Source organism: Streptomyces sp. LS-MS-L19 (assembly GCF_058382285.1).
In genome coordinates, this window is sequence record NZ_JBYCLL010000001.1 from 5455904 (window position 1) to 5513574 (window position 57671).

48 protein-coding genes and 1 pseudogene (2 of these 49 running past the window's edge) are annotated in these 57671 nt (G+C 72.9%); 40 read left to right on the forward strand and 9 right to left on the reverse strand.

Going from position 1 to position 57671, the window contains the following annotated elements; all coding sequences use genetic code 11:
• Positions 1-346 carry the start of a sensor histidine kinase gene (locus tag AC2XR2_RS24475; protein WP_491516308.1) on the reverse strand. Its footprint begins 995 nt before the window's first position, so 346 of the gene's 1341 nt are visible here — the first part of the coding sequence; the start codon lies at positions 344-346; its stop codon lies off the left edge, out of view.
• A complete protein-coding gene (locus AC2XR2_RS24480) occupies positions 343-1026 on the reverse strand; it encodes a response regulator transcription factor (protein WP_491516309.1) in 684 nt (227 codons plus the stop codon). The genes AC2XR2_RS24475 and AC2XR2_RS24480 overlap by 4 nt, the downstream gene beginning before the upstream one ends.
• Positions 1027-1241: 215 nt before the next feature.
• Here AC2XR2_RS24480 and AC2XR2_RS24485 point away from each other — a divergent pair, with 215 nt between their 5' ends.
• From AC2XR2_RS24485 to AC2XR2_RS24500, 4 genes are all read left to right on the forward strand, one after another.
• Positions 1242-2519 (forward strand): aspartate kinase, encoded by a 1278-nt coding sequence (locus tag AC2XR2_RS24485; RefSeq protein WP_020134475.1) that lies wholly within the window; start codon positions 1242-1244, stop codon positions 2517-2519.
• The gene (locus tag AC2XR2_RS24490) at positions 2516-3568 is read left to right on the forward strand and encodes an aspartate-semialdehyde dehydrogenase (RefSeq protein WP_330265446.1); all 1053 of its coding nucleotides are present in this window, start codon (positions 2516-2518) and stop codon (positions 3566-3568) included. Before AC2XR2_RS24485 ends, AC2XR2_RS24490 begins: the two co-directional genes overlap by 4 nt.
• A gap of 396 nt (positions 3569-3964) precedes the next feature.
• Positions 3965-4621, forward strand: a complete 657-nt coding sequence (locus tag AC2XR2_RS24495; RefSeq protein ID WP_330265445.1) for a SigE family RNA polymerase sigma factor — start codon at positions 3965-3967, stop codon at positions 4619-4621.
• Positions 4622-4728: 107 nt separating this feature from the next.
• Positions 4729-5751 (forward strand): hypothetical protein, encoded by a 1023-nt coding sequence (locus AC2XR2_RS24500; RefSeq protein ID WP_381299104.1) that lies wholly within the window; start codon positions 4729-4731, stop codon positions 5749-5751.
• Between the two features lie 105 nt (positions 5752-5856).
• On the opposite strand, the gene AC2XR2_RS24505 is transcribed toward AC2XR2_RS24500, so the two are convergent.
• Entirely contained in the window at positions 5857-6702 is an 846-nt protein-coding gene (locus AC2XR2_RS24505) for an SURF1 family protein (protein WP_491516310.1), read from the reverse strand.
• Positions 6703-6745: 43 nt separating this feature from the next.
• Entirely contained in the window at positions 6746-7120 is a 375-nt protein-coding gene (locus tag AC2XR2_RS24510; protein WP_330265442.1) for a nuclear transport factor 2 family protein, read from the reverse strand.
• A 152-nt stretch (positions 7121-7272) separates the two neighbouring features.
• Between AC2XR2_RS24510 and AC2XR2_RS24515 the strand changes: the two genes are divergently transcribed.
• Positions 7273-9087, forward strand: coding sequence for a S9 family peptidase (locus AC2XR2_RS24515; protein ID WP_491516311.1), 1815 nt, complete (start codon positions 7273-7275; stop codon positions 9085-9087).
• Positions 9088-9290: 203 nt separating this feature from the next.
• Here AC2XR2_RS24515 and AC2XR2_RS24520 read toward each other — a convergent pair whose 3' ends face one another.
• Positions 9291-11153 carry an NAD-binding protein gene (locus AC2XR2_RS24520; RefSeq protein ID WP_491518489.1) on the reverse strand — a complete coding sequence of 621 codons (1863 nt, stop codon included), beginning with the start codon at positions 11151-11153 and terminating at the stop codon, positions 9291-9293.
• 219 nt (positions 11154-11372) lie between these two features.
• Between AC2XR2_RS24520 and AC2XR2_RS24525 the strand changes: the two genes are divergently transcribed.
• Together AC2XR2_RS24525 and AC2XR2_RS24530 are read left to right on the forward strand one after the other, a co-directional pair.
• Positions 11373-12419 carry a permease gene (locus tag AC2XR2_RS24525; RefSeq protein ID WP_449348883.1) on the forward strand — a complete coding sequence of 349 codons (1047 nt, stop codon included), beginning with the start codon at positions 11373-11375 and terminating at the stop codon, positions 12417-12419.
• Complete coding sequence (locus tag AC2XR2_RS24530) at positions 12416-13180, forward strand: TIGR03943 family putative permease subunit (RefSeq protein ID WP_491516312.1); 765 nt, start codon at positions 12416-12418, stop codon at positions 13178-13180. The genes AC2XR2_RS24525 and AC2XR2_RS24530 overlap by 4 nt, the downstream gene beginning before the upstream one ends.
• Positions 13181-13183: 3 nt before the next feature.
• Here AC2XR2_RS24530 and AC2XR2_RS24535 read toward each other — a convergent pair whose 3' ends face one another.
• The gene (locus AC2XR2_RS24535) at positions 13184-13777 is read right to left on the reverse strand and encodes a TetR family transcriptional regulator (protein ID WP_491516313.1); all 594 of its coding nucleotides are present in this window, start codon (positions 13775-13777) and stop codon (positions 13184-13186) included.
• Between the two features lie 141 nt (positions 13778-13918).
• Here AC2XR2_RS24535 and AC2XR2_RS24540 point away from each other — a divergent pair, with 141 nt between their 5' ends.
• The 3 genes and pseudogenes from AC2XR2_RS24540 to AC2XR2_RS24550 all read left to right on the forward strand — a co-directional run bounded on the left by AC2XR2_RS24540 (position 13919) and on the right by AC2XR2_RS24550 (position 16753).
• Positions 13919-14629 carry an NADPH-dependent F420 reductase gene (locus AC2XR2_RS24540; protein ID WP_491516314.1) on the forward strand — a complete coding sequence of 237 codons (711 nt, stop codon included), beginning with the start codon at positions 13919-13921 and terminating at the stop codon, positions 14627-14629.
• A 13-nt stretch (positions 14630-14642) separates the two neighbouring features.
• Positions 14643-15388, forward strand: a pseudogene (locus AC2XR2_RS24545) (dienelactone hydrolase family protein).
• 129 nt (positions 15389-15517) lie between these two features.
• Entirely contained in the window at positions 15518-16753 is a 1236-nt protein-coding gene (locus AC2XR2_RS24550) for an amidohydrolase family protein (protein WP_491516315.1), read from the forward strand.
• A 58-nt stretch (positions 16754-16811) separates the two neighbouring features.
• Here AC2XR2_RS24550 and AC2XR2_RS24555 read toward each other — a convergent pair whose 3' ends face one another.
• Together AC2XR2_RS24555 and AC2XR2_RS24560 are read right to left on the reverse strand one after the other, a co-directional pair.
• Positions 16812-17555 carry a glycosyltransferase family 2 protein gene (locus AC2XR2_RS24555; RefSeq protein ID WP_381299122.1) on the reverse strand — a complete coding sequence of 248 codons (744 nt, stop codon included), beginning with the start codon at positions 17553-17555 and terminating at the stop codon, positions 16812-16814.
• Between the two features lie 157 nt (positions 17556-17712).
• Complete coding sequence (locus tag AC2XR2_RS24560) at positions 17713-21747, reverse strand: nSTAND1 domain-containing NTPase (protein WP_491516316.1); 4035 nt, start codon at positions 21745-21747, stop codon at positions 17713-17715.
• A gap of 359 nt (positions 21748-22106) precedes the next feature.
• Here AC2XR2_RS24560 and AC2XR2_RS24565 point away from each other — a divergent pair, with 359 nt between their 5' ends.
• The gene (locus tag AC2XR2_RS24565; protein WP_381299124.1) at positions 22107-22484 is read left to right on the forward strand and encodes an ArsR/SmtB family transcription factor; all 378 of its coding nucleotides are present in this window, start codon (positions 22107-22109) and stop codon (positions 22482-22484) included.
• On the forward strand, positions 22477-25191 hold the full coding sequence (mgtA, locus tag AC2XR2_RS24570) for a magnesium-translocating P-type ATPase (protein ID WP_491516317.1): 2715 nt from the start codon (positions 22477-22479) through the stop codon (positions 25189-25191). Before AC2XR2_RS24565 ends, mgtA begins: the two co-directional genes overlap by 8 nt.
• A 32-nt stretch (positions 25192-25223) precedes the next feature.
• Here the strand turns inward: mgtA and AC2XR2_RS24575 are convergent, their stop codons facing one another.
• Positions 25224-25454 (reverse strand): hypothetical protein, encoded by a 231-nt coding sequence (locus tag AC2XR2_RS24575; RefSeq protein WP_330269652.1) that lies wholly within the window; start codon positions 25452-25454, stop codon positions 25224-25226.
• A 180-nt stretch (positions 25455-25634) separates the two neighbouring features.
• On the opposite strand from AC2XR2_RS24575, the gene AC2XR2_RS24580 reads away from it, so the two are divergent.
• From AC2XR2_RS24580 to AC2XR2_RS24715, 28 genes are all read left to right on the forward strand, one after another.
• The gene (locus tag AC2XR2_RS24580; protein ID WP_491516318.1) at positions 25635-26681 is read left to right on the forward strand and encodes a hypothetical protein; all 1047 of its coding nucleotides are present in this window, start codon (positions 25635-25637) and stop codon (positions 26679-26681) included.
• Between the two features lie 263 nt (positions 26682-26944).
• A complete protein-coding gene (locus AC2XR2_RS24585; RefSeq protein ID WP_381299126.1) occupies positions 26945-28060 on the forward strand; it encodes a LuxR C-terminal-related transcriptional regulator in 1116 nt (371 codons plus the stop codon).
• A gap of 94 nt (positions 28061-28154) precedes the next feature.
• Positions 28155-28421 carry an acyl carrier protein gene (locus AC2XR2_RS24590; protein ID WP_330265431.1) on the forward strand — a complete coding sequence of 89 codons (267 nt, stop codon included), beginning with the start codon at positions 28155-28157 and terminating at the stop codon, positions 28419-28421.
• Positions 28422-28481: 60 nt separating this feature from the next.
• A complete protein-coding gene (locus tag AC2XR2_RS24595) occupies positions 28482-29732 on the forward strand; it encodes a beta-ketoacyl-[acyl-carrier-protein] synthase family protein (RefSeq protein ID WP_330265430.1) in 1251 nt (416 codons plus the stop codon).
• Positions 29729-30934, forward strand: a complete 1206-nt coding sequence (locus tag AC2XR2_RS24600; RefSeq protein WP_491516319.1) for a beta-ketoacyl synthase N-terminal-like domain-containing protein — start codon at positions 29729-29731, stop codon at positions 30932-30934. The genes AC2XR2_RS24595 and AC2XR2_RS24600 overlap by 4 nt, the downstream gene beginning before the upstream one ends.
• Positions 30931-31923 carry a beta-ketoacyl synthase N-terminal-like domain-containing protein gene (locus AC2XR2_RS24605; RefSeq protein ID WP_491516320.1) on the forward strand — a complete coding sequence of 331 codons (993 nt, stop codon included), beginning with the start codon at positions 30931-30933 and terminating at the stop codon, positions 31921-31923. The genes AC2XR2_RS24600 and AC2XR2_RS24605 overlap by 4 nt, the downstream gene beginning before the upstream one ends.
• Complete coding sequence (locus AC2XR2_RS24610) at positions 31923-32771, forward strand: alpha/beta fold hydrolase (protein ID WP_330265427.1); 849 nt, start codon at positions 31923-31925, stop codon at positions 32769-32771. The genes AC2XR2_RS24605 and AC2XR2_RS24610 overlap by 1 nt, the downstream gene beginning before the upstream one ends.
• On the forward strand, positions 32768-33727 hold the full coding sequence (locus AC2XR2_RS24615) for an acyl-CoA thioesterase (RefSeq protein WP_381299130.1): 960 nt from the start codon (positions 32768-32770) through the stop codon (positions 33725-33727). The genes AC2XR2_RS24610 and AC2XR2_RS24615 overlap by 4 nt, the downstream gene beginning before the upstream one ends.
• On the forward strand, positions 33724-34866 hold the full coding sequence (locus AC2XR2_RS24620) for a beta-ketoacyl synthase N-terminal-like domain-containing protein (protein WP_491516321.1): 1143 nt from the start codon (positions 33724-33726) through the stop codon (positions 34864-34866). The genes AC2XR2_RS24615 and AC2XR2_RS24620 overlap by 4 nt, the downstream gene beginning before the upstream one ends.
• Positions 34863-35834 (forward strand): beta-ketoacyl synthase N-terminal-like domain-containing protein, encoded by a 972-nt coding sequence (locus AC2XR2_RS24625; RefSeq protein ID WP_330265424.1) that lies wholly within the window; start codon positions 34863-34865, stop codon positions 35832-35834. Before AC2XR2_RS24620 ends, AC2XR2_RS24625 begins: the two co-directional genes overlap by 4 nt.
• Entirely contained in the window at positions 35834-36697 is an 864-nt protein-coding gene (locus tag AC2XR2_RS24630; protein WP_491516322.1) for an SDR family NAD(P)-dependent oxidoreductase, read from the forward strand. Before AC2XR2_RS24625 ends, AC2XR2_RS24630 begins: the two co-directional genes overlap by 1 nt.
• 17 nt (positions 36698-36714) lie before the next feature.
• Positions 36715-37764 (forward strand): beta-ketoacyl synthase N-terminal-like domain-containing protein, encoded by a 1050-nt coding sequence (locus AC2XR2_RS24635; RefSeq protein WP_381299133.1) that lies wholly within the window; start codon positions 36715-36717, stop codon positions 37762-37764.
• A gap of 116 nt (positions 37765-37880) precedes the next feature.
• Entirely contained in the window at positions 37881-38174 is a 294-nt protein-coding gene (locus tag AC2XR2_RS24640; protein WP_330265421.1) for an acyl carrier protein, read from the forward strand.
• Entirely contained in the window at positions 38171-38599 is a 429-nt protein-coding gene (locus AC2XR2_RS24645) for a 3-hydroxyacyl-ACP dehydratase FabZ family protein (protein WP_381299134.1), read from the forward strand. Before AC2XR2_RS24640 ends, AC2XR2_RS24645 begins: the two co-directional genes overlap by 4 nt.
• Positions 38596-39141 carry a 3-hydroxyacyl-ACP dehydratase FabZ family protein gene (locus tag AC2XR2_RS24650; protein WP_491516323.1) on the forward strand — a complete coding sequence of 182 codons (546 nt, stop codon included), beginning with the start codon at positions 38596-38598 and terminating at the stop codon, positions 39139-39141. Before AC2XR2_RS24645 ends, AC2XR2_RS24650 begins: the two co-directional genes overlap by 4 nt.
• Before the next feature lie 15 nt (positions 39142-39156).
• Positions 39157-39954 (forward strand): 3-oxoacyl-[acyl-carrier-protein] reductase, encoded by a 798-nt coding sequence (gene fabG, locus AC2XR2_RS24655; RefSeq protein ID WP_491516324.1) that lies wholly within the window; start codon positions 39157-39159, stop codon positions 39952-39954.
• Positions 39951-40739, forward strand: a complete 789-nt coding sequence (locus tag AC2XR2_RS24660; RefSeq protein WP_491516325.1) for a 2-hydroxychromene-2-carboxylate isomerase — start codon at positions 39951-39953, stop codon at positions 40737-40739. The genes fabG and AC2XR2_RS24660 overlap by 4 nt, the downstream gene beginning before the upstream one ends.
• A gap of 419 nt (positions 40740-41158) precedes the next feature.
• A complete protein-coding gene (locus AC2XR2_RS24665) occupies positions 41159-41575 on the forward strand; it encodes an ApeI family dehydratase (protein WP_491516326.1) in 417 nt (138 codons plus the stop codon).
• Between the two features lie 55 nt (positions 41576-41630).
• Positions 41631-43298, forward strand: coding sequence for a fatty acyl-AMP ligase (locus AC2XR2_RS24670; protein WP_491516327.1), 1668 nt, complete (start codon positions 41631-41633; stop codon positions 43296-43298).
• Positions 43295-45067 carry an acyl-CoA dehydrogenase family protein gene (locus AC2XR2_RS24675; protein WP_491516328.1) on the forward strand — a complete coding sequence of 591 codons (1773 nt, stop codon included), beginning with the start codon at positions 43295-43297 and terminating at the stop codon, positions 45065-45067. Before AC2XR2_RS24670 ends, AC2XR2_RS24675 begins: the two co-directional genes overlap by 4 nt.
• Positions 45064-46794 carry an acyl-CoA dehydrogenase family protein gene (locus AC2XR2_RS24680; RefSeq protein ID WP_491516329.1) on the forward strand — a complete coding sequence of 577 codons (1731 nt, stop codon included), beginning with the start codon at positions 45064-45066 and terminating at the stop codon, positions 46792-46794. Before AC2XR2_RS24675 ends, AC2XR2_RS24680 begins: the two co-directional genes overlap by 4 nt.
• A 29-nt stretch (positions 46795-46823) precedes the next feature.
• Positions 46824-47108, forward strand: coding sequence for an acyl carrier protein (locus AC2XR2_RS24685; protein ID WP_330265412.1), 285 nt, complete (start codon positions 46824-46826; stop codon positions 47106-47108).
• The gene (locus AC2XR2_RS24690; protein ID WP_491516330.1) at positions 47105-48445 is read left to right on the forward strand and encodes a condensation domain-containing protein; all 1341 of its coding nucleotides are present in this window, start codon (positions 47105-47107) and stop codon (positions 48443-48445) included. The genes AC2XR2_RS24685 and AC2XR2_RS24690 overlap by 4 nt, the downstream gene beginning before the upstream one ends.
• A 100-nt stretch (positions 48446-48545) precedes the next feature.
• Positions 48546-50858 (forward strand): MMPL family transporter, encoded by a 2313-nt coding sequence (locus tag AC2XR2_RS24695; RefSeq protein WP_491516331.1) that lies wholly within the window; start codon positions 48546-48548, stop codon positions 50856-50858.
• Positions 50859-51022: 164 nt separating this feature from the next.
• Entirely contained in the window at positions 51023-52006 is a 984-nt protein-coding gene (gene sbnA, locus AC2XR2_RS24700; RefSeq protein ID WP_381300559.1) for a 2,3-diaminopropionate biosynthesis protein SbnA, read from the forward strand.
• A gap of 6 nt (positions 52007-52012) precedes the next feature.
• Positions 52013-53020 carry a 2,3-diaminopropionate biosynthesis protein SbnB gene (gene sbnB, locus AC2XR2_RS24705; protein ID WP_381300557.1) on the forward strand — a complete coding sequence of 336 codons (1008 nt, stop codon included), beginning with the start codon at positions 52013-52015 and terminating at the stop codon, positions 53018-53020.
• Positions 53021-53120: 100 nt separating this feature from the next.
• Entirely contained in the window at positions 53121-53339 is a 219-nt protein-coding gene (locus AC2XR2_RS24710) for an MbtH family protein (RefSeq protein WP_381300556.1), read from the forward strand.
• Between the two features lie 100 nt (positions 53340-53439).
• A protein-coding gene (locus AC2XR2_RS24715; RefSeq protein WP_491516332.1) for an amino acid adenylation domain-containing protein crosses the window boundary here: on the forward strand, positions 53440-57671 show its 5' portion. It continues 814 nt past the right edge of the window; only the first 4232 of its 5046 coding nucleotides appear in the window; it begins with the start codon at positions 53440-53442; its stop codon lies off the right edge, out of view.

Here is a 57671-nt window from a genome sequence, read left to right on the forward strand (position 1 = left end):
GGTTCTCGCCCCACACGAAGTCGGAACCCCAGTCGGTCGTCGGCTGGTTCCGCTGCACGGCCCGGGTCAGCGCCGCGTCCCCGGTGGGCCGGTCCAGCCCCGGGTCGCAGGCGGCGGTGGGCGTCGCCTCCACGTCGCCGTACGCCGTGGCGACCTTGGCCAGCGCCTCGCACGAGGCCCTGTCGCCGTTGCCCAGCAGCAGCGCCATGGTGTTGGCCTCGCGCAGCACCGACTGCCGGGTGTCGTCCCGCAGTTGATCGGTGAGCGTGAACGCCACCGGGACCGTGAACAGGAAGATCGCCACCGCGACCAGCAGGATGTAGCTCCGGATGAGCTGCCGGTTCATGAAGCCCCGTCGTCCTTGACGATCTCCAGGCGGAAGCCGACGCCCCGCACCGCCTCGATGGTGATCGCACCGGCGAGCTTGCGCCGCAGCGCCGCCACGTGCACGTCCAGCGTCTTGGTCGGCCCGAACCAGTTGGCGTCCCAGACCGCCTCCATGATCTGCTCGCGCGACATCAGCGCGCCCGGCTCCTCGGTGAGGAAGGCCAGCAGGTCGTACTCCTTGGGCGCGAGGGCCACCTCCTCGCCGTCCAGGCGCACCCGGGCGGCCTTGCGGTCCACGGTGAGGCGGGAGCCGTACCGGTCGGGGCCGTTCTCGGCGCTGGGACGGGGCTGGGCGCGCCGCATCACGGCCCGTATCCGCGCGATGACCTCTCGGACCCCGAACGGCTTGGACACGTAGTCGTCGGCGCCGAGCTCGAGCCCGACCACCCGGTCCGTCTCGTCGCTGCGTGCGCTGATCACGATGATCGGCACGTCACCGCGCTCCCGCAGCGCCCTGCACACGTCGAGACCGTCGGTGTCCGGCAGCCCGAGGTCCAGGAGTACGACGTCGTAGGGCCCGGTGTGGTTCAGCGCGGCGGCGCCGGTGGAGACCCACTCGACCTCGAACCCGTACCGGATCAGGCCGCGCCTGAGGGACTGGGCGACCGGCTCATCGTCTTCCACCAGAAGTACGCGCACAGCCGCACCCTAATCCTTGAAACTTAATTCACAGCTGTCACCTGGGCCTCACATCGGTGTGTACAGGGGTGTGTGACGCGGTGCACTTTTCCCCAGGTCCCGAATTGGGCATGCGCTGACCTGGGCGTCCGAATCTCACGATGCGATACCGCAGAGGTGGAAACCGGACGCTCGTTAAACTGAGCCGACACAAACGGACTGAGCGAGGAGCGCACGTGGGCCTTGTCGTGCAGAAGTACGGAGGCTCCTCCGTAGCCGATGCCGAGGGCATCAAGCGCGTCGCCAAGCGAATCGTCGAAGCGAAGAAGAACGGCCACCAGGTCGTCGTCGTCGTTTCCGCGATGGGCGACACGACGGACGAGCTGATCGATCTCGCCGAGCAGGTATCGCCGATGCCTGCCGGGCGTGAGTTCGACATGCTGCTGACCGCCGGAGAGCGGATCTCCATGGCACTGCTGGCCATGGCGATCAAAAACCTGGGCCACGAGGCCCAGTCCTTCACCGGCAGCCAGGCAGGCGTCATCACCGACTCGGTCCACAACAAAGCCCGGATCATCGACGTCACGCCGGGCCGTATCCGGGAGTCCCTCGACAAGGGCAACATCGCCATCGTCGCCGGCTTCCAGGGCGTCAGCCAGGACAAGAAGGACATCACCACGCTCGGCCGCGGCGGTTCCGACACCACCGCCGTCGCGCTGGCCGCCGCCCTCGACGCCGAGGTCTGCGAGATCTACACCGACGTGGACGGCGTGTTCACCGCCGACCCGCGCGTGGTGAAGAAGGCGAAGAAGATCGACTGGATCTCCTTCGAGGACATGCTGGAGCTCGCCGCCTCCGGTTCGAAGGTGCTGCTCCACCGCTGCGTGGAGTACGCGCGCCGCTACAACATCCCGATCCACGTCCGGTCCAGCTTCAGCGGGCTGCAGGGCACCTGGGTCAGCAGTGAGCCGATCGAGCAAGGGGACAAGCAGGTGGAGCAGGCCATCATCTCCGGTGTCGCGCACGACACCTCCGAGGCCAAGATCACGGTCGTCGGCGTGCCGGACAAGCCGGGTGAGGCCGCGGTGATCTTCCGTACGATCGCGGACGCCGAGATCAACATCGACATGATCGTGCAGAACGTCTCCGCCGCCTCCACCGGGCTGACGGACATCTCCTTCACCCTCCCCAAGGCCGAGGGCCGCAAGGCCATCGACGCCCTGGAGAAGAACAAGTCCGGCATCGGCTTCGACTCGCTGCGCTACGACGACCAGATCGGCAAGATCTCCCTGGTCGGCGCGGGCATGAAGACCAACCCGGGCGTCACGGCGGACTTCTTCACCGCCCTGTCCGACGCGGGCGTGAACATCGAGCTGATCTCGACCTCCGAGATCCGCATCTCGGTCGTCACCCGCGCCGACGACGTCAACGAAGCCGTCCGCGCCGTCCACAGCGCCTTCGGCCTCGACTCCGACAGCGACGAGGCCGTGGTCTACGGCGGCACCGGCCGATGACCGCACGTCCGACGCTCGCGGTCGTGGGGGCGACCGGGGCCGTCGGCACCGTCATGCTCCAGATCCTGTCCCAGCACGCGGACATCTGGGGCGAGATCCGACTCATCGCCTCTCCCCGCTCGGCCGGCCGCAAGCTGGCCGTGCGGGGGGAGCAGGTCGAGGTGGTGGCCCTGTCGGAGGAGGCCTTCGACGGGGTCGACGTCGCCATGTTCGACGTACCCGACGAGGTGGCCGCCCAGTGGGCGCCGGTCGCCGCCGCGCGCGGTGCCGTCGTGGTGGACAACTCCGGCGCGTTCCGGATGGACTCCGACGTGCCCCTCGTCGTCCCCGAGGTCAATCCGCACGCGGCCCGGATGCGGCCACGCGGGATCATCGCCAACCCCAACTGCACGACCCTGTCCATGATCGTGGCCCTGGGCGCGCTGCACGCCGAGTTCGGGCTGCGGGAGCTGGTGGTGTCCAGCTACCAGGCGGTCAGCGGGGCCGGGCGGGCCGGCGTGGACACCCTGCGCCAGCAGCTGTCCCTGGTCGCCGGCACCGAGCTCGGCACCCACCCCGGCGATGTGCGGAGGGCCGTCGGCGACAACACCGGGCCGTTCCCGGAGCCGGTCGCGCTGAACGTCGTACCGTGGGCCGGGTCGCTGCGCGAGGACGGCTGGTCCTCGGAGGAGATGAAGGTGCGGGACGAGACCCGCAAGATCCTCGGACTGCCCGCGCTGCCGGTCGCCGTGACCTGTGTGCGGGTCCCGGTCGTCACCGTGCACTCCCTCACCGTCCACGCCCGCTTCGAGGGCGAGGTCACCGTCCGCAAGGCGCGCGAGATCCTCGCGACCGCACCCGGGGTCGTCCTCTTCGACGACCCGGAGGCCGGGGAGTTCCCCACCCCCGCCGATGTCGTGGGCACCGACCCCACCTGGGTCGGCCGGGTCCGGCGCGCCCTCGACGACCCCACGGCGCTCGAACTCTTCGTGTGCGGGGACAACCTGCGCAAGGGCGCCGCCCTCAACACCGCCCAGATCGCGGAGCTGGTGGCGGCCGAGTTCGGGTGACGATCGTCCGGCGCACGGCCGCTTCCGCCGCACCGGGTCCCGCCTACGCAGTTGTGCCTACGCAAAAAGTCCTGGCCATGGCCGGAACGCTTTGTAGGATCTATGGGCGACATGTGGTGCGGGTAATGGTCCGTACCACTTGATCCCGGCGCTTCGGCGTCCGAAGATTTTCCTCCCCGCTCTCCGCAACCGCGCGGAGGGCGGGGAGCGTCTTTGCGAACGCCCTTTCAGGGGGGCGTGGGGATGCGGTACGAGGCGTGGGGACGCCTCGGTCATTCAGGACACAGGGGAAGAGCGGGTAGGCATGAGCGCGTTTGACGCACGGTCAGTTGTGCTGCCTGAGAGAAGACGGACAGCGGCGTACAACCCTCACGGGGGTGAGCGTGTCCAACTGGCGTGGCTCAGGTACTCGACTTCCCGGCCGCGCCGAGCGGCGCGGCCGTCCTCCGGCCCCGCAGGCCCGGGGCGCCCGGTGGCATGCCGGTGATCGCGCCCATGCCCGCAGCGCGGCCCACCCGCATACCCAGTCAGCGTGACGGCGCCGAGGAAGCGGCGGCAGCCGGGACCACCGTCGACCACCTGACCGAGACCTACCGCGCGCACTACCGCTCGCTGCTGGGTCTCGCCGCCCTCCTGCTCGACGACACCGCCTCCTGCGAGGACGTAGTCCAGGAGGCCTTCATCCGCGTCCACTCGGCACGCAAACGCGTCCGCGACCCCGAGAAGACGCTCGCGTACCTGCGTCAGACGGTCGTCAACCTCTCCCGCTCGGCCCTGCGCCGGCGCATCCTCGGACTGAAGCTGCTGTCCAAGCCGATGCCCGACATGGCGAGCGCCGAGGAGGGGGCCTACGACCAGCTGGAGCGCGACTCGCTCATCAAGGCCATGAAGGGGCTTCAGCGCCGCCAGCGCGAGGTCCTGGTCCTGCGCTACTTCGCGGACATGACCGAGGCCCAGGTCGCCGACACGCTCGGCATCTCACTGGGCTCCGTCAAGGCGTACGGCTCCCGGGGGATCGCCGCGCTGCGCGTCGCCATGGAGGCGCCGGCATGAGCGGCGGGAGTGGCTCCGACGAACGGCGACACGAACCCTACGAGTGGCACGAGCCGACGTGGGTGGGCAAGCAAGAGCACAAGCAATCGCACGCTGGGAACGGAACTGTGAATCACGGCCCCGACGATCTGAGCTCCACGGGGGAGTTCGACTCGGACGAGCTGGCACTGCGACGGATGCTTCAGCTGGCGGTCCAGGAGATGGAGCCGCGCGACGGCACCCTGGAGCATCTGCGCAAGGCGGTCCCCGCCCGACGGGCACGCAAGCGGCAGGCCCTGGTGGGCATGGCCGCCGCGGCTCTGTTCATCGGCACTGCCATCCCCGCCGTCGTGCACGTCTCCTCCACCGACACCAGTGCCAACACCTCCAACGCCGGGCACACCTCCCAGATGCAGGGCGGCGCGAGCCAGGGCAAGCAGGAGGAGGGCGGCGAGTCCACCTCCGGCGGCTCCGCCGGCAAGACGGAGGACAAGGGCAAGGGCGAGACCAAGGGCGACGAGAAGGGCAAGACCGCGGGCGCGAGCTCCGGTGCCAGCAGCGGCGCCGACCCGTCCGCCACGTCCGCCGCGAGCACCCCGGTCTGTACGGCCGCGCAGCTGGGCACGCCCACCGCGACCACCGCCGCGCCCGACGCCTCCGGCACGGTCTACGGCAGCTTCCACGTCACCAACGGCTCCACCGCCGCCTGCACGGTCACCGGTCCCGGCATCGTGACCCCGAGCGCGCAGGGCGCGGCCGACGCGAGCAAGATCGGCGCCCTCCGGCATGTCTCCGGCGACCCGGCGACCGGGCTGCCCGATCCGGCGGCCGAGGTCTCCCAGCTGCTGCTCCAGCCGGGCTCCTCCTACGACGTGAAGTTCGCCTGGGTGCCGTCCGAGACCTGCCCCACCACGGATCCCTCGACCGACCCCACCCCCGATCCCACGTCCTCCCCGGACACCTCCACCAGCGAGGGTTCCTCGACCGGCGGCGACACCGGCACCTCGACCCAGCTCATGACCGACGGCACGGCCGACGGCAGCGTCCTGGTGACGAACACGGCGCAGGCGGGCGGCCCGTCGGTGTCCACGACGGTGCCCAACGCGTGCGCGGGGACCGTGTACTGGACGGGTGTGCTGACGTCGTCGTGACGGCGTGCGGGGGATCGCGTGGGAACCGTGGCGGTGACGGCGCGCGGGACGGCGAGCGGGAGGCCGCGCGCCGGGGTACGGCGGGCGTGACGGCGAAGGCGCTGCTCAGGCGGGCGTCTTCGCCTGGGGCTGGTCCTGCTGTCCCCGGTCCTGCCGGCCCTGGCTCTGCGGGCCTTGTTCCGGCTGGTCGTCGTCCGGGACGATCCCCAGTTCCGCGTCCCGGATGAACTCCACCTCGCGGCGCACCAGCCGGAACCACATGAAGACCACGAAGCCGGCGAAGACGAACCACTCGCCGGTGTAGCCGAGGTTCTGGAACGCCTTCAGGTCCAGCCCGCTGTCGGCGGGCGCGGTCGCCGGTACGGCCTTCATCCCGGAGTCACCGGTGTTCAGGGTGACCCACGCGTCGTACACGTCGTAGGGCACGAGGTTGATCAGTGAGGCCGCGCTGATCGCCGCGGTCTGCCCGGCCGGGAGCCCGCCCCGCGCACTGACGCCGTTGTCCCCCGGGGTCTCGGAGGCCTGGAGCGCGCCGGTGACGGTGACCTCGCCCTTCGGCGGGGCCGGGACCTTCGCCGGATCGGGGGTGCCCGGCAGCCAGCCGCGCACCACGGGCAGGGCCTCGCCGCCGTCGGTGCGCAGCAGGGTCAGGACGTAGTACCCCTCGCGGTCGCCCAGCTGCCGGTCGGGGACGAGCAGCTGCTTGTCGTACCGGCCGGTCGCGGTGGCCTGCTTGCCGGAGGTCGCCTTGTCCACCGGCAGCAGCTCGGCCAGCGGCCGCGGGGCCTCCCGCACGTCCGTGACGACCTGCTTCTCGGCCTCGCGGCTCTCCGTCATCCGGTCCTCGAACCGGCTCAGCTGCCATGACCCCATGAAGATGCAGAACGGGATGGCGAGCAGCACGAAGACGTTGATGCCGAACCAGCGGGGCGTCAGCAGAAACCGGTACACACCCCCACGGTACGGGGACGCCCCGGGCGGCCGGGGCGCGGGGTCAGTAGCGCTCGGTCAGGTGGTCCCGGCCGGCCGGAGGTTCGTACGGCTCCGGCCAGAAGTCGGTGACCGCGGATATACGGCCGCTCCCGTCACCGGTGAAGAACGAGATGCCGTACATCTCCTCCAGCCCCACCGTGACGTGGACCCAGGTGACCACCTGCTCCGGTTCGGCGACCATCCGCTCGATCCGCAGGTGCCAGTCGCCCGGGTACTCCCGGTTGAACTCGACGTACCGCTCCCGGCCGCTGACGCGCTCGCGGGTCTGCGGCAGGGTGTAGACGACGTCCTCGGCGAGGGTGTCCGCGAACGCGCTCCAGTCGCGGGCCTCGGCGAAGGCCCAGAAACTCTCCACGGTCTTGCGCAGATCGGTCATGCGGACGAGTCTGCACCCCGCCACTGACAATCGACCCGGGAGCGGGCTTCCGGGCCTGGTGGGAAGGGGTCCGGGTAAGCGGCCGGTAGAAGTTTTCCACAGGCTGGGGACCTCGTCTGCGGATTGTCTGTGAGGGCAGGCAGTATGGGGTCATGACTGAGAGCAACGGGTCCGCCGCGGCCGAGCGGATCAACGAGATGCCGGACTGGGAGAAGCGCTTCCGGGCGCCCCGGGTGTCCCTTCCGGACTGGGCGGAGGACGCCCCGGACCGTTCCTTGTTCGTGTCCAACGCCACCGGGACCTACGAGCTGTACGCCTGGGACAGGGCCACGGGCGAGCAGCGCCAGGTGACGGACCGGCCCAACGGCACCACGGACGGCGTGCTCTCCCCGGACGGCGCCTGGATCTGGTGGTTCGACGACAAGGACGGCGACGAGTTCGGCGTCTGGCGCCGCCAGCCCTTCGAGGGCGGACCGGACGAGCCCGCCGCGCCGGGCCTGGAGGCCTCCTACCCCGCGGGCCTCGCCCTGGGCCGGGACGGCCGGACGGCGGTCGTGGGCCGCTCCACCGACGACGAGGGCACCTCCATCCATCTCGTGCGGACCGGCGAGGAGCCGGTGGAGATCTACCGGCACCGCGAGTCGGCGGGCGTCGGCGACCTCTCCCACGACGGCTCGCTGATCGCCGTCGAGCACACCGAGCACGGCGACGCGATGCACTCGGCCCTGCGCGTGGTCCGCCCGGACGGCACGGCGGTCGCCGAGCTCGACGACACCAAGGGCGGCGCCGAGGAGCTGGGCCTGGAGGTCCTGGGCTTCGCGCCGGTCGTCGGCGACACCCGGCTGCTCGTCGGACACCAGCGGCGCGGTCGCTGGGAGCCGCTGGTGTGGGACGTGGCCACCTCCGAGGAGACCGACCTGGACCTGGACCTGCCCGGTGACGTGGGCGCCGAGTGGTACCCGGACGGCACCGGTCTGCTCATCGTGCACAGCTTCGAGGCACGCAGCGAGCTCTTCCGGTACGACCTGGCGAGCGGCCGGCTCGAGAAGGTCCCGACCCCGCCCGGCTCGGTCTCCGGGGCGACGGCCCGTCCTGACGGCAGCGTGGAGTACCTGTGGTCCTCGGCCGCCGAGCCGTCGGCGGTGCGCTCGACGACGGGTGAGGTGGTGCTCGACCCGCCCGGCCTGAAGTCCCCCGGCTCGGTGCCGGTGGAGGACGTGTGGGTACCGGGCCCGGGCGGCCGTATCCACGCCCTCGTGCAGAAGCCCGCGGGGGCGACGGGACCGCTGCCGACGGTCTTCGACATCCACGGCGGCCCGACCTGGCACGACAGCGACTCCTTCGCGGCCGGCCCCGCGGCCTGGGTGGACCACGGGTACGCGGTCGTGCGGGTCAACTACCGCGGCTCCACGGGCTACGGACGCGAGTGGACCGACGCGCTCAAGCACCGGGTCGGCCTCATCGAGCTGGAGGACATCGCGGCGGTGCGGGACTGGGCGATCACGTCCGGCCTCGCCGACCCCGACCGGCTGATTCTCACGGGCGGCTCCTGGGGCGGGTACCTTACCCTCCTCGGCCTGGGCACCCAGCCGGACGCGTGGGCGCTGGGCATCGCGGCGGTGCCGGTCGCGGACTACGTCACGGCGTTCCACGACGAGATGGAGGCGCTGAAGGCGATGGACCGGACGCTGCTGGGCGGCACGCCGGAGGAGGTGCCGGAGCGGTTCGAGGCGTCGTCGCCCTTGACGTACGTCGACCAGGTGAAGGCCCCCGTGTACATCTCGGCGGGTGTCAACGACCCCCGGTGCCCGATCCGACAGGTCGACAACTACGTCAAGCGGCTGGAGTCGCGGGGTGCGGTGCACGAGGTGTACCGGTACGACGCGGGTCACGGCTCGCTGGTGGTGGACGAGCGGATCAAGCAGGTGAAGCTGGAACTGGACTTCGCGGCGAGGCATTTGGGGTAGCGGGGAGGAGTTTCGTCCGCGGGTGCGTGGGGGCTGGTCGCGCCCCGCGGCGGAGCCGCTCATGTCACAGCCCCGCGCCCCTGAGTGGGGGCAGTCGAAGTCGGCCGAGCGGTACCCCCCGAGGGGCGCGGGGAACTGCGCGGCCCTCCCCTACCCGCCCGCAGTTGCACCACGACCCGACCCGGCACGACGCTCTCGCACACCTACGTTCCCGACCGCTCCCGGCCCCGCCGCCCCAGCAGCTCCGCCAGCCCCCGCCGAGTCGCCGCCAGCACCACCCGGTCCGACGGCTGGAGCACATACGTGTCCGGCAGATCCCACGCCAGCCCGGGCGCGTCCCCCGACTCCTCCCGGGCCAGCACCCGCCACGACCCGGCCCGGAACGCCTCCCCGACCGTCTTCCCCTCCAGCTGGGGATGCCCGCCCACCTCCACCGCCGCGAACAGCAGCACCCGCCGCTCGACCGGGAACGCCCCCAGGATCTGCCGCCCCATCATCGCCCCGGCGAACGCGGGGGCCGCGAGATGCGACACGCTCCGGCTCCGCGTCGAGGCGGCCGGGTGGGCCGCCCGCAGGGTCCGGTACACCGCCGTCGCGAAGTCGTCGTCGTACAGCCGCAGCACCACCCGGAGATCGGGCCGCACGGCCCGCGCGTACAGCACGGCCTCCAGGTTCGTCGTGTCCGCGCTGGTCACCGCGAGCAGCGCGTGCGCGCGGTGGATCTTGGCGGCCTCCAGGACCCCTTCCTGGGTGACGTCCCCGAGCACCACCGGCACCCGCAGCCGGCGGGCCGTGGCCAGTCCCCGGGCCTCGGGGTCGGACTCGACGCAGACCACGGGGATGTTCAGCTCCCGCAGCCGCGTCAGTACCCGGGTGCCGATCTTGCCGAGACCGAGGAGCACCACGTGTCCGCCGAGGCCACGGGGCGGTTTGCGCAGGGAGGACACCGTGCGGAAGGTGCCGAGCGCCTCGAGGACCGCGGCGAGGAGCACCGGGAGGAGGAGCAGTCCGGCGAGTCCGGACAGGAGTTGCAGGATCTGCCGGCCGACGGACTCCCCGATCGCGGGATCGTCGATCGCGAACAGATCGAGGAGGGTCAGATAGAAGGCGCGCAGGGGATGGATCCCGGTCACCAGCCACAGCGCGACGGCCAGCGCGACCACGCACCCCACCATTCCGGCCAGCGACCACCGCAGCCGGCGCGAGAACAGCGAGGCGAACCAGGGCATCACGCCCCGCCCGTCGGGCAGCGCGGGCCCGGCGTACGAGACCTGCTCCAGCACGACGGTGGCCCGTCCGCCGCCGTCCCGTACCGCCGCCGCGTCCGGCAGCAGTGCCGGTCCCTGGTCGTCGGCGCGCCCCTGGCTGTCGGTCTGCGAGAGCAGGGCGAGCGTGGCGAGGCCGGGACCGGCGCTCACCCCGGCCCCGGCGGGCGGCCGTTCGACCGCGCGCAGCAGCAGGCCGCCGGTCTGGAGGACCTTGCTGGTGCCGGTGAGGGCGGTGGCGGCCAGCGCGGGCGCGGCGGTGTCGGCGTCGGAGAGCACGGTGGTGGAGGCGTCGAAGCCGGTCCCGTCGGCCGGGCCGCCGGAGGCCAGCACGGCGGCCTGGTCGAGGAGTTCCTCGATGTGCTGGCCGAGGCGGCGGTTGTAGAGCCGCAGCACCAGCCGCAGCCGGGGGTTGAGGCGGCGGGCGGTGAGGGCGGCGCGGATGTTGGTCTCGTCGTCGTCGTACACGAGCGCGAGCGCGTCCGCGCGTTCCACGCCCGCCGCGGCGAGCGCGGCCTCGGTCGGCTCGGCGGCCTCCATCAGCCGTATGCCGCCCGGGGGTTCGCCGACGGCGGTGCCGGTGCCGGCGCTGGTGACGGCGCCGGTGCCGTTGCCGGTCAGGCCCGCGGCCGCGGTCACCACCCGGTCCAGCAGCGCGGACGCGGACCGGGCCCGCACCACCACCGGTGGCCGCACGGACCGTTCGGAGGCCGGTACGACGAGCGTGACCTGCTCGCCGTAGACCCCTCTGAGTTCGGCCGCCAGCCGGTGCGCGAGTCCGTCGTCGCCGCACACCACCATGTGCGCGGCCGCGTCGCCCGGCTGCCCTGGACCCTGGTTCGGAACGCTCCCCACGAGGGAGAAGACTGCCCTACCGGGACGGGTGGTGCCACGTGCGGCAGGTGAGGAGCCTCTCTGCCAAGAATTCCCCAAACCGCCGCGCACGCTGAGCAAAGGGACCTTCCCTGTCGTACGCACCAGGAGGGAAACCAGCACCTCACCACCGGAGGGATCCCGGCCGTGGCCGTCACCAAAGCACCCCCGCCCACGCGGGACACCGGCGAGGACCGGCGCCCGGCAACACCCAAGGCGCCGGCCCCGGCGCCGGACCCGGAGGCGCGGCGGCTCAACTCCCCTCTCGCGCTGACCCTGTTGATGCTCCTGGTGGTGCTCTGCCAGGGTCCGATCCGGGCGGCGCTGGGCGCGCCGGTGATGCAGAGCTGGATGACGGTGTTCGTCGCCGTGCTCGTGCAGGCGCTGCCCTTCCTGGTGCTCGGGGTGCTGCTGTCGGCGGCGATCGCGGTGTTCGTGCCGCCGTCGTTCTTCGCCCGCGCGCTGCCGAGGAACCCCGTCCTCGCGGTGCCGGTGGCGGGGGCGGCGGGTGTGGTGTTGCCGGGCTGCGAGTGTGCGTCCGTGCCGGTGGCGGGCGCGCTGGTGCGGCGCGGTGTCACCCCGGCCGCGGCCCTCGCCTTCCTGCTCTCCGCCCCGGCGATCAACCCGATCGTGCTGACCGCGACCGCCGTGGCCTTCCCCCGCGACCCGGAGATGGTCGTGGCCCGGCTCGTCGCGAGCCTGCTGGTGGCCTGCGCGATGGGCTGGCTGTGGCTGCGCCTCGGCCGCACCGATCTGCTGAAGCCGCCGACCCGGCACGCGTACGAGGGGCAGGGCAAGGGCGCCGCCTTCTGGGGCTCGGTGCGGCACGACGTGATGCACGCGGGCGGCTTCCTGGTCGTCGGCGCGATGGCCGCGGCGACCCTGAAGGCGGTGGTCCCGCAGACGTGGCTGCGTACGGCGGCGGAGAACCCGGTGATCGCCGTGCTGGCCCTGGCCGCGCTCGCCGTGGTGCTGTCGATCTGCTCGGAGGCGGACGCCTTCGTGGCCGCCTCGCTGACCCAGTTCTCGCTGACCGCGCGGCTGACCTTCCTGGTCGTCGGCCCGATGATCGACCTGAAGCTGTTCGCGATGCAGACCGGCACCTTCGGCCGCGCCTTCGCCCTGCGCTTCGCCCCCGCCACCCTCGCCCTGGCGATCGTGGTGTCGGTGCTGACCGGGTGGGTGATGCTGTGAACCGGCAGGCGCAGTCCGCGGTCCTGTTCGTCCTCGGCGCGGCCCTCCTGCACGCGGGCCTCACCGACCTCTACCTCCGCTACGTCAAGGCGGGGCTGCGTCCGCTGGTCCTCGCGGCCGGTGTCGTCCTCATCGCGACGGCGCTGGCGACGACCTGGTACGAGTGGCGCCACAAACGCCGGGCGGCCGCCCCCGAGGACCACGCCCACGAGGACGACGACCACGAGGACGACGATCAGGGGGACCACGTCCACCGCGAACCCCGTGTCTCCTGGCTCCTCGTCCTCCCTCTCTTCGCCCTCATCCTCGTCGCCCCGCCCGCGCTCGGCTCCTACAGCGCGATGCGCACGGGCACGGCCCTCCAGCAGGCGTACGGCTACCAGAAGCTCCCCGCGAGCGGCCCGCTGCGTCTGGGCCTGGCCGACTACGCGGGCCGGGCGGTCTACGAGCACGGCCGGGGTCTCGCCGGGCGGCAGATCACCATCACCGGGTTCGTCGCCCTGGACCACTCCGGCGCCCCCTACCTGGTCCGCATGGCTCTCAACTGCTGCGCGGCGGACGCCCAGCCGGTCAAGGTCGGGCTCACCGGGCAGGTCCCGCCGGTCCTCAGGCCGGACGGCTGGCTCCAGGTCACCGGCACCTACACCGGCAAGCGGACCAAGGACACGGTCAACGGCGGCCCGATCCCGTATCTCCGGGTCACCGCCGCGAAGCCGGTCCCGACCCCGTCCGACCCGTACGACGAGACCTGGAACAACTGACCGTCACGCGCCCCGGGTCGCCGCGAAGGCCTCGTCGAGCAGGGTGACGAGGTCGAGCCGACCGTCGGAGTCGGTCCAGTGGGCCAGCGCGACGTTCAGGCAGTTCAGCGCGGCCCCGGCCAGGACGGTCTGGGCGAGGGTCGCCGGCCCCTCGGAGCCCGCGCGGTCGGCGAGGGCCGCGGCCAGGGCGGGCCGCCAGCTGTGCTGTTTCTCCAGGTGGCGGGCGCACAGGGACGGCGTGTCATAGACCAGCCGGGTGGTGGCGAGAGCACCGGCCGGGTCCTCGTGGTACCGCACGAGCACCGCGTCCAGGGCGCGTCGCAGCGCCGTCCAGGAGTCCTCGTCCGCAGGACGGGCCCGCAGCGCGTCGGCGACCCGCAGGTCCTGGCCCTCGAAGGCGCCGAGCACGGCGTCCTCCTTGGTGCCGAAGTAGCGCAGGAAGGTGCTGCGGGAGACCCCGGCGGCCGCCGCCAGGTCGTCGAGGGTGACCTTGTCGAAGCCCTCACGGCGGAACAACTCGAAGGCCACGGCTGCCAGTTGCTCCCGTACGGCCGCCCGGGCGATGTCTCTCGTGGTCGTGCGCGCTGCTCCGGTCACCCGCCGATCGTAACGCCCGGGCCTTGCGCGAGTGAATCTCGATGGCTAACGTGACACTCAGTTTCACATCTAGAACTCGATATCCAGAAGCGATATCCAGAACTCCATATCCAGAACCTGACTCCAGGAAGGCCGGACCTCGTGCCCCAGACCCTCGGCATCATCGGCAGCGGCATGATCGGCACGGCGGTGGCCGGACTCGCCGTCGCCGCCGGACTGGACGTGGTGGTGAGCAACTCCCGCGGCCCGGAGACCCTCGCCGGCCTCGTCGCGGAACTCGGCGAGCGCGCCCGCGCGGCCACGCCGGCTCAGGCCGCGCGCGCCGGTGACCTGGTCGTGGCGGCCGTACCGCTGAAGGCGTACGAGCGGTTGCCCGCGGCCGAGCTGGCCGGGAAGACGGTGATCGACGCGATGAACCACTACCCGGACCGGGACGGCCGCTTCGCCGAGCTGGAGGCGGGGGGACTGACCTCCAGCGCGCTGGTGCAGCGGCACCTGGCCGGGGCGAGGGTGGTCAAGGCGTTCGCCACCATCGACTTCCTGCACCTGGGCACCCTCGCCCGGCCGGCCGGGGCCGCCGACCGCAGCGCCCTGCCCGTCGCGGGCGACGACGCCGACGCCAAGGCGGAGGTGGTCCGGCTGCTCGACCTGCTCGGCTACGACGCGGTCGACGCCGGCACCCTCGCCGACAGCGGGTGCCTGGCGCCCGGCAGCCCGGCGCACGTGCAGCCGTACATGGGGGAGCGGCCCGAGGGGCTGAGCCCTGAGGAGGCGCACCGCTGGTTCCTCGCCTCGCCCGGCGTGCCGGTGCCCGCCGCCCGGGTCAAGGAACTGATCGACGCCGGCCACTGACGGGAGACCCCGCATGACGATGATCGAGATACCCACCGAGGACGGCACCGTGGACGCCTACCTCGCCCGTCCCGACGACGGCGTCCGGCACCCCGCCGTCCTCCTCTACATGGACGCGTTCGGACTGCGCCCGCATCTGAGGTCGATGGCGGACCGGCTGGCCGCGGGGGGCCACACCGTCCTGGTCCCCAACGTCTTCTACCGCTTCGGCCGCGCCCCCGTCGTCGAGCTGCCCGACTTCATCGACCCCGCCGAGCGCCCGGAGATCATCCAGGCCATCGGCCCGGCCGCCCGCACCCTCTCCCCCGAGGGCGCGATGCGGGACGCGGCCGCCTACCTCGCGTGGCTGGAGGACTCGTCCCTGACCACCGGCGGCCCCGCCGGTGTCACCGGCTACTGCTGGGCGCGGGTCTCGCCCTGCGCACCGCGGGCACGTATCCGGAGCGGGTCGCGGCGGCGGCCGGGTTCCACGGGGCACACCTCGCCACCGACGCGCCCGACAGCCCCCACCTCCTCGCCGGCCGCATCACCGCCGAGCTGTACCTCGGCCACGCGGACCACGACTCCACCAACCCCGCCGACCGGATCGCCCGACTGGAGAAGGCCCTCACCGAGGCGGGCGTCGAGCATCGCAGCGAGGTCTACGAAGGCGCCCACCACGGCTTCACCCAGGCCGACACGGCGATGTACGGAGCGGCGGCGACGGAACGCCACTGGGCGGCGCTGCTGGACCTGTTCGCCCGGCGGCTCACCGGTTGACCGCCGTGAGCGGGCGTGCGCCGTGGTGGCCGCCGCGTCCCGCTGAACCCCACAAGCCCTTGCCGTCGTAGGACCCTCCCCCTAGCCTGCAATCTGACGACCCATCAGATATCGGCTAGGGGGCAGGCAATGGCCGTCACCAGCGAAAGCGGAACCGGACCCGGACCGGGCACCAGGGACATCCCCAGAGTCATCAGCGTGGACGACCACGTGATCGAACCCGCCCACCTCTTCGAGACCTGGCTCCCGGCCAGGTACCGGGACCGGGGGCCGAAGCCGCTCACCGCCGGCATCGGGGAACTCGCGTACATCGGCGGGAAGTACCGGTTCACCACCGATCCGGAAGGCCAGCTCACGGACTGGTGGGAGTACGAGGGCCTGCTCTTCCCGTACAAGCGGATCATCGCGGCCGTCGGCTTCTCGCGGGACGAGATGACCCTCGACGGGATCACCCGCGAGCAGATGCGGCGCGGCTGCTGGGACCCCAAGGCCCGGATCGAGGACATGGAGATGAACCATGTCGAGGCCTCCCTCTGCTTCCCCACCTTCCCGCGCTTCTGCGGGCAGACCTTCGCCGAGGCCAAGGACAAGGAGGTCGGGCTCGCCTGTGTGCGCGCCTACAACGACTGGATGGTCGAGGAGTGGTGCGGGGACAGCGGGGGACGGCTCATCCCGCTGTGTCTGATCCCGCTGTGGGACGTCGACCTCGCGGTCGCGGAGATCCGCCGCAACGCCGAACGGGGCGTCAGGGCCGTCACCTTCAGCGAGATCCCGACCTATCTGGGACTGCCGTCGATCCACTCCGGCTACTGGGACCCGTTCTTCGCGGCCTGCGAGGAGACCGGCACGGTCGTCAACATGCACATCGGCAGCAGCTCCCAGATGCCGGCCGCCTCCCCCGACGCCCCGCCCGCCGTCCAGGCCTCCCTGTCCTTCAACAACGCCATGGCCTCGATGATGGACTTCCTGTTCAGCGGGGTGCTGGTGAGGTTCCCGCGGCTGAAACTGGCGTACAGCGAGGGCCAGATGGGCTGGATCCCGTACGCCCTGGAACGCGCCGACGACGTCTGGGAGGAGCACCGGGCCTGGGGCGGGGTCAAGGACCTGATCCCGGAGCCGCCGTCGACGTACTACTACCGGCAGATCTTCTGCTGCTTCTTCCGCGACCGGCACGGCATCGAGGCGATCGAGACCGTCGGCGTCGACAACGCGACCTTCGAGACCGACTACCCGCACGTGGACTCGACCTGGCCGCACACGAAGAAGGTCGCCGAGGAACACGTGGCCGGCCTCCCGGACGACGTGGTCTACAAGCTGATGCGGGGCAACGCGATCCGCATGCTGGACCTGGACTTCGACCGGTAGCCGACCGGCACCGCACGGCGTGCGTGTCGGCGACCCCCTCCAGGGCGCGACCGCCGCTTCAGCGGCTCCAGTCCAGCGCGGCCAGTGCTCGCGCCCGTGCCTCCGTCACCGCGATCCGGGCTTCCAGTTCCGCCGCGTCCACATGCGCCGGTTGGCCGGTGACCTGGCCCTCCCACTGGCGGTACAGGAGGCCGGGTTCGGCGGTGAACCAGCCGGGGCTGACGGCGTCCAGGGCCAGCAGCAGGCCGGTGTCCTCGGAGGCGGGCAGGGCCATCCAGCCGCCGAGGGCGAGCAGCAGCTCCCGGCGGACGAAAAGGGTGCCGGGGACGACCAGCGGTAAGGAGTGGGCCTTCCAGTGCGCGAGCAGCGCCCCGGACGCGAGGGGGCCCTCGCCGGGATCGCCGGGAAAGGCGACCGTGGTGCCGTCGGGCAGTTGGTCCAGCGCGCGGGAGGTCGCCCAGCCGAGCGCGGGGTCGGCCTCCAGCGCGGCGAGGTCCCGGGCGAGCGCGCCCGGGGTGAGCAGGTCGTCGGCGTCCAGGACCTTCACGTACGGCCCCGTCGCGTGTGCGAGTGCGATCGTGCGGGCGACGCCCGGCCCGCCGGGGCGCCCCTGACGGAAGGTCACGCGGGGGTCGTCGGGGACGTACGGGTGCACCTCGTCCGTGCGGCCGTCCTCCTGTATCACCCAGCGCCACCCCCAGCCCTCGGGCAGTTCCTGTGCGCACACCGAGGCGTAGGCCTCGGGCAGGAAGCGGGCGGACGGGGCATGAACGGCCGTGATGATCGTTATGTGCACCGGCACAGCCTAAAACGTGCCCGGACACGGAAAGACCCGACCGCTGGCGACGGGGGATGCACCAGCGGTCGGGCTGTGGCCAAGACTAACAAGGCAAATGGAACAGCGGGAGCGGACTGCTCAGCCGGGGGGAGAAGTTGTGAGCGGGATCACGTAATGCGCTTCAGTCGCACGGAGGATCGTACGAGAGCCGGGGCAGGTACTCCTCCCACTCCTGGCGGGTCAGGACGTTCCCGGTGGTGGCACAGATGCGGTCGATCGCGTCGTCGACGTCGAGGTCCCACAGCCGGATCGTGTCGGAGCCGCTGGACACCCCGAGCATGCGGCTGTTGGGGCTGAAGGAGAGGAAGTTGCCGGTCTTGGCGTTGGGGCTCATCGACTGCCCGATGGGGCCGGCCGCGGACGGGTCGGACACGTCCCAGAGCCGGACCGTGTTGTCGTTGCCGCCGCTGGCCAGCCTCGTCCCGTCGCGGCTGTACGTCAGCGACACCACCGCCTCGGTGTGCCCGGTGAGGGCGGCACCCGCCCGCTCGGCGTGCGCGGGGTCGGCCACGTCCCACAGCCGGACCGTGTCGTCGTCACCGCCGCTGGCCAGGGTGCGGCCGTCCGGGCTGAAGACGAGCACGTTGACGGGCCCCGCGTGCCCGGTGAGCGGCGGGCCGAGCGCGGTCGTACGGACCGGGTCCGTCACCTTCCACAGCCGGATCGTGCCGTCCGCGCTGCCGCTGGCCAGGGTCCGGCCGTCCGGGCTGAAGGCGAGGCCGTTGATGTATCCCCGGTGGCCGGCGACCGGGCCGTGGGAGGCCGGGTGGGCCGGGTCGGTGATATCCCACAGCTGGAGGCTGCGGCTGTCGTAGGCGGTGGCCATGGTGCGGCCGTCCGGGCTGAACGCCAGCGCGTCCGGGCCCATGAACCGGGAGCGCAGGACGAGCGCCGGACCGTAGGGGACGGGCCGGGTCGGGTCGGTGACGTTCCACAGGTGGACCCGGCCGGTGGCGAGCACCGCGAGGATGCGGCCGTCGGGGGAGAACTGCACCTGGGAGTCGGGGTCGCGCACCTCGGGGGTGAACGGCTCGCCCAGGGCCACGGGCCGGGCCGGGTCCGTCACCTTCCACAGCCGGATCCGTCCGTCCCGCCCGGCCGTGGCGAGCACCTCGCCGTCCCGCCGGAACGCCCCGCTGCCGCCCACCACGTCCCCCGACGGGATCGACCACAGCCGCACCTTGCTGTCACCGCTGCCGGTCGCGAGCGTACGGCCGTCCGGGCTGAAGCCCAGCGCGTACATCTCCCCGCTGCTCCCGGCGAGCGGCTCGCCGACCTGCGAGGGGTACGCCGGGTCGCTCACGTTCCACAGGCTCGCCGTGCTGTCCGCGCTGGCCGCGGCGAGCGTGTCCCCGTCCGGGCTGAAGGCCACGGACCAGATGGGCCCGGTGTGGCCGGTCAGGGGCGAGCCGACGGGGCCCGCCGCGGCCGGGTCGGTCACGTCCCACAGCCGGACGGTGTCGTCGGCGCTGCCGGTCGCGAGCGTACGGCCGTCCGGGCTGAAGGCGACCGAGTGCACCAGGCCGGTGTGCCCGACGAGACCCCTGGGGTACGCCTTCGGGTGCCGAGGGTCCGCGGTGTTCCACAGCCGAATCGTTTTGTCGTCGCCCCCGGCCGCCAGTGTGCGCCCGTCGGGGCTCCACGCCACGGTCCGCACGGCGGCCCCGGCACCCGTCAGGGCATCGAGCGGCTCGGGCCGTGCCGCGTCACGCATGTCCCACAGGCGTACGGTCCTGTCCTCCCCGGCGGAGGCCAGCGTGCGCCCGTCCGGGCTGAACGCGATCAGGTAGATGGTGCCGCGATGGCCGGCCAGGGGAGCGCCGAGGGGCTTCGGGTGCCGGGGGTCCCGGACGTCCCAGAGCCGGATCGTCCCGTCGTCCCCGGCACTGGCCAGGGTCGTGCCGTCGGGGCTGAAGACCGCGCTGCTCACCCAGCTCGTGCCACCGGCGAGGGGCTCGCCGAGGGATGTCGGGTGCCGGCGGTCGCCCACGTCCCACAGCCGCACGGTCCGGTCGTAGCCGGCGGTGGCCAGGAGCCGGCCGTCCGGGCTGAACGAGGTGAGGTACACGGCACCGGTGTGGCCGGTGAGCGGGGTGGCGAGGGGCGCGTTGACGATGGAGATCAGCCGGGTGTTGGTGCCCTCGTCGTCGGGCCGCAGCCTGTGCGCGACCAGGTCGATCCGGGCGGACAGCGAGGGGTTCGTGTACTGGACGCGGTCCGCCTCCGCGACCACCTGCTCGAACACGGCGTCGTTGCGCTGCTGCCAGGCCACCACCGCCGAACCCACGGCCACCATCGCGAGCACCACCAGGGCCGACACCGCGCCCCGGGCGATCAGCACGGTACGCCGGCGCAGCCGCACCGAGGCGGCCAGGAACTCCACCGCGCTGCGGGTCAGATAGGTGTCCCCGGCGGACTTCGCCCAGCTGCGGGCCTGCTCCAGCCGGGAGCCCCGGTACAGCAGCGAGGAGTCGCGGTTCGAGCCCTCCCAGGAGCGGCCGTCCTCCTCGATGCGCTGGCGCAGCAGATGGTCGCTGCGGTCCTCGTCGATCCACTCGCGCAGCCGCGGCCACGCCGTCAGCAGGGCCTCGTGGGTGATCTCCACGGTCTCCGCGTCCAGCGTCACCAGCCGGGCCCGCACCAGCGCCTCGAGCGACTCCTCGGTCTTGCCCGGGTCCGTGGACTCCGCGGCCAGCTGACGCCGGGTGCCGCGGCGGCGGGTGGCCTGGGTGTCCTCGCCGAGCCGCACCAGCCGCAGCAGCAGCAACCGGGCCGCCGTACGCGCCGCCGGATCGAGGCCGGACCAGGCCCGCTCGGCGGTCGCCGCCACCGCGCCCTGGATCCCACCGGCCGCGCGATAGCCGGCCACGGTCAGCCGGCCGCCCTTGCGGCGCTGCCAGGTCGCGAGCAGGGCGTGCGAGAGCAGCGGCAGCACGCCCGCGTCATGGGCGCCGCGCGGCCCGTCGGCGCTCACCTCGCGCACGATCAGCTCCGCGAGCCCCGGCTCCAGCTCCAGCCCCACGGCGCGGGCCGGACCGGTCACGGCCTCGCGCAGCTCCCCGCTGGTCAGCGGTCCGAGCACCATGTGCCGGTGCTGGAGCGCGTCCGCCAGCTCGGGGTGGTCGAGGCACCGCTCGTAGAAGTCGGCGCGGATGCCGAGGAGCACCAGGGCGGGGGCCTCGGCGTCGGGTCCCGCGGGGGTGCAGGCCGCGTGCAGCAGCTGGACGAAGGTGCGCCGGGCCGTCTCGTCCGAGCAGAGGGTGAACGCCTCCTCGAACTGGTCCACGATCACGACCGCCCGGGCGGCGGCGCCCTCGTGCTGAGCCCACGAGGCGACCGCGTCCCGCACGGCGGCGGCGAATTCGGGAGGGTGGTCCGGCGTACCGGCGTCGGCTGTACGGGCGTCGGCTGTACGGGTGTCGGCAGTACGGGCGTCGGCTGCGCGGGCGTCGGCTTCGGCTATGTCGGCTTCGGCGACGACCGGCGCCAGGTCGGGTATACGACGGGTCAGTTCCGCGAGCGGATCGGCGCCCGGCACCAGTTGCAGGACGGCCGGGCCACCGGCCTCCCCGTCCAGCGCCCCGTCCGCCAGCGCGGTCACCAGACCGGCGCTGAGCAGCGAGGACTTGCCCGCGCCGGAGGCGCCCACGAGCATCACCAGACCGCCGGTACCGGTTTCGGCGGCCGAGCGGAGCAGCTTGACGAGCGCCTCGGTGCTGCGCTCCCGGCCGAAGAACCAGCGGGCGTCCTCCTGCCGGTAGGAGGCCAGACCGCGGTAGGGGCAGACACCGGCCGGGGCCTCCGCCTGCTGCGGCCCCTCGTCCTCCTCGGGTGCCACCGCCCGCTCCCACAGCCGCTGCCACTGGCCGAGGTCGTACAGCCCGGCCGAGACGGGAGTGGGACTGATACGCCGCGCTTCGGGAATGAGGATGTGCAGCACGGCCGCGAGCGCGGTGAACTGAGCGGGTACGTTACGGGCCCGCCGCCAGTCGCTGATGCGCTGCGCGGACACCCGCACGGGCCGCCCGCGCTCGTCGACACGCTGGAGCCGGCCGACTCCCTCGGACACCCGCTTGAGGGGCGGATTCCCTGCCTCTCGGTACAGCAGGGCGAGACGCTCCGCGAAGGCCGTGCGTGCCCCTGAGTCGGCACTCAAGGTCTTCCACCCCTTACTTCCCTCGCGGTTGAATCCGGACCGGAAAACTCACCCTATACGGCTGACCTGCGGTAACGCACTGCCTCCGGTACCGGAACCTCCTCTTTGCGCCCCTTGGCTGGCAGGATCATGACCCCGCGGCCCAGCCATCGGGCGACGCCCTGACAGGCCACCATCCCGGCGCCCCGCGTGCCAACCAGCGCGCCGGAAGACCTCACACACGTTCCACCCACGGTCACCCGCTTCCTCCGGTACCGGTCCCCACGAGGGGAGGGACCGGTACCGGACGAAGCGGGACGATCACTGTGCCGTGCCTACACTGGGGCGTCTGTGTCGACGTGGGAGGACGGGAGCGGGCTGTGGCGGAGGTCGTCGGGGGCGTCGGGGGCGTCGGCGGTTTCCAGGACCCCTCGGCCGAGGTGCTCGCCGAGGCGGCCGCCGCGTTCGGACTCCTCGCCTCCTCGGCCCGGCTGCACCTCATGTGGGCGCTGTCCCAGGGCGAGAGCGATGTCACCCACCTCGCCGACCGGGTGGGCGGCGCGCTCCCCGCGGTCAGCCAGCACCTGGCGAAACTGAAACTCGCGGGCCTGGTCAGGTCCCGCCGCGAGGGCCGCCGCCAGATCTACTACGTCGACGATCCCGACATCGTCACCGTGGTCCGCGTGATGGTCGGCCAGCTGACGGCCCGCGAGACCTCCTCCCCGGCCTCGCCCCGGCTCCACGAGGCCGGTGTCTGACCACCCGACGGCCGCCCCCGAGCCTCCGCCGACGGCCCTACCCGAGGACACGGTCCCCCTGCGGGGGGCGGGGACGGAGCTTGCGGGTGAGTCCGGTCGGCCGGCACCCGCCCCCACGCCCACCCTTCTCGAAGTCTTCCGTCGGCTCGACGCCGGTCCGCGGGGGCTGACGGAGGGGGAGGCGGAGGAGCGGCTCGCCCGGGTCGGGGAGAACCGGGTGCCGGACGCCCGGGACCCGTCCTGGGCCCGGCTGTTCGCCCGGAGCGCGCGGGACCCGTTCACCGCGGTGCTGCTCTGCCTGGGACTGGTGTCGGCCGCCGTCTTCGCCTGGGGCACCGCCTCGGTGATCCTCCTGCTGGTCGTCGTGAGCTGTGTGCTGCGGGCCTCCGGCGAACACCGGGCCGACCGCTCCACCGCGGGCCTGCGCCGCCTGGTGGCGACCACGGTCACGGTCCAGCGCCGGGCCGACGAGGACACCGCCCCGGCCACCCGCGAGATCCCGGTCGAGGAACTCGTCCCCGGCGATGTCGTACGGCTCGGTCCGGGCGACCTGGTTCCCGCGGACGTACGACTGCTGCGCTCGGCGGGACTCACCGTCCACCAGGCCGCCCTGACCGGAGAGTCCGCCCCGGTGCCGAAGTCCGCCGGTGAGAACGACCCCGCCGGGACCGACACCGCGGGGAGCGACACCGCGGGGAGCGACACCGCGGGGACCGACACCGCGGGGACCGGTGTCTTCCAGCAGCCTCACCTCTGCTTCCAGGGCACCAGCGTCGCCGCCGGCAGTGCCACCGCCGTGGTCACCGCGACCGGTGCCGACACCCGGTTCGCCGCGGCGTACCGCCGTACCGGGAAACCACCGGCGACCACCTTCGAACGCTCCGTCCAGGGCGTCTCCTGGATCCTGATCCGCTTCGCCCTGCTGACCCCGCCCCTGGTCCTCATGGCGAACGCGGCCCTCCGCGGCCGGGGCCTGGAGACCCTCCCCTTCGCCGTCGCGGTGGCGGTGGGCCTGACCCCCGAGATGCTCCCGGTCCTGGTCACGACCTGCCTGGCCCGCGGCGCCGCCCGACTCGCCCGCGCCCACGACGTCATCGTCCGACGGCTCCCCGCCCTGCACGACATCGGCGCCATGGACGTCCTGTGCGTCGACAAGACCGGCACCCTCACCCAGGACCGCCCGGTCGTGGACCGCGCGCTCGACGCCGAGGGCCACGACGACCCCGAGGTACTGCGCTGGGCCGCGGCCGCCGCCTGGTGGTCCCTCCAGCTGGCCGACCTGCCCACCCCCGACGCCCTGGACGAGGCCCTCCTCACCGCCGTCGACGAGGACACACTCACGTCGTACGACGGGGTCACGGCGCTCCCCTTCGACCCGGCCCGCCGCCTGGCCACGGTCGTCGTCCGCACCCCCGGCCGGCTCGGCACGCACACCCTGATCACCAAGGGCGCCGCGGAGGCCGTACTGGAACGCTGTGCCCTGTCCGACGAGGAGCGCGCCCGGCTGCGTGCTTTCGCCGCGGCCCGGGCCGCCGACGGGCTGCGCGTCCTCGCCGTCGCCACCGCCGAACGCCCCGCCGGGGTGCGCCCCCACGAAGGCGGCCTCACCTTCCGCGGCCTGGTCACCCTCCGGGACGAACTCGCCCCCACCGCCGCCGAGGCCCTCGCCGGACTCGCCGCGCGGGGCGTCACCGTCAAGGTCCTCACCGGCGACCACCCGGGCACCGCGGCCCGCGCCTGCCGTGACCTGGGCATCCCGGTGGACGGGGTGCTCACCGCGGACCGCCTCGACACCCTCACCGACGCCGAACTGACCGACCTCGCAGGCCGTACGACCGTCTTCGCCCGCTGTACCCCCGACCACAAGACCCGGATCACCCGGGCCCTCCAGTCCGGCGGCCACACGGTCGGCTTCCTCGGCGACGGCGTCAACGACCTGCCCGCCCTGCGCACCGCCGACGTGGGCCTCGCCCCCCGCGACGCGGCCGGGGTGACCAGGGACAACGCGGACCTGGTGCTCGCCGGGAAGGACCTCACCGCGATCGGCCACGCGATCGCCGCCGGCCGTCACGCGGGCGGCAACATCGCCTCGTATCTGCGCATCACGCTCTCCTCCAACCTCGGCAACGTGATCGCGATGCTCTCCGCGGGCCTCCTCCTGCCCTTCCTGCCGATGCTGCCGGCCCAGGTCCTCGTCCAGAACCTGTGCTTCGACGCGGCCCAACTGGCCTTCGCCTACGACCGTCCCGCCCCGTCCGCGCTGCGCCGCCCGACCGTCCTGGACCCCCGGGCGCTGCTGCGGTTCATCGTCGGCTTCGGCGCCCTGAACGCCGTGGCGGACCTCGCGACCTTCGGCGTGCTGGCCTTCGCCCTGCGGGGTCCGGGCGACGACGAGGCACTGTTCCACTCGGGCTGGTTCACGGAGAACCTGCTGACGCAGGCCGTGGTGATGGTCCTGCTGTCCCTCGGTGTACGCGGCGGTGCACGCGGCACGCGCGACCGGCGGCCGGGCCCGGTCACCTGGTCCGCCGCCGCGCTGGCCGCGACCGGTCTGTTCCTCCCCATGTCCCCGCTGGGCACGCCCCTGGGCCTGAGCCCGCTGCCCGGTGTGTACTACGGCCTCCTGGCGGCGGTCCTGGCCCTGTACGCCGTGGGCCTGATGGCGGCGCGGGCACGCCACGAACACCGGTCCCGCACGGCCGGGTGACGGACGTGCCGGGCACGGTCCGCCGGGGGAGCTCAGGGACAGGCGATGTCGAACCCGTACCGCAGCGGTTCCTCGGTCACCCCGTGGTCGAGGCGGTAGACGTAGACGCCCTCGACCCGCACCCCGGCCGGCGCACCCTCGGCCCGGCAGGGATACGTCACCTGCACCACCCGCGGCCGGTCGGCGACCTTCACCCGCATCCCGTCGGCCGGTCCACCGTCGAGGACGGCGACCTCCCACCCGGTCACACCGGCCGGCTCCACTGTCTCCGCTGCTTCCACGCGGACAGTTTAAAGCTTGCGCAACCGTCCGCTGAGCGGCCTTTTTGTGTCATCGAACGCCGGGAGCTCCCGTGACTGGCTGTTCTGCCCATGGGCATAGGTGGGGCATAGAGGTGGTGGGGACGCTGGGTGGGCAGGTGTCCACCGCTTCGATGGGATGACATGAACCTGAAAAGACGCAATGCCGCTGTCCTGGCCACGACGTTCCTGGCGGCCTCCGCGGTCACCGGTATCGCACCGTCCGTCCAGGCCGCCGAGCAGGCGTGCACCTACCAGGCCGCCTACCTGCCGGTACCGGAGGGGATCGAGTCCGGGAGCGTGACCGCGACGGGCGGGGCAGGTGTGTACGCGGGGGAGGTCCAGTTCCCCGGGGACGACTCGCTGGAGCACGCCGTGCTCTGGACCGACGGCAGGCTGACCGACCTGGGGCCCGCGGCCGGCGCGGACTTCGACCTGTACGTCAGCGACGTGAACAGTGCGGGCACCGTGGTGGGTCACGGTGCGAAGATCACCGGCGTGGTGGAGGGCTTCCCGAACTGGACGTGGTTCCCGGTCCGTTCGCGCGACGGGAAGCTGGAGCAGCTTCCGGTGCCCGCCGGCTCCCACGACGTCCAGACGCGCGTGGTCGCCGAGAACGGGGACATCTACGGCGACGGCTACGGCGCCGACCCCAACTACCGTGAGGTCTACAAGTGGCCGGCGGACCAGCCGGGCACCGTGGTCAAGCCGGCCGGCTTCCCCAAGGGCAGCAAGGTCGAGGGCGTGGACACCGACGGCACGGTCGCGGTCACCGCCGAGGACACCCCCCGGGGCACCTGGCGGCCGTACCTCTGGAAGAACGGCACGGCCAAGCAGCTGCCCATACCGGCCGGCGCGGCGCACGCCCAGGTCACCGGGATCTCGAACGGCAACGTCATCGGTGACGCCCTGACCGCCGACTTCGCCCGGTCCGCCGTCGTGTGGAACAAGGACGGCAGGGCGGCGGCCCTGCCCAACGGCCAGGGCACCACGGCCATCAACAGCCAGGGGCTCATCCTCGGCAGCAACAAGAGGCTGGTCGCGAGTCTGTGGCAGCTGACCGCCAGTGCGGGGGCCGCCCCCGCCGACGGGGTGCTGAGCACGCTCGGCGACGACGGGTCGCTCGCCGGCGCGAAGGCCCGTCCGGGCGCGAGCTACCCGCGCTTCCCCGCCGTCTGGCGTTGTGGCTGATCCGCACCACTCAGGATCCGCACCACTCAGGGTCCGCATCACCGCATCATTCAGGGCGTCCGGGTCGTGGTCATCCACGGGCCGGGCGCCCTTCGGCGTTGTTCTGGGCCAATCCCTCGCACCCGGCTTCTTGTTGAAGAATTGAATAGAGCGGTCATATGGGAGATGAGGGAAAAGAATCGAACAACTAGAACGCCCGGATTACACTCTGAATGCCGGGGAGGGCGCAGGGGCAGCGTCCTTCATGACACGGGGGATATCGGATGTTGGAGCTCCTGGGACTGGGAAAGAACTCGGCCGAGCTCTACCGGGCCGTGCTGGCGCAGCCGGGACTTTCGGTCGAAGACCTGATGAACACCTTGAGGTGGCCGGCCGACCGCGTGCGCTCCGCGCTCGACGAGTGTGTACGGCTGTCACTGATCAGGCCCTCCTGGGAGACGCCGGGCACGCTGCGAGCGGTCCCGCCGGACGTCGGACTCCAGGCGCTGCTCGCCCGGCAGGAAGCCGACTTCCTCGAGCGGCAGCGGCAGATGACGGACGCGCGTGTCGAGGTCTCACGGCTCGTCCACGACTACGCCGCGGCGCAACGGGAGTCGCACCACATCGAAACCGAACGCATCGAGGGAATAGACGAGATCCGGTCACGGATCGAGGAACTCAGCCATTCCTGCCAGGACTCGCTCCTGGCGTTCCATCCCGGCGGCGGGCAGTCCGCCGCCAGCCGCGCGGCGGGCCGGCCGCTGAGCGAGACGCTGCAGAGCCGCGGCGTCGTGATGCACACCATCTACCTCGACAGCCTCTACAACGACCCCGAGTCGGTCGACTACGCGCGCTGGCTGCTCCGTTCCGGAAACCACGTCCGCACCACGGCCTCGCTGCCCTCCCGGATGCTCATCTTCGACCGGGAGCAGGCGGTCGTGCCCATCGACCCGGACGATTCCGGAGCCGGCGCCATGGTGTTCCGCAGCCCCGGGATCCTCGCCAACCTCTGCGCGCTCTTCGACCACGTATGGGACAAGGCCGTACCGCTCAGCGGCCGGAAACGGCCGCGGCAGCCCGCCGAGGAGAACGAACTCACCAGCCAGGAACAGACCGTCCTGCGCCTGCTCGGGGAAGGACTCACGGACGAGGTGGTCGCCCGCCGGCTGGGTGTCTCGGTGCGCACCGGACGCCGGATCACCGCGGACCTGATGGGCCGGCTCGGCGCGAAGAGCCGCTTCCAGGCCGGCATGCGCGCCGTCGAGTCCGGCTGGCTCGGCGGTGACGACGACGGGGAAGCGGCCCTGGACGGAGCGGCGCACGAGCCCGCCGAGCCCCTGGACGATCTCCCGGACGACACCTCGGCCGACGCCTCTGAGCTGCGGGGATCATCCGTATAGAGGCGGCATAGCGCCCCGTCCCACCATCGACTCACCGAACGGATGGGCGGAGTCGCACGACTCCGGATCCTCACCGATCTTTCAGGGAGTCGACATGACCAACGCGACCACCGGACTGGACGCCGCACGCAAGCAGGACATCAAGGAGGTCGTCTGCGACATCCTTGAGATCGACGAGGACGAGGTCACCGAGGTCAGCCTGTTCAAGGAGGACCACGACGCTGACTCGCTGCGCGCCATCGAGATCCTCGCCGCCCTCGAGCGCACCCAGCACGTGACGATCGACCAGGCGGAGCTCAGCCGCATGGTCAACCTCGTCGGCGTGTACACCGTCGTCGAAGAGGCCTCCGCCCGCGGCTGACCGGCAGTGCTCCGGCCCTGCCCCGATCAGTCGGCTGAGTCAGCCAGAGGGTGAGCTTCGATGAACACAGGTATCCGAGGCACGGACGGCACCCCCCGCAGGGTGGTCGTCACCGGGCTCGGCGTCGTCACCAGTATCGGCATCGGTATCGACGCGTTCACCACCGGACTCCGCGAAGGACACGGCGGAGTCAAGCCGATCACGGCATTCGACACCACCGGGTTCGACTACGCCAACGGGTGCGAGGTCACGGACTTCGACCCGGCGCGGTGGATCCACCGGGTGGACCCCGAGGAGCTCGGGCGGGCCAGCCAGTTCTCCGTCGCCGCCACCCGAATGGCCATCGAGGACGCGGGGCTGACCGTGGACGAGGTGCGGGCCCGGCGCTCCCTGGTGTCCGTGGGCACCACGGACGGCGAGTCCCGCGACCTCGACCAGCTCGTCGAGACCGGTCTCGCCACCGGCCCCGAGTCGTACGACCCGGTGGTCGCCCGCCGGGTGCCGGCCGGCCGGCTCTCCTCCGGCATCGTCAGGGAGTTCGCCCTGGAGGACGTCGAGGCCGTCACGATCCCGACCGCCTGCGCGGCGGGCAACTACGCGGTCGGCTACGGCTACGACGCCCTGCGCAGCGGCGACGTGGACATCGCCCTGGTGGGCGGGGCGGACGCGCTGTGCCGCAAGACCTTCACCGGTTTCTACCGGCTCGGCACCATCGCCCCCGAGGTCTGTCAGCCCTTCGACAAGGACCGCAAGGGCATCCTCACGGGGGAGGGGGCCGGGATCCTCCTGCTGGAGAGCCTGGACTCCGCGCTCGCCCGGGGCGCCCGGATCTACGCGGAAGTGCTCGGGTACGGGCTCGCCTGCGACGCCCTGCACCCGGTCGCACCCGACCGGGACAGCATCGCCCGCACCATCGACATCGCCCACCGCAACGCGGGGGTGACGCCCGACCAGATCGACTTCGTCTCCGCCCACGGCACCGGCACCAGGGCCAACGACATCACCGAGGCCGGCGCGATCCGGCAGATCTTCGGCGCCGACGCCATGCCGCGGACGGTCTCCATCAAGTCGATGATCGGCCACAGCATGGGGGCGGCCAGCGCGGTCGCCGCCGCGGCCTGCGCCGTCGCCCTCACCCAGGGCTTCATCCCGCCGACCGTCAACCACCAGGAGACCGACCCCGAGTGCGGTGTCGACTGCGTGCCCAACGAGGCCCGCGAAGCCGAGCTGAACATCGTGCAGAACAACGCGCTCGCCTTCGGTGGGAACAACGCGGTGGTCATCCTCGGCAAGTACCGGAGCGCGGCATGAGCTGGATCGTGACCGGGATGGGAGCCGTCGCCAGCATCGGTTCCGACACCGACGAGATCTACGAGTCGCTGGTGGCGGGCCGCAGCGGTCTCGCCGGACTGCGCGGCTACGACCGCACCAAGTTCCGCGCCCAGGTCGCCTACGAGATCGACGACCGGCCGGCCCCCGGCGTCGACGAACCCCTGCGGGCCACCCGCTGGCTGGAGCGGGCCGTCGCGGCGGCCGCGCGGGACGCCGGTCTCGGCGACGACCTGTCGTCGGTGCCGGTCCTGGTCGGGACGACCCTGCGCGAACTGCGCTCGGTCGAGCTGTCCTGGCGGGACGGGACACCGGTGGAACCGGCGGACCTGCACTTCGGCACCATGCTGCGCAGGCGCTTCGGTGCCGCCGACACCCACACCGTCGCCAACGCCTGCTCCGCCTCGCTCTACACCCTGGCCCTCGCCACCGACCTGCTCGACCTCGGGCAGGCCGACACGGTCGTGGTGGCCGGCGTGGACACCATCTCGGAGAGCACGTACGGGCTGCTCGACCGCTGCTACCCCGAAGCCCCGGACCGGGTACGGCCGTTCGACCGGGCCCGGCGCGGCATGCTGCAGGGCGAGGGCGCGGTCGCCGTCGTACTGCGCAGGGAGGCCGACGGGCCCGGACCCGGGGCCACGGTGCACGCACGGGTGCGCGGTGTCGCGGTCAACTGCGACGCCCATCACCCCTCGGCGCCCGAGGCGAAGAACATCGCCGCGGCCGTGCGGGAGGCACACCGCCGGGCCGGGGTCGGCTCCGCCGACATCGACCTGGTGATGCTGCACGGCACGGGCACCCCGCTCAACGACGAGGCGGAGTCCGCGGCCCTCGGCTCGGTCTTCGCCGGGGTCGAGCCGTCCCCGTACATGACCGCCATCAAGTCGATGACCGGGCACACCGCCGGGGCGTCCGGGCTGCACAGCCTGGTCGCGGCCGTCGACGTGATGCGGCGCGGGAGTGTGCCGCCGACCGTCGGGCTGGACGACCCGGTGGAGTCGGTGGCCGGATTCCGGCTGGTGCGCGGCCAGGCGGTACGCCCCGACGAGGAGCTGCGGATCGCCCAGATCGACTCCTTCGGCTTCGGCGGGCTCAACGCGGTCGCGATCGTCGAACGGTACGGGAGGCAGGACACGGCCGGCGGGAACGGCGCCGCCCCGGTGCGGGAGGAGGAGCAGTGAGCCCGACACACGTCGTGGTCACCGGACTCGGTACGGCCGTCAGCGGTCTCGACACCCCTGGGGAACTGCTCGGCGACCGGCGCCCCGCCGGGGAGCCGCTCGACCCGGTGGACCGGCTCACCGGCCGGGGCCTGCGCTACAAGGACCGGGCCACCAAGCTCGCCATGGTCGCGGGCCGGGAGGCGCTCGCCGCGGCCGGGCTGATCGGGGCGGACAACGCCTCGACCGTACCCGGCGAGTCCGTCGGCACCGTCGTCAGCACCAACTTCGGCAACGTCGACACCGTCTGCGAGACGGTCGAGACCATCGCCCGCGACACCTACCTCGGCACCAGCCCCATGCTGCTGCCCGCGACCTCCAGCAACGTGGTCGCCTCCTGGCTGGCCATCACCCACGGGCTGCGCGGCGCCAACCTGACCCTGTGCAACGGCCGTACCTCCGGTCTCGACGCGGTCAACTGGGCGCGGCTGCTGATCGGTTCGGGCCGGGTCGAGCGGGTGCTCGTGGTGGGGGTGGAGCCGGACAATCCGGCGGTGCGCCATCTCACCCCGGAGCAGGGCGCGTTCTTCGACGGGGCGGCCGCCCTGGTGCTCGAGTCCGCCGTGTCGGCGGCCGCGCGCGGGGTGCGGCCACTGGCCGAACTCGGGCCCTACGCACGCCGGGCCGAGCACACCAGGGCCGTCGCGGAGGTACGCGCACAGGAACCGCGCGCCGTCGGCCTGTGGTGCGTGCCCGAACACCCGGAGGGCATCCGGGCCCCCGGAGCCTGTCTCGGGACGGTGCCGGCCGGTGCCGTACACGATCTGTCCGAACTGCTCGGACCCAGCTCGGGGGCGCTCGGTGTGCTCCAGTGCGTGGCCGGCACGGCCTGGCTGGCCGGTGCCGCGGCCGACGCCGACGCGGTGGTGCTCGCCAGCGCCGGTACCGGCGACTCCGGCCAGGACGACGCGGCCGCGGCCCTCGTCCTCACCCCGGCGGTGAGCGCGTGATGACCACCGACCAGGACCGGGAGGGCAGCGTCCGGGTACGGCTGCGCCGGGCGGCGCACGACGACGCCCGGCGGCCCGTGCGGGTGCTGCTCCTGCACGGCCTCGCCGGATCGACCGCCGTGTGGCGGCGGTTCACCGAGCTGGCCGGGGGCGAACTGGAGTTGTGGGAGGCCGAACTTCCCTGGGCCGCCCACGGCGACACCCGGTGGAGCCACGACCCGGACCCGGTGCCCTGGGTGGCCCGGGCGCTGGACGCCGTACCGGGGCGGGTCGACCTGCTGATCGCGCACTCCTTCGCCGCCAACGCCGTACTGGAACTGCTGGTCTCGCGGCCCGCCGGGCGGCCGGGCGCGGCCGTCCTGGTGTCACCGTTCCACCGCAGTACGCCCGAGGAGTTCGAGTGGGACACCGCCGTCCACTACCTGCACGGCTTCCAGCGCATCCTCGACGAGGGGCTGCGGGTCGGTTCGGACGGCCGGATCCCCGTCGAGCTGCGCGAGGCGATGGCGCTGCGGGTGCGTGACCGGATCGGCCCGTACGGCTGGATGCGGTTCTTCGACGCCTACCTGCGCAGTCCCTTCCTCGACACCACCGCCATCGGCCTGCCCACCCTCGTCGTGGGCGGCGAGCACGACTTCGCGGCCCGGCCCGCGGACGCCCGCGCCCTCGCGGGGGCGCTGCCGGACGCGCGGCTGCGGGTCTTCGAACGGTCCGGGCACTTCCCGATGGCCGAGCAGCCCGAGCTGTTCGCCGAAGCCGTGCACGGCTTCCTGCACTCCCTGACGCCCGCCTCTTCCGCTTCCTCCCATCCCACCCGCCCGCCCTCCCCTGTACCGGAGTTGACGTGACCGCGAACAGCACCGCCTTCACCTACCGGGAGCCGAGCTCCCTGGAGATACGGCCCCGCTACGAGGGCTCCAACATCTGCACCTGGATCGGCTTCAAGCACGTCAACTACCTCGTCGAGGAAGCCGTGCTGAACCATCTGCGCCAGAGCGGCCTCCTGCCGGGCACGGTGTACGAGACGTACGGCCTGTGCACCGACATCGTCGACATCGACACCCGCATCCTGCACGCCTTCCACATCGACGACGTGGCGCACGCCGAGGTCAAGCCGCACCGCAAGGCCAAGGACGGCGAGCTGCTGCTGTCGGTGGTGCTGCACGTCCAGCGCGAGACCCTCCTCAAGGCCGTGACCTCCACCGTCCGCGTCCAGCTGCGCCTCGACCCGCGCGGCGGGGGCAACGAGCCGGTGCCCGCGTCCCTCGCCCCCTACGCCGTCGAGCAGCTGGCCGCGGTCCCCGCCTGGGACGTGGTCGCGCCCGAGGTGAACCCGGACTCCGCCGACCTCGTCAAGGAGCTGACGGCGGGCACCAACTCCTTCGCCTGGAAGTTCCGGATCCCGTACTGGTACTGCCACTTCACCGAGCGCATCCAGATGTCGGGCTACCTGCGGCTGATGGAGGAGGCCAAGGACCAGCTCGTCGCCGACCGCGGGGTCTCCATCAAGACCCTGCTCGACGAGCAGAACTGGATCCCCGTCGTCCCGCACTCGCGCATCACCGTCCTCGACGAGGCACGCATGGAGGAGGACCTGTACGTGGTCCTCACCGTCGAGGAGATCTTCAAGGGCTTCACCTACACCTCCCGCATGGACACCTACGTCGTCCGTGACGGGGCGCTGGTGCACACCGCGACCGGCCGGATCACCCACGGCTACGCGGTGATCGAGAACCGCCGCGACTGGAGCCTGGTCTCCTTCGACGACCGCATGAACGCGGCGCTGGAGGGCAAGGCGGCATGACCGGCGAGGTCGTGGTCACCGGGATCGGTGCCGTCACCTGCCACGGCGGGGGGACGGACACCCTGTGGCGTGCCATGACGGCGGCCGGGGTCCGCCGGCCGGACGAGCCGGCCGACCCGCTCGCCGTGATGGACCTGCCGCGGATCAACCTGGTGCCCGACCCCGACCTGCGGGCGGCGCGCGCCACCCGGTTCGCCGTCGCGGCGGCCCGGGAAGCGCTCGCCGACGCGGGCCTGACCGGGCTGTCCGAGGCGGCGGTCGTCCTCGGCAGCTGCATGGGCGAGCCCGGCCTCAACGAACGCGGGCGGGGCGGAGCGGAATGGACCGCGCCGTTCCGGCTGGCCTCCGCGACCGCCGCTCAGCTCGGCCTGGCGGGCGTCGCCCACGACGTGGGCAACGCCTGCTCGGCCGGCGGCTACGCGCTCGGCATGGCGTACGACATGGTCCGCGCGGGCGAGGCCGACGTGCTGCTCGTCGGCGGGTCCGACGCCTACTCGCGGGTCGCGCTCGGCTGCTTCAACCGGCTCGGCGCGGTCGACCCGGACCGGTGCCGGCCCTTCGAGACCGACCGGGCCGGCACGGTCTTCGCCGAGGGCGCGGGCATCCTCGTCGTCGAGTCCGCCGCCCACGCGGCCGCCCGCGGCGCCCCGGCCCGGCTGACCCTGGCCGGCTCCGGCTGGAGCTGCGACGCGGGCCATGTGACGGCGCCGCACGAGGACGGCGAGCAGATCGTGCGGGCCATGCGCGAGGCCGTCGGCCCCGCCGGCGGCGCCGGGGCCATCGGCTGCGTCGTCCCGCACGGCACCGGGACGCGGCTCGGCGACGAGGTGGAGAGCCGGGCGCTGCACCGGGTCTTCGGCGAGCGGATCCCCGACGTGCCGCTCTACAGCCTCAAGGCACTGCTCGGCCACGCGGGCGGGGCCTCGGCCGCGCTCGGCGCGGTCGCGGGCGCGCTGATCCTGCGCGAGGGGCACGTCCCGCGCAACGTGCCGCTGCACGAACAGGACCCCGCGTGCGCGGTGTGGCTGCCGCAGCGCACCCCGGTGCCGCTGCCGCGCGGCCGCCGGCGGGTCCTGGTGAACGCGTACGGGTTCGGCGGCAGCAATTCCTCACTGGTCCTGGAAGGAGCGGAAGCATGAGCGGGAACATGTGGGCCGTGACGGGGATCGGGGGCGTCGCCCCCGAGGCCGGGGCCGAGGACGACGACTGGTTCGACCACCGGGTCCGGCTCGGGCCGCGCGGCTACAAGTACCTGCCCGCCGCCGCCCAGTACCTCCTCGCCGCGGCCCGCGACGCGGTCGCCGACGGCGGCACCCCCGACGCGGTGCCCGCGGACCGCAGAGGCGCCGCGCTCGCGCTCAACGGCGGTTTCGCCGAGCTCTTCGACACGATGGACCGCCGGATCGCGCTGGAGAGCGGCGCGGCCGCACTGTCGCCCGCGACGGCGCCCTTCTTCGCGGTGAGCCTGCTCGGCTCCCGGCTCACCGCCGAACTCGGCCTCAAAGCCTTCGCGTTGACGATGGCCAGTCCGAAGGTCGCCGCCCTGGAAGCGGTGGAGGCCGGTGGCCGCGCCCTCGAGGCCGGCCGCTGCGACACGCTCCTGGTCGGCGCGGCCGAGCACCGGCTGCCCAAGAGCCCCGCCGGTGACGGCGAACAGGGCGCCGTCGCCCTGGCCCTGGAGCCGCGGGCCGCCGCCGAGGCGCGCGGAGCCCGCATCCGGGGCACCGTCGCCGCCCGCTCGCTGTTCGTCCCGCCCGGCCGGGAGCTGCCCGCCGAGCTGGTCCCCGAGGCCGTGCGCCGGCTGCTGTCCGACCTGGACACCACCGTGGAGGTCCACCACGTCCTGGACGGCTCGCCGTTCGCCTCGGCGGTGGCCGCCGCCGTGGACCGGGCGGTCGGCACGAGCGGACGCGTGACCCCGGCGGGGGCCGGCTGTCTGGCCGCCGCACAGGCGCTGGCCGGACTGCTCACCGGCCCGCCCGGCACCCGGCTGCTGACCGCCGCCACGCGCGAGGGACACGCCGCGCTGGCACTCGTCCGTACCCGACCGGACCCGTACCGGGATTCCGCGACGTCGCACACTTCCCAGAAGCGGGGGACCCCCTGATGCTGAAATCCCTTGAAGGCAGTTGGTGCCTGGTACTCGGCGCCTCCAGCGGAATCGGCCGGGCCATCAGCCTCGGCCTGGCCCGCGAGGGGGTCAACGTCGTCGGGGTGCACTTCGACACCGCGGCCAGGGACGAGGAGGTCGCGGCACTCGTCGAGGAGCTCCGCGGACATGGCGTCGAGGTGTCGTTCCACAACGCGAACGCCGCGAGCCGCGCCACCCGCGACCGGCTCGTGCCGGAGATCGCCGAACTGACCGGCTCCACCGGCGGCATCGGCATCCTGGTGCACTCCCTCGCCTTCGGCACCCTCGTGCCGTTCCTGCCCCGCGAGGGCTGGGAGCGGCCGATCACCTCCCGGCAGGTGGAGATGACCCTCGACGTCATGGCGCACAGCCTCGTCTACTGGACGCAGGACCTGCACCGGGCCGGACTGCTGCGCAGCGGTTCCAAGATCTACGCCATGACCAGCGCCGGCGTCGTCCAGGCGCTGCCCAGCTACGGCGCCGTCTCCGCGGCCAAGAGCGCCCTGGAGGCCCATGTCCGGCAGCTCGCCTGCGAGTTGGCGCCGCACGGCATCGCCGTCAACGCCCTGCGGGCCGGCGTCACGCTGACCCCCGCCCTGCAGGCCATCCCCGAGCACGCCGGCTATGTCGCGCGCGCCGCGGTGAACAACCCGCACGGCCGGCTGACCAGGCCCGACGATGTCGCCGAGGCGATCGCGGTGCTCTCGCGCACCCACTCGTCCTGGATCAGCGGCAACACCATCGGGGTGGACGGCGCCGAACTGCACGCCGCCGCCGGGGCCTGGGGGCCCGCCGGGGCCGGCACCACCGACAACGCGCTGAAGGGCGAGGGACGATGACCGCAGACAGTCTTGTCGTGTCCGGATGGTCCACGGGGTCGCCCTACGGGCTCGGCGCCGAGGCGTTCGCCGACGGGGTGCGCACGGGCCGGGACGCCACGACCGCGTCCGGGCAGGGGCCGTACCGACGCGCCGGTGAGATACCGGAGTTCGACGTACGCACGGTCCTCGGCCGCAAGGGCACCCGGGCCATGGACCGGGCCACCGCCATCGCCGTCGCCACCACGGGCATGCTCCTGGAGACCGCCGGCGGCGGCCTCGCCGAGGACCGGCCCGACGACATCGGCATGGTGCTCGGCACCGGTCACGGCAGCGTGCAGAGCATCATGGACTTCACCCGTGACTCCCTCACCGGGGAGAAGCCCTTCCACGTGGACCCGGCCCGCTTCCCCAACACGGTGATGAACCGGGCGGCCGGACAGAGCGCCATCTGGCACACGCTGCGCGGCCCCAACGCCACGGTGGCCGGCGGCGCGCTGACCGGACTGCTGGCCCTCAACTACGCGTCACGACTGCTGCGGCAGGGCCACTGCGAGGCCGTGCTGTGCGGCGCCGTCGAGGAGTACTCGGCCGACCGCGCCTGGCTGGAGTACCGCGGCAGGCAGGACGCGGCCCGGCGCTCGGCGGGACCGCTCGGCGAGGGCTGCGCGCTGTTCCTCCTCGAACCGCGCAGCCGTGCCGAGTCGTACGGGCGCAGCCCGCTGGCCACCCTGCTCGGCAGCCGCTTCCTCGGGTTCCCGGAGCCGGAGGGCGCCCAGCAGGCCGTCGTACGGGCCGTCACCGAGGCGCTCAAGGAGGCCGGCGTGGAGCCCGAGGACGTCTCGCTGATCCTGCCGAGCGACACCGGCGGCGCCCTCGGCGGACGCGAGGAGGCCGCCCTCAACGAGGTGTTCGGCCCGCACCGGCCCCGTCGGCTGCGCCTGCGCCGGCTCATCGGCGACGCCTCCGCCGCGTCCGCCGCCTTCCAACTGGCCGCCGCGCTCTGCGTCACCGGCCCCGGCGAGGTGGCCCTGGTCACCTCCGTCGACCCGGACGGCCAGGTGGGCTGCACGCTGCTGCGGGTCTGAACCCCGTGCTGCCGTCCGCCCGCCGCCGCGCCTACCGCACCCGTCGCCTGCTCGCCCAGGCCCTGTACGCCGCACCAGCCGCCCCAGCCCGACGCATCCTCGAACGGAAGACGACCATGACCGAGACCACAGTCAGCAGCGACGCCACCGCCACCCACACCCTCGACAAGGAGGAACTGCGCGTCCTGGTCGCGGAGATCCTCGACCTGGACGCCGCGGAGGTCACCGACGAGGCCCACTTCGTCGACGACCTCGACGTGGACTCGCTGATGGCCCTGGAGATCACCGTGCGCCTGGAGCGGGAGTACGCGGTGAAGATGGCCGAGTCCGAACTCGTCGCCATCACGTCCCTCCAGGGCACCTACGAGCTGCTCGACAGCAAGCTGAAGCAGAAGGGCAAGGCCGCGTGAGCGGCGCCAGCGCGCTCGGCGCGGACGGCCTGGAGCTGCTGCGCAACGAGCCGTCCGGCGCCACCACCGCCTTCGTCGCCGAGCCGGACGACCCGGTGCTCATCGGCCACTACCCGGGCTTCCCGGTGCAGCCGGGCGTGTACCTGGTCGAGGCCGCCGACCGCACCGCCCGGCTGTGGGCGGACGGCGCCGGTCTCGGCGCGGGCCTCGAACTGGTCGCCATGGACCGCTGCCGCTTCCGCCGGCCGGTCTTCCCCGGCGACCGGGTGTCCACCGCAGTGACGGTCGACGTCAGCGAGGAGGGCGGGCTGCTGACCGCCAAGGCGTCCGCGCTCACCGTGTCCGGAGCCGTCGCCGACATCAGACTGCGCTACCGCCGCACCCTCGCGGCGACGGCACCGACGCCTGAAGGAGAGGCCCAGTGACAGCGTCCGCACCCGAGGCGGTACGTCCCGGGACCGCCGGGACCGGCGGGTTCCACGGGATCCACCGGATCAAGAACACCATCCCGCACCGCGTCCCCATCCTGCTGGTCGACCGGGTCGGCGAGGTCGTGCCCGGCGCGCGCATGACGACGTACAAGGCGATCTCCGGCAACGAGCCGTGCTATGCGGAGCTCGGGCAGCACGCGGCGCCCGCGGACTACGCGTATCCGACCGCCTTCGTCATCGAGTCGTGGGCGCAGTCCGCCGTGCTCCTGTCCACCTGGGAGCAGCCCAACCCGGACGTGCTCGCCGGCAAGGTCGAACTGGCCGGTGCCATCAACGACGTGGTCCTCGACGGCCAGGCGTACCCGGGGGAGGTCCTCGAACACTCCGTACGCCTGCTCAAGCAGGCCGGGGACACCGCGATCCTCGCCGGGGAGACCCATGTCGGCGGCCGCCGGCTGCTGAGCGTCGGCGCGTTCGTCGTCGCCCTGAAGGACGTCACCGAACTGCTGCCCGCGCCCGCGGGCATGCCCGTGTGAGAGGGGGGCATCACCATGACTGCTGAGACTTCTCGGGCCACCGAGGCCATCAAGGCCACCGAGGCCGCCGGGACCGGTGCGGCGAAGGTCGCTCTGGTCACCGGCGGTTCGCGCGGGATCGGCCGCGCCGTCGTGAACCGGCTCGCGAGCGACGGCTACGACATCGCGTTCTGCTACCGCTCCGACGAGTCCGCCGCCGACCTGGTGGCGAAGGAGGTCGCGGCGCAGGGCCGCAGGGTGTTCGCCCGCAAGGTGGACGTCGCCGACCGCGAGCAGGTCAAGGCGTTCGTCACGAGCGTCGAGGACGAGTTCGGGCCGGTCACCGCCGCGGTCACCTCGGCCGGGATCACCCGCGACAACCCGCTGGTGCTGATGCCGGACGACGACTGGGACACGGTGATACGGACCAACCTGGACGGCACGTACCACATCTGCCGTTCGGTGATCTTCCCGATGATCAAACGGCGCGGCGGCGCGCTGGTCACCCTGTCGTCCGTCGCCGGGGTCGCGGGCAACGCCGCACAGACCAACTACGCGGCCTCCAAGGCCGGCATCATCGGCTTCACCCGCTCCCTCGCCAAGGAAGGCGGCCGGTACGCCATCCGCGCCAACACGGTCGCCCCGGGCTTCATCGACACCGACATGACGTCGGTCCTGCCGGAGAAGGTCACCAAGGAGATGCTCGGGCGGATCCCGCTGGGCCGCTTCGGCACGGCGGACGACGTCGCCGCGCTCGTCTCCTTCCTCGTCTCCGACCAGGCCTCCTACGTCACCGGACAGGTGTTCCAGGTGGACGGCGGCATCGCGCTGTGAGCACCGGGAGGCGCAAGCGGGTGACGCCGCGGTTCTACTTCTCGCTGCGCAGCCCGTACTCCTGGCTCGCCTACCGCGAACTCGTCGACGAGCACCCGGACCTGGCCGCGCGCACGGAATGGATCCCGTTCTGCGAGCCGGACGAGCTGAGCCGCACGATGCTGGAGGAGGCGGGCGGGGAGTTCCCCTACGCCGTGATGTCGGCGGCCAAGCACCGCTACATCCTCCAGGACGTACGGCGTCTCGCCGCCGCGCGCGGACTGAGCTTCCGGTGGCCCGTCGACCGGGACCCGGTCTGGGAGGTGCCGCACCTCGGGTACCTCGCCGCCCGGCGGCACGGCAAGGGCGCGGAGTTCGTCGCGCTCGCCGCGCGGGCCCGCTGGGAGGAGGGCCGGGACATCTGCGACCCGGCCACCATCGGCTCCTTCGGACCGGAACTCGGCATGGACAGCGCCGAGTTGGCGGGCGCGTCCGATGATCCCCGGCTGCGCCAGGAGGGGCTCGAGGCGCTGCTCGCGGTGCACCGCGACGGGGTCTTCGGGGTGCCGTTCTTCACCGTCCACTACGACAAGTTCTGGGGCGTCGACCGGCTGCGGGACTTCGTGGCGGCGGCTGCCGCCCGCGAGGCCCTGGAAACCGACCGCCTCCGCGAGGCCCTGGAAGTCGGGGACGCCGACCGCTCCCGCGAGGCCCTGGAAGTCGGGGACGCCGACCGCCCCCGCGAGAACGCAAGGCTCCCGCACGGCCCGTCGTTCGACGACGGCCATGCGGGCGGCTGCGGCTGACACCGGGCGCCGGGGTCACCCGGCGCCACGGGCCCTCGCACGGCCGGTACCCCCCTTCCGGCCTGCCGGGGACCCACCCCGCAGCCACCAGGCCGCCGTCCGGCACCTCCCCCCTGCCGTACGGCGGCCTCCTGCGTCGGGGCCGTCGGCCGCCGGTGGTCTCCCGAGGGCCCGCGCCCGCGCGGCCGTCTCCCGAAGACCTCCGCCCGCCCGACGGCTTTCCGAGGGCTCCCGCCCGCGCGGCCGTCTCCCGAAGACCTCCGCCCGCCCGGCCTCCTCCCGAAGACTCCCGCCCGCGCGGCCGTCTCCCGAAGACCTCCGCCCGCCCGGCCTCCTCCCGAAGACTCCCGCCCGCCCCCCGCCTCCCCAAGCCCCCCGCCCGCCCCCCTCCCACCCGGACTCCCACAGGACGGAACGCCATGACCGCCACCGGTGCACCAGCCGTCGCCAACGCCGCCGACTTCGACGTCATGCGGCGCACCGCGCACTCCGCCGCCGTCGCCTTCACCGTCGCCGAGGCCGCCGCGGATCCCACTGTCGCCGGCCACTACCCGGGCCTTCCGGTGCTGCCCGGCCTCTACCTCGTCGAGGCGGTCGACCGGGCCGTCCAGGAGTGGGCGGGGCCCACCCGCGAGGTCGGTCTGGCCGCCCTGGACCGGTGCCGCTTCCGCCACCCCGTGCACCCCGGCGACCGGGTGTTCGCCGCTGCCGAGATCACCGAGACACCGGAAGGCCTCCAGGTCGAAGGCAAGGTGACCACCAACCGTGGCCGCGTGGCCGATCTGCGGCTGCGGTACCGGATCGCGGCCGGGCCCGCATTTATAGGGCCGGGATAGCCGTACCGGCGAGGGTGGGCCCACCAGCCGGCTTCGAACAAAGAGGGAGTGGCACGTGATCTGCTTCGACGGATACGTGAGCGGATTCCGGCGCCGGGTCGCGGAGCATCCGGACCGGACCGCCGTCCGGTTCGTCTCCGCGGACGCCGCCGGCGACGAGCTGCTCAGTTACGCCCAACTGGACGACGCCGCCCGCTCGGTGGCCCAGTGGCTCGCCGCCCGCACCGCCCCCGGCCAACGCGTGCTGCTCGCCTTCCATCCCGGCACCGGATTCATCCGGGCCTTCCTCGGGTCCCTGTACGCGGGAGTGATCCCGGTCCCCGTACCGGCGCAGGGCGGGCACAGCAGACAGCAGGCGCGCATCCACGGCATCGAGGCCGACAGCGGCGCGAGCCTGATCCTCGACGACGCGACGCTCGAACAGGCCGTGGCCACCGACGTGCTGGGCTGGACACCGCCCGCCGTACTGCCGCGGCTGCCGGCCTTCATCCAGTACACCTCCGGCTCGACCAGTGAGCCCAAGGGGGTGGTGGTCTCCCACGCGGCCCTGGTCCACAACATCGAGCTGATGCGCACCAGTCACGGCTGGCACGGCGGGCAGACCTGGTGCAGCTGGCTGCCCGCCTACCACGACATGGGGCTCATCGCGATGATGCTCACGCCCCTCTACCTCGGCGGCACCGCGGTCCTGATGCCGCCCACCGACTTCCTCAAGCGGCCCGTCTCCTGGCTGCGGCTGATCGACCGGACCGGCGCCGCCATCAGCTGTGCCCCGAACTTCGCGTACGACCTGTGCGCGCGGCGGCTGACCGACGAGCAGGTCGCCGGACTCGACCTGTCCCGCTGGACGCACGCCTGCAACGGCGCCGAACCGGTCGACGCCGCGACCCTGGCCCGCTTCGCCGCCCGTTTCGCGCCGGCCGGGCTGCGCCCCGAGGCCCTGCTGCCCGGCTACGGACTGGCCGAGTCGACGCTGTTCGTGACCGGCACCCGGGTGGAGACACCCCCGGTGGTCACCGCTGTGGACGCCGCCGCACTCGCCGCCGGACACCTCACCGGGCCCGGCGCGGGCGCGGCCGTACAGCAGCTGGTGAGCAGCGGCGTCGTGCGCGGCCTGGAGGTGCGGATCGTCGACCCGGCGACGGCCCGGGTGCTCCCGGACGGGGAGATCGGCGAGATCTGGATCCGCGGCGAGAGCGTCGCGCAGGGCTACTGGGGCCGCGAGGAGGAGACCCGGCGCACCTTCGGCGCCACCGCGGCCGGGCTCGGCGGCGGCTTCCTGCGCACCGGCGACCTCGGCGCCCTCCTCGGCGGCGAGCTGTACGTCACCGGACGGATCAAGGAAATGATCATCGTGCACGGACGGAACATCTACCCGCACGACATCGAGCGGGAGATCGGCACCCTGGAGGAGGAGTTCGGGAATCTTCCGGCCGCCGCCTTCGCGGTCCCGCAGGGCCCCCACGAGGAGATCGTCGTCACCCAGGAAGTACGGGCGGGCCGCCGGGGCGAGGACGAACTGGGGCATCTGGCGGCCAGCGCGCGGGTCCGGCTGGGCCGGCGTCTCGGGGTCAGGGTCGGCGCCGTGGCCCTGGTGCGGGTCGGCGAGGTGCGGCGCACCACCAGCGGCAAGATCCAGCGCACCCTCATGCGGGAGCTCTACCTCCAGGACGCGCTGGCGCACGCCGGTGCGCCCCGGACCCGGAAGGCGGACAGCCGGTGACCACCGCGGCCACGACAGCGACCACGGCACCCGAGTGGTCCCCCTACGGGCTCACCGAGGAGCTGGAGGGCCGGCTCGGCGATCCGCACGACGCGGCCCTGGCGTTCTCCTTCGCCCGGCTCGGCGCGCTGGACCGGGCGGAGGCCTTCCCGGCCGAGGTGTGCCGGCAGCTCGACGGGCTCGGCCTGCCGAAGTGGTTCGTGCCCGCCCACCTGGGCGGTGAACTGCGCTCCAGCGAGGAGCTGTTGCAGATCATCCGCACCCTGGGCCGCCGCGACTTCACCGTCGCGCTCGCGCACACCAAAACATATCTGGGCGCGGTCTCGGTCTGGGTGGGCGGCACCCCTGAGCAGGCGGCCTGGCTGGCCGGGCGGGTCAGGGACGGCGCGGTGGTCTCCCTCGCGCTCACCGAGCAGGCGCACGGCAGCGACCTGCTGGCCGGTGAACTGACCGCCGAACGCACCCACTTGGGCGGCTACCGGCTCGACGGCGAGAAGTGGCTGATCAACAACGCCACCCGGGCCGACCTGGTGACCGTCCTCGCCCGCACCGACCCGGCCGGCGGCGCCCGCGGCTTCAGCCTCTTCCTCGTCGACAAGTCGCGGCTGGACGAGGGGAGTTGGCGCCCGGTACCGGCCCTGCCCACCCATGGGGTGCGTGGTGCCGACATCAGCGGCATCGCCTTCACGGGCGCCGAGATCCCCGCCGCGGCGCTGATCGGCGCCGAGGGCGCGGGCCTTGAGATCATCCTCAAGGGCTTCCAGATCACCCGCACGCTCTGCTCCGCGATGACGCTCGGCATGGCCGGACAGGCCCTGGGCATCGCGGTCGGCTTCGCCGAGCGGCACGAGCTGTACGGGCGACGGCTCGCGGATCTCCCGCAGGCCGGCCGCACCCTCGCCGAGGCCTACGCCGACCTGCTCGCCGTCGAGGCCGTCAGCCTGGTCGCGACCCGCGGCATCCACACCCTCACCGGGGAACAGAGCGCCGTGTCGGCCATCGTGAAGTACCTGGTCCCGACGGTCGGCGACCAGCTGATCGCCGGTCTGAGACAGGTCCTCGGAGCGCGCGCCATGCTCGTCGCCGACCACGCCGAGGGCACGTTCCAGAAGATCGAACGCGACCACGGCATCGTCGGCATCTTCGACGGCAGCACCGTCGTCAACCTCAACTACCTCATCAACCAGTTCCCGGTCCTCGTGCGCGGCTGGCGCGGCGGCCACACCGACCCGGCGGGCGTCGCGGCCTCCGCCCGGCTCGACGCACCGCCCCCCGCGCTCGACCCGGACGCCCTGACCCTGTACGCCCGGTCCGGTTGCAGTGTCGTACAGGCGCTGCCGGCCGCCGTAGCGCGCATCCGTGAGCGGGAACCGGACAGCGCCGTCGCCGCGCAGGCCGGGCGGCTGCTCGTGCTGGCCGGGGAACTGCACGACGAACTCGCCGCCCACCGGCCCTCGGCCCGGGACGTGCCCGAACGCGCCTTCGCGCTCGCCCGCGAGTACACGCTGCTGTACGCGGCCTCGGCCGCCCTGCACCTGTGGCTGGAGAACCCCGCCGGACGCTGGTCCGACCGCGGCTGGCTGGAGGCCGTACTCACCCGGCTGCTGCGGCAGTTGAGCGGCGAACCCGATCTCGACGACGTGGACGGTCCGGCCCTGGACCGACTGCTGCCGACGCTGCGCCGACAGCACCGTGAAGGACTGCTGTTCTCGCTGCTGCACTGCGAACTGGCCGAGGCCGCGGGCCGTCCGGCCCAGGAGGGGTCATGAGCGAGACGATCACATACGCGGCCGGGCGGACGCCCGCGCCGACCGCCGCCGACCCGGACCACCGGGTGCGCGCCGCCGCCCTCGAACGCCTCGTCGGACCGGCCGGTGACCCCGAGAACCCGCTGGGCACCGCCGCGGTGCTCGCCGCGGACGAGCGCGCCGAACTGTCCGCCGAGGGCGAGCGGCTGCTCACCGGACACGGCCTCAACGCCGAGTTCGTGCCGCGCGCCCTGGGCGGCCGCTTCACGCAGGCCGACGGGCTCGCGCACCTCATGCGCACCGTCTTCCGGCGCGACTGCTCCCTCGGCATCGGCTACGGCGTCACCAGCTTCATCGCCGGGCTGCCCGTCTGGGCGTCGGGCTCCGCCGCACAGCAGCGGCGGGCCGCCGACCTGCTGCTCTCGGGCGGCCGTATCGTCGCCGCGTACACCGAACTCGCCCACGGCAGCGACTTCTCCCGCGTCGGCCTCACCGCCACCCCCGTACCCGAGGGGCTGCGGCTGCGGGGCGGCAAGCAGCTCGTCAACAACGTCTCGCGGGCCGAGGCCGCCGTGGTGTTCGCCCGCACCAGCGACGAACCGGGCAGCCGCAGCCACTCCCACCTCCTGGTCGACCTCGACCGGCTGCCCGCCGGGGCGGTGCGCCGTGACGTCCGCTACCCGACGTCGGGCGTCCGCGGCTGCCTGCTCGGCGGCATCGAGTTCGACGACTGCCCGGTGCCCGCCGACTCCGTGCTCGGCGCACCCGGCGACGCCATGGAGACCGTGCTGCGCGTCTTCCAGGTGACCCGCAGCGTGCTGCCCGGCATGGTCGTCGGCGTCGGCGACACCCAGTTGCGGGCCGTCCTCGGCTTCGGGCTGGAGCGCCGCCTGTACGGCCGACCCGTCGCCGAACTGCCGTACCCGCGCGCCACGTTGGTGGGTGCCTTCGCCGACCTGCTGGTGAGCGACGCCCTGGCCACGGTCGGCGCCCGCTCGCTGCACCTGCTGCCGGGCGAGACCAGCGTGCAGTCCGCCGCCGTGAAGTACCTGGTGCCCAAGCTGCTCCAGGAGTCCTCGTACCGGCTCGCGGTGCTGCTCGGTGCCCGCAGCCACGTGCGCACCGGCCCGTACGCCGTCTTCCAGAAGGCCGCCCGCGACCTGCCCGTGGTGTCCCTCGCGCACGCGGGCGGCGCCGTCTGCCAGGCCACGATCGTGCCGCAGCTGTCGCGGCTCGCGGACTGCGGCTGGTTCCGGGCCGGTGCCGCGGCCCCCGCCGCGCTGTTCCGCCCCGGCGACCCGCTGCCGCCCCTGGACCTCGCACGGCTGGAACTCAACTCGCGCGGCCAGGACACCCTCAGCAGCGCCGTCACCGACGCCGAGTACGACGACCCCCGGGTCGACGCCCTGGCCCGTCTGTTCGCCGGCGAACTGCGGGGCATCGCGCGCCGCGCCGCCGAACTGCGGCCCCGGGACCGCACGGTGCTCGCCTCGCGCCGCGGGTTCCTGCTCGCCGACCGGTACGCGCACGTGCTCGCCGCCGCCGCGTGCCTCGGCGTGTGGCGGCATGGCACCGGCCCGCACCGCGATCCGGCCTGGGTGATCTGCGCCCTGCACCGGCTCGCCGACCGTCTCGGCCTGAAGCCGGGGCCGCCGCCCCGGGACGCGGCCGAGGAGCTCCACTCGGAGCTGCTCCACCGGCACGCAGAGCACCTCACCTTCGACCTCGTCCGCGCCCCGCTCGCCTGAGCGGGCCGCCGTCCCACGGGAGTTCAGCCATGTCCATCGCGTCCACCGGGCCCACCGCACCCGACACCCACCCCGCCGCCGACATCCGCGGCTGGCTCGTCGAGCGGATCGCCTTCTACCTGGAGTGCCCCCGCGAGGAGATCGACGAGGGCGCGCCGCTGGTCGACATCGGCCTCGACTCGGTCTACGCGCTCACCCTGTGCGGTGACGTCGAGGACCACTTCGGGCTCCTCGTCGAACCGACCATGGCCTGGGACCACCCGACCGTCGACGCGATCACCGCCCACCTCACGGAAGAGCTGGCCAGGCGGTGACCACCGCACTCCCGCTCTCCGAGGGCCAGAAGGCCATGTGGTTTCTGCACCGGCTCGCTCCCGGCAGCGCCGCGTACAACGTGGTCCTCGGGGTGCGCGTGCACAGCCCGCTCGACCCGGAGACCCTGCGCCGTGCCGTGGCCGCCCTCGCCGGCCGCCATGAACTGCTGAGCTCGGTGTACGAGGAGGAGGACGGGCAGCCGGTACGCCGGCCCGCGCCCGGCCTGCCCGTGCCGTTCGAGGTGCGCGAGGTGCCCGGCGGCACCGACGAGGAGCTGACCGCGCTGGCCCGCGAGGCCGGCGCCCGGCCCTTCGCGCTGTCCGGCGCCTGGCCGTTCCGGGTGGTGCTGCTGCGCCGCGGGCCCGCGGACGCGGCCCTCGTGGTGGCCGCCCACCACATCGCGAGCGACGCCACCAGCCAGTGGCTGATGCTGCGCGACCTCCTCGACGCGTACGCCGCCGACGGCGCGCCGCTGCCCCCGGTCACCGTCCCGTACAGCCGGTACGTCGACCAGGAACGGGCGCTTGCCGGCAGCCCCGCCCGCGCCCGCGCCGAGCAGTACTGGGCCGGGCTCGGCCAGGGCACCACCGCCGCGACCCTCACCCCCGACCGGCCCGCCGACGGCCCCGCGGCACTGCGCGGCACGACCTACGTCCACCCGCTCGCCCCGGCTCTCGCCGCCCGGCTGCCCGACGCGGCCGCGCACGCCCGGGTGACGCCCTTCGCGCTGCTGCTCGGTGCCTTCCAGGCCGCCGTGCACCGCTGCACCGGGCTCGACGACTTCCTCATCGGCTGCCCCGCCTCCAGCAGGATCGGCAAGGGCACCGCCGACATGGTCGGCTATCTCGTCAACTCCCTCGCGCTGCGGGCCCGGTTCGCCGCGGACACCACCATCGGCGACACCGTGAGCGAGGCCCACCTGGGCCTGCTCGCCGGCCTCGCCCGCCTGCGGCACCCCGTCCCCGTCCCCCGGTTCGCCATGGCCGTGACACTCCTCGCGACCGACCGGCTGCCGGTCCCCGGACTGGTCGGCGCGGCGGAACCGGCCACGTACGGGGGACTGCGGCTGTCGCTCCTCGACCTTCCGCACATGGAGGGCCAGTTCGACTTCAACGTCGAACTGCGCAGCGGCGCGGACGGGTTGACGGTCGTCCTGCGCTACGCCGACGAACTGTTCGACCCAGAGACCGTCGAGCGGTTCGCCGCGGTCTACACCCGCATGATCGAGGCCGCGGTGGACGAGCCCACGGCGGTCGTCCCGCGCATTCCACTGACCACGGGCGACCAGCTCGCGGAACTGCTGAGCCTGGGTGACGCCCAGTACGACGACTGGTGAGCGCGGCACCCCCCCACCCCCTGTGGCCTCGGAATATAGGCCGCTTATGAGAAGGCGCTGCCAACGTGAGCCCACCACCCCTACTGACGAGGTCATCAACATGAATCAGGCAACCGGGGCCGGCCGACGGCCGTTGGTCGAACGGGTCACCCACTGGAGTGTCCGAAATCGGAAACGGGCAGCCTTCGGCTGGCTGGGTCTGGTTGTCCTCATCATCGCGATCGGTGCGGGCCTGGGTTCCACCAGCCTCGACGAGCACGCGCCGGGTGAGACGGGCCGTGCCCAGAAGATGCTGGACGACGCGGCCGTGTTCTCACCGCCGCAGGAGAACGTGCTCATCGAGGCCAGGGCGGGCGACCCCGCCTACGCCGACAACCCCCGGATGCAGCAGGCCGCCAAGGACGTCGCGCAGGCGCTGCGCGGACTCGGCAAGGACGAGACCGGCGCCAACTGGGCCTCGGACGTCGTCGCGCCGACCGACAGCGCAGAGGCGGCCGAGAAGCTGGTCTCCGAGGACGGGCGTTCGCTGCTCGTCCGGTTCTCCGTGACCGGCTACTCGATGGAGCCGATGGAGAAGGCCGTCGCCGAACAGGCGAAGGAGCACCCGGCCGTGGGCATCACGCAGACCGGCAAGGTCAGCGTCAGCCAGGCGATCGACAAGATCCAGGACGACGACTTCCTCCGCGCCGAGCTGCTGTCCATCCCGCTCACCGTGGTGATCCTGGCCGTCGTCTTCGGCTCGCTCGTCTCGGCCGGCCTGCCGGTCCTGATCTCGCTGGTCTCCGTCGTGGCCGCCATGGGCTTCCTGACGTTCTTCGGCAAGTGGATCGCGATCGGCGACTCCACCCCCTCGGTGGTGCTCCTGATCGGCATGGCCGTGGGCGTCGACTACTCGCTGTTCTACCTGCGCCGGGCCCGCGAGGAGCGGGCCGCCGGACACGACAACGACACCGCCCTCATCATCGCGGGCCGCACCTCCGGCAAGGCGGTCGTGGTCTCCGGCCTCACCGTCATGGTCGCGCTCGCCGGTCTCTTCTTCACCGGCATCGAGACCTTCACCGGCATGACCGTCGGCACCATCGCGGTCGTCGGCATCGCCATGCTCGGCGCGATCACCGCGCTGCCCGCCCTGCTGTCCTGGCTCGGCGAGCGCGTCGACCGCTGGAAGGTGCCGTGGCTCGGCGCCCGCCGCACCGTGGTCAAGGACTCCCGGGTGTGGGGCGCCGTCGTGCGCCAGGTCGTCAAGGCCCCCGTCGTCTGGGCCGCCGTCGGCGCGCTGGCCCTGGCCCTGCTCGCCGTACCCGCGCTCGGCCTGAAGCTGTCCGACCCGGACCTCAAGCACCGACTGCCCACCGACGTACCGGCGTTGCAGGCCCTCGAGCGGGTGGAGAAGGCGTTCCCGGTGGACACGCAGCCCGCCGAGGTCGTGGTGCGCGGCACGGACCTGGACGGGGCGGCGGTCAAGTCCGCGATCGGCACGCTCAAGGAGCAGGTCGCCGACAGCGGCGGCAAGCTGAAGGAGCCCGTCGAGGCCAGCCTGATCCCCGGCGGCAAGCTCATGGTGGTGCGGGTGCCGCTGGCCGGTGACGGCAAGAACGCCGAGTCCGTGGCCGCCCTGAAGGAACTGCGCGACAAGGCACTGCCCGCCTCCCTCGGCGAGGTCGACGGCCTGGAGTACGCGGTCGCCGGCGACACGGCCAAGCAGGAGGACTTCAACTCGGCGCTGGACAGCAGCGCCCCCTGGGTCTTCGGCTTCGTGATCCTGCTCGCGTTCGTGCTGCTCGCGGCCGCCTTCCGGTCGCTGGTGATCCCGATCGTGTCGATCGTCCTCAACCTGCTGTCGATCGGCGCGTCCTACGGCGTCCTGACCCTGGTCTTCCAGGACGGGCACCTGTCCTCGCTGCTCGACTTCCGCTCGTACGGCGCGGTGGTCAGCTGGCTGCCGCTGTTCATGTTCGTCACCCTCTTCGGGCTGAGCATGGACTACCACGTGTTCATCCTCAGCCGGGTGCGCGAGTACCGGGGCCGGGGCCTGTCCACCAAGCAGGCCGTGGTGGAGGGCATCACCAAGAGCGCGGGCGTCGTCACCAGCGCCGCCGCCGTGATGGTCGCGGTGTTCTCGGTCTTCGCCACGCTCTCCGCCATCGACTTCAAGATGGTGGGCGTCGGACTCGCGACGGCCGTGCTCATCGACGCCACGATCGTGCGCGGAGTGCTGCTGCCGGCCGCGCTCAGCATGTTCGGCGACGCCACCTGGGCGATGCCGCGCGCCCTGCGCTGGCTGCCGGGCGTCAGCCTGGAGGGCAGCGACGACGAGCCCGCTCCCGTGCCCGTGGCCCCGGACGCGGTCACCGCGCCGGACCTGACGCAGCCCGAGCAGGTGCCCGCGGGACCGGGGTCCCGCACCCGCTGACGGCAGGAACAGGGAGCCGGGGCACGCCGCGACGGGCGTGCCCCGGCTCCCTTTTGCGTGCCCGTGGCCGGTCCGCGCCGTATAGGGGCTGTATAGGGGTCCCGCACAGAATTCGAAGGTCAGGTCGAAGGAACTCCGACAGTGCCTGCCACGAAGGGACAATCGTGCCCGAGAAACCGTACTCAGGAATTCTGTCGACCATCGGGAACACCCCGCTGGTCCACATGGAAAACCTGCTGCCCGGCTTCGGGTCCAAGGTCTACGCCAAGGTCGAGCGATTCAACCCGGGCGGCAGCATCAAGGACCGGTCGGCGCTGAGGATGCTCGTCGACGCAGTGCGCAGCGGCGAACTCAGGCCGGGCGAGTCCGTGGTCGTCGAGTCCAGTTCCGGCAATCTCGCTGTCGGACTCGCGCAGGTCTGCCGCTACTTCGGACTCCGCTTCATCTGCGTGGTCGACGGCAAGACCACCGGCCAGAACCTCGCCGTCCTCAACGCCTTCGGCGCCGAGGTCGAGGTCATCACCGAGCGCGACACGGCCACCGGCGAGTACCTGCCGGCCCGGCTGCGCAGGGTGCGCGAACTGGTCGCGAGCACCGCCAACGCGTTCTGGCCCAACCAGTACGCCAACCCCCTCAACCCGCGCGCGCACGAGGTCACCATGCGGGAGATAGCCCGTGCCCTGGACGGCCGGGTCGACTACCTCTTCGCCTCGGTCTCGACCTTCGGCACCCTCAAGGGCTGCGCCGACCACATCCACGACGAAGGCCTCGACACCACGGTCGTCGCCGTCGACGCCCTGGGCAGCGCGATCTTCGGACTCGAATCGACGGCACGGCTCATCCCCGGGCACGGCGCCTCCGTGGTACCGCCGCTGATGGACCCCCAGGCCGCCGACGACGTCGTCCACATCTCCGACCTCGAATGCGTCGCCGCCTGCCGCCGGCTCGTCGCCCGCGAGGCGATCCTGGCCGGCGGCTCGTCCGGGGCGACGGTCGCGGCCCTGCGGAAATACGCGGACCGCATTCCGGACGGGTCGAACTGCGTGCTCATTTTCCCGGACGGCGGCGACCGCTACCTCGACACCATCTACTGCGACGAATGGGTGCGCCGGAATTTCGGTGAGGTCTCCCATCTCTGGAAGGACTGAATTCCCGTGATCGTCATCCGGCATGCCGATGTCGAGAGCATTCTCGACGGCCGCGAGGCGGACAACATCCGCACCGTCACCGAGGCCTACCGGCTGCATGCCCTGGGACAGACCGCGGTCCCGCACTCCGTCTTCCTGCGCTTCCCCGGGCCCGGCCACGACCGTGACCGCATCATCGGCCTGCCGGCCTACCGGGGCGGCGACCGCCCGGTGGCCGGCATGAAGTGGATCTCGTCGTTCCCGGCGAACATCGAGTCGGGACTCCAGCGCGCCAGCGCCGCGATCCTGCTCAACTCGCTGGCCACGGGCCATCCCGAGGCGCTGGTCGAGGCCTCGGTGATCTCCGCCCGGCGCACCGCGGCCAGTGCCGCGCTCGCCGCCGAGCTGCTGACCCGCGACGGACGCCCGACGGGTGTCGCGCTGATCGGCTGCGGAGTCATCAACCACGAGATCCTGCGCCATCTGCGGGCGGTGCTGCCGGAGTTGACCGAGGTCACGCTGTACGACCGGGCGCGACCCCGCGCCGAGGAGTTCGCCGGCCGGCTCGCCGTGGACGCGCCCGGGCTGCGGATCGCGTACGCCGACTCGCTCGACGAGGCCCTCGGCGCGCACCCGCTGATCTCCTTCGCGACCACGGCGGGTGTGCCGCACACCGGCCTCGACGCGGTGCGGCCGGGCTCCCTGGTGCTGCACGTCTCGCTGCGCGACCTGCACCCAGAGGCGCTGCTCGGCGCCCACAACATCGTCGACGACGCCGACCACGTGTGCCGCGAGCGCACCTCGCCGCACCTGGCGGAGCAGCTCACCGGCAACCGCGACTTCATCGACGCGTCGATCGGCCAACTGCTCACCGGTGAACGCGAGTTCGTGCGCGTCCCGGGCCGGACGACGGTCTTCTCGCCGTTCGGGCTCGGGGTGCTCGACCTGGCCCTCGCCGCCTCCGTGCACGACGCGGCGGCCGCCAAGGGCCTCGGGGTCCGCGTCGACGGCTTCCTGCCCCCGCCCGCCGCCTGAGCACGCGCACCCATCCCGTGCGCGTCCCGCACCGCCCGCACCACCCCAGCCCCACCAACCGCCACGGGCGTCCGCCCGACCACCCTTCCAAGGAGCAGACATGGCGACCGAGCTGACCGACGACCGCACCTACCGCGTCGTCCGCAACGACGAGGACCAGTACTCGATCTGGTGGGCCGAGCGCGACCTGCCCGCCGGCTGGAGCGCCGAGGGCACCGAGGGCACGCGCGAGGAGTGCCTCGCCCGGATCGCCGAGGTCTGGACGGACATGCGCCCGCGCAGCCTGCGCGAGCGCATGGAGGCCGCCGACGCGGCCTGACCGCCACCCGCCCCCCCAGCCCCACCCACGCCCAGCCCCCGCCCCCCCCACGCCCTTCCTCCGCACCTTCTCTCTTTCGCAATCCGGAACAGGAGATCCCGTGAACGCCGAACAGCGGTCGGGTGACGTCCCCGACATCCGTCCCCGGCCGTCGGCGGCCGGAGGCACCCCCCTTCTGCACGAGAGGTTCGCCGCACAGGCCCTGCGCACGCCGCACGCCGTCGCCGTCGTCGACGGCGCGCACACCGTGACGTACGCGGAGCTCGACCGTGCGGCCAACCGCATGGGGCACTTCCTGAGGGGGCTGGGGGCCGGGCCCGACTCCGTCGTCGGGGTCAGCCTGGAACGCGGCGCCGACCTGGTCGTCGCGCTGCTCGGGGTCTGGAAGGCGGGCGCCGCCTACCTGCCGCTGGACCCGGGGCAGCCGCCCGCCCGGCTGGCCGGGCTGGTCCGCGCGTCGGGCGCCCGGGGCGTCCTGGCCGGCCCGGCGCTCGAAGGCGCCGTACGTGACGCCGGTGCCCGCCGGGCAGGCCCCGACGAGGTGCCCGCCGACCTGCCGGACACCGCCCCCGCGGGCGGCACGGACCCGGACGGTGCCGCGTACACCGTCTTCACCTCAGGCTCCACCGGCGCCCCCAAGTGCGTCGTCATCACCCACGCGGGCATCGCGAACCGCGTCGGCTGGACCGTGCGCACGCACGGCCTCGGCCCCGCCGACCGCATCCTGCAGAAGACGTCCATCGGCTTCGACGCGGCCGGCTGGGAGATCTTCGCCCCGCTGGTCACCGGCGGCAGCGTGGTCCTCGCCCCGCCCGGCGCCGAGCGGGACCCGGCGGCGCTGCTCCGCGCGGTGGCCGACTACCGCGTCACCGTCCTCCAGGTGGTCCCCTCCGTCCTGCGCGTCCTCGTCGAGGAAGGCGACTGGAGCGGCTGTGCGTCGCTGCGACTGCTGTTCTCCGCCGGTGAGGCACTGCACGGCGAACTCGTCGCCCGGCTGCGCCAGAAGGCCGGCCCGGCGCTGGAGGTGTGGAACACCTACGGGCCGACCGAGTGCTCCGTCGACATCACCGCCCAGGCCGTCGACCCGGAGCAGACCAGCGGCGCCGTCCCCATCGGCCGTCCCCTGCCCGGGATGCGCGTCCTGGTCCTCGACCCGAACGGCGACCCCGTCCCGATCGGCACCCCGGGCGAGCTGTACGCGGGCGGTACCGGCGTGGCCCGCGGCTACCTGGGCCGCCCCGACCTGACCGCCGAACGCTTCGTGCCCGACCCCTGGGCGAGCGAGCCCGGCTCCCGCCTCTACCGCACCGGTGACCTGGTGCGCTGGCGCACCGACCGCACCCTCGACTACCTGGGCCGCCTCGACCACCAGGTCAAGGTCAACGGCGTCCGCATCGAGCCGGGCGAGATCGAGGCGGCGCTCGCCGCCCACCCCGGCGTCACCGGCGCGGTCGTCCTGCCGTACGAGGCGGAAGGCGGCAGCAAGCGGCTCGCCGCCCACCTCACCGTGACCGCTCCCGAGGGCACCGGCCCGTCGGCCGACGCGCTGCGCGCCTTCCTGCGCGAGCGGCTCCCCGAGAGCCACGTCCCGTCGTTCTTCCACACCCTCGACGCCTTCCCGCTCACCCCCAACGGCAAGGTCGACCGGGCCATGCTGCCCACCCCGGGCGAGATCGCCGCCGCCGACCAGCCGGCCTTCGTCACCCCGCGCACCGCGGCCGAACAGCTCGTCGCGGACGTCTGGGCCGACCTGCTCGCACTGGACCGGGTCGGCGCGCACGACGACTTCTTCGCGCTCGGTGGTTCCTCCCTCCAGCTGACCCGTCTCGCCGCCAGGCTGCGCGCCGCGTCCGGCACGCAGATCTCGCTGCGCGGACTGCTGCGGGCCACCACCGTCGAGGCACAGGCCGGGCTCATCGAGGTGCCCAGCGCCGACGAGAGCCCGATCGTGGCGGTCCCGCGCGACGGCGAGCTGCCGCTGTCGTCCGGCCAGCGCCGCCTGTGGTTCCTGGACCGGCTGCACCCGGGCAGCCCCGAGTGGGTGGCCCCGCTCTTCCTGCGGCTGCCCGCCGGCACCGCCACCGACACCGTGCGACGCGCCCTGGACGCGCTGTCCGCCCGCCACGAGGCGCTGCGCACCCGCTATCCGGACCGGGGCGGCGAGCCCTACCAGGTGATCGGTGAGGCCGGTGCGCAACCGGTCGAACTCCGCGTCGAGGACACCTCCCACGACGGTCTGGAGCAGCTGTTCCGCGAGCAGTTCGGGCGCGGCTTCGACCTGGCCGCGGGGCCGCTGTGGCGGGCGCTGCTGGCGCGCACCGGCGGCGACCCCGTGCTGCTCCTCACGCTGCACCACATCACCGTCGACGGCTGGTCCACGGTGATCCTGGAGCGTGAACTGCGGGAGCTGTGCGCCGCGTTCGAGGCGGGCCGCACACCGCGACTGCCCGCGGCCGCCGTGCAGTACGCCGACTACGGGGCCTGGCAGCACGCCCGGCTCACCGAGGAGTTCATCGCGGGCGAGCTCGCCCACTGGCGCACCGCGCTGGCCGGCATCGAGCCCCTCGACCTGCCCCTGGACCACCCCCGCCCGGCCGAACGCGACCCGCGCGGCGCCGTCGTGCCCTTCCGCGTCGAGCCCGAACTGGCCGACCGGCTCGTGGAGTTGGGCAAGGGGCACCGCGCGACGCCGTTCATGACACTGCTCACCGCGTACGCCACCCTGATCGCCCGCTACACCGGCAGCTGGGACATCCCGGTGGGCACCCCCGTCGCCGGCCGAGCCCGCCCCGAGACCGAGGGCACCGTCGGCTTCTTCCTCAACTCCCTCGTCGTCCGGTGCGCACTGAACGCCGACCTCACCTTCGCCGACGCCCTGGACCGGGTCAGCCAGGCCGCGCGCGCCGCCTTCGCCCACCAGGAACTGCCCTTCGAGCGGCTCGTCGACGAACTCCAGCCCGAGCGCGACCTGTCCCGCACCCCGCTCTACCAGGTCGCCTTCGACCTGCACAGCGAGGGCGTCACCAGCGTCGCCACCGAGGACGAGGACATGGCGGCCTTCACCGCCGCCTGGCAGGTCGCCAAGACCGACCTCTCCCTGTTCATGCGCAGGACCGCGGACGGCGCCCTGGACGGCGTCCTCGAATACGCCGCCACGCTCTTCGAGCACGCCACCGTCGAGCGCCTCGCCGGACACTTCACCAGCCTCCTGCGGCGCGTCGCCGAGCAGCCCGACCTGCCGCTCGGCAAGGCCGACTTCCTGTCGGACGAGGAGCGCGACCGGCTCCTCACCGGCTGGAACGACACCGAGGTCTGCGCCGAGTCCGAGACCGTCCTCGCGCTCGTCGAGGCCTGGGCCACCGCCGACCCCGACGCCACCGCCCTCTCGTACGGCTCCCACAACGTCACCTACGGCGAGCTGGACACCCGCGCCAACCGCCTCGCGCATCTGCTGCGGGAGCGGGGAGTCGGCGCCGAGTCGCGGGTCGCGGTGCTCCTGGACCGGGGGCCCGAACTGGTCACGGCCCTGCTCGCGGTGTGGAAGGCAGGCGGCGCCTACCTGCCCGTCGACCCCTCCTGCCCCGCCGAGCGGCTCACCGCGATGCGCCGGACCGCGGGCGCGCACACCGTGATCACGTCGAGCGCGTACACGGCGACGGCGGGGGACGGCGCGCTCCTCGTCGACACCGACGCGGCCCGGATCGCGGCCGCGCCCGCCACCCGGCCCACCCGCACCGACGACCTCGACCGGCTCGCCTACGTCATCTTCACGTCGGGCTCCACCGGGACCCCCAAGGGCGTCGAGGTCACCCACCGCGGCCTCGTCAACCATGTCGCCTGGGCGGCCCGCGAGCTGGCGCCGCGTGACTACGGCGGGGCGCCCCTCTTCTCGTCCGTCGCCTTCGACCTCGTCGTCCCCAACCTGTGGGCGCCGCTGGTCACCGGGCAGCGACTGTTCCTGCTGCCGCAGGACACCGACCTGTCCGAGCTCGGCAAACACCTCGCCGAGGCCGAGCCGTTCAGCTTCGTGAAGCTCACCCCCGGACACCTCGACGTGCTCGCCCTCCAGCTGACACCGGCCCAGGCCGGCGCGCTGGCCCCGGTCCTCGTCGTGGCGGGGGAGGCCTTCTCGCGGGCCACCCTGGAGCGGTGGCGGGCCCTGGCCCCCGACACCCGGCTGATCAACGAGTACGGGCCCACCGAGGCCTCCGTGGGCACCTGCGTCTTCGAGGTGCCCGAGGAGACCGCGGGGACCGGCATGGACGTCCTGCCGATCGGCCGGCCGCTGCCGAACATGACGATGTACGTCCTGGACGACCGGCTCCAGCCGGT

Coding starts and splice junctions, on each gene's coding strand:
- fabG (WP_491516324.1), top strand. CDS start 39,157: ATGACTGCTGAGACTTCTCGGGCCACCGAGGCCATCAAGGCCACCGAG.
- AC2XR2_RS24520 (WP_491518489.1), bottom strand. CDS start 11,153: ATGGTGGTGTGCGGCGACGACGGACTCGCGCACCGGCTGGCGGCCGAA.
- AC2XR2_RS24710 (WP_381300556.1), top strand. CDS start 53,121: ATGGCGACCGAGCTGACCGACGACCGCACCTACCGCGTCGTCCGCAAC.
- AC2XR2_RS24620 (WP_491516321.1), top strand. CDS start 33,724: ATGACCGGCGAGGTCGTGGTCACCGGGATCGGTGCCGTCACCTGCCAC.
- AC2XR2_RS24550 (WP_491516315.1), top strand. CDS start 15,518: ATGGCCGTCACCAGCGAAAGCGGAACCGGACCCGGACCGGGCACCAGG.
- AC2XR2_RS24515 (WP_491516311.1), top strand. CDS start 7,273: ATGACTGAGAGCAACGGGTCCGCCGCGGCCGAGCGGATCAACGAGATG.
- AC2XR2_RS24665 (WP_491516326.1), top strand. CDS start 41,159: ATGACCGCCACCGGTGCACCAGCCGTCGCCAACGCCGCCGACTTCGAC.
- AC2XR2_RS24585 (WP_381299126.1), top strand. CDS start 26,945: ATGTTGGAGCTCCTGGGACTGGGAAAGAACTCGGCCGAGCTCTACCGG.
- AC2XR2_RS24595 (WP_330265430.1), top strand. CDS start 28,482: ATGAACACAGGTATCCGAGGCACGGACGGCACCCCCCGCAGGGTGGTC.
- AC2XR2_RS24685 (WP_330265412.1), top strand. CDS start 46,824: ATGTCCATCGCGTCCACCGGGCCCACCGCACCCGACACCCACCCCGCC.
- AC2XR2_RS24580 (WP_491516318.1), top strand. CDS start 25,635: ATGAACCTGAAAAGACGCAATGCCGCTGTCCTGGCCACGACGTTCCTG.
- AC2XR2_RS24625 (WP_330265424.1), top strand. CDS start 34,863: ATGAGCGGGAACATGTGGGCCGTGACGGGGATCGGGGGCGTCGCCCCC.
- AC2XR2_RS24610 (WP_330265427.1), top strand. CDS start 31,923: ATGACCACCGACCAGGACCGGGAGGGCAGCGTCCGGGTACGGCTGCGC.
- AC2XR2_RS24695 (WP_491516331.1), top strand. CDS start 48,546: ATGAATCAGGCAACCGGGGCCGGCCGACGGCCGTTGGTCGAACGGGTC.
- AC2XR2_RS24490 (WP_330265446.1), top strand. CDS start 2,516: ATGACCGCACGTCCGACGCTCGCGGTCGTGGGGGCGACCGGGGCCGTC.
- AC2XR2_RS24630 (WP_491516322.1), top strand. CDS start 35,834: ATGCTGAAATCCCTTGAAGGCAGTTGGTGCCTGGTACTCGGCGCCTCC.
- AC2XR2_RS24680 (WP_491516329.1), top strand. CDS start 45,064: ATGAGCGAGACGATCACATACGCGGCCGGGCGGACGCCCGCGCCGACC.
- AC2XR2_RS24640 (WP_330265421.1), top strand. CDS start 37,881: ATGACCGAGACCACAGTCAGCAGCGACGCCACCGCCACCCACACCCTC.
- AC2XR2_RS24590 (WP_330265431.1), top strand. CDS start 28,155: ATGACCAACGCGACCACCGGACTGGACGCCGCACGCAAGCAGGACATC.
- AC2XR2_RS24510 (WP_330265442.1), bottom strand. CDS start 7,120: ATGACCGATCTGCGCAAGACCGTGGAGAGTTTCTGGGCCTTCGCCGAG.
- AC2XR2_RS24600 (WP_491516319.1), top strand. CDS start 29,729: ATGAGCTGGATCGTGACCGGGATGGGAGCCGTCGCCAGCATCGGTTCC.